The organism is Pseudomonas sp. GD03944 (genome assembly GCF_029839275.1).
Classification (GTDB): Bacteria; Pseudomonadota; Gammaproteobacteria; order Pseudomonadales; family Pseudomonadaceae; genus Aquipseudomonas.
This window is the reverse complement of the sequence record NZ_JAOCAH010000006.1, coordinates 1-56543: the sequence shown is the minus strand read 5'-3', so window position 1 is coordinate 56543 and position 56543 is coordinate 1. Positions and strand designations below refer to the sequence as shown.

Annotated in this window: 48 protein-coding genes and 2 pseudogenes (1 of these 50 running past the window's edge); 22 read left to right on the top strand and 28 right to left on the bottom strand. The window is 66.9% G+C overall.

What is annotated here, in order from left to right; all coding sequences use genetic code 11:
• Positions 1–152 carry the 3' end of a UTP--glucose-1-phosphate uridylyltransferase GalU gene (galU, locus tag N5C28_RS11380; protein WP_279822366.1) on the top strand. The gene continues 688 nt to the left of window position 1, outside the view, so 152 of the gene's 840 nt are visible here — the last part of the coding sequence; its start codon lies off the left edge, out of view; it ends in the stop codon at positions 150–152.
• Positions 153–202: 50 nt separating this feature from the next.
• On the opposite strand, the gene N5C28_RS11375 is transcribed toward galU (N5C28_RS11380), so the two are convergent.
• On the bottom strand, positions 203–625 hold the full coding sequence (locus N5C28_RS11375; protein ID WP_279822365.1) for a VOC family protein: 423 nt from the start codon (positions 623–625) through the stop codon (positions 203–205).
• Between the two features lie 94 nt (positions 626–719).
• Between N5C28_RS11375 and gorA the strand changes: the two genes are divergently transcribed.
• A complete protein-coding gene (gene gorA / locus N5C28_RS11370) occupies positions 720–2078 on the top strand; it encodes a glutathione-disulfide reductase (RefSeq protein WP_279822364.1) in 1359 nt (452 codons plus the stop codon).
• 7 nt (positions 2079–2085) lie between these two features.
• On the top strand, positions 2086–2709 hold the full coding sequence (locus tag N5C28_RS11365) for a trimeric intracellular cation channel family protein (protein WP_279822362.1): 624 nt from the start codon (positions 2086–2088) through the stop codon (positions 2707–2709).
• A 67-nt stretch (positions 2710–2776) separates the two neighbouring features.
• Here the strand turns inward: N5C28_RS11365 and N5C28_RS11360 are convergent, their stop codons facing one another.
• The 7 genes from N5C28_RS11360 to N5C28_RS11330 form a co-directional block, all read right to left on the bottom strand.
• Positions 2777–3070 carry a hypothetical protein gene (locus N5C28_RS11360; RefSeq protein ID WP_279822359.1) on the bottom strand — a complete coding sequence of 98 codons (294 nt, stop codon included), beginning with the start codon at positions 3068–3070 and terminating at the stop codon, positions 2777–2779.
• 164 nt (positions 3071–3234) lie between these two features.
• Positions 3235–3996: an L-cystine ABC transporter ATP-binding protein TcyN gene (gene tcyN, locus N5C28_RS11355; RefSeq protein WP_279822357.1), complete on the bottom strand. Its 762-nt coding sequence runs from the start codon at positions 3994–3996 to the stop codon at positions 3235–3237.
• Positions 3996–4664: a cystine ABC transporter permease gene (tcyL, locus tag N5C28_RS11350; RefSeq protein ID WP_279822354.1), complete on the bottom strand. Its 669-nt coding sequence runs from the start codon at positions 4662–4664 to the stop codon at positions 3996–3998. The genes tcyN and tcyL overlap by 1 nt, the downstream gene beginning before the upstream one ends.
• On the bottom strand, positions 4661–5458 hold the full coding sequence (gene tcyJ / locus N5C28_RS11345; RefSeq protein WP_279822351.1) for a cystine ABC transporter substrate-binding protein: 798 nt from the start codon (positions 5456–5458) through the stop codon (positions 4661–4663). The genes tcyL and tcyJ overlap by 4 nt, the downstream gene beginning before the upstream one ends.
• Positions 5459–5565: 107 nt before the next feature.
• A complete protein-coding gene (locus tag N5C28_RS11340; protein ID WP_279822348.1) occupies positions 5566–6570 on the bottom strand; it encodes a D-cysteine desulfhydrase in 1005 nt (334 codons plus the stop codon).
• A 100-nt stretch (positions 6571–6670) separates the two neighbouring features.
• Positions 6671–6925 carry a glutaredoxin 3 gene (gene grxC / locus N5C28_RS11335; protein ID WP_279822345.1) on the bottom strand — a complete coding sequence of 85 codons (255 nt, stop codon included), beginning with the start codon at positions 6923–6925 and terminating at the stop codon, positions 6671–6673.
• A 12-nt stretch (positions 6926–6937) separates the two neighbouring features.
• Positions 6938–7456 (bottom strand): peroxidase-related enzyme, encoded by a 519-nt coding sequence (locus N5C28_RS11330; RefSeq protein ID WP_279822343.1) that lies wholly within the window; start codon positions 7454–7456, stop codon positions 6938–6940.
• A 131-nt stretch (positions 7457–7587) separates the two neighbouring features.
• Between N5C28_RS11330 and N5C28_RS11325 the strand changes: the two genes are divergently transcribed.
• Both N5C28_RS11325 and N5C28_RS11320 read left to right on the top strand, forming a co-directional pair.
• The gene (locus N5C28_RS11325) at positions 7588–8409 is read left to right on the top strand and encodes an AraC family transcriptional regulator (protein ID WP_279822341.1); all 822 of its coding nucleotides are present in this window, start codon (positions 7588–7590) and stop codon (positions 8407–8409) included.
• A gap of 168 nt (positions 8410–8577) precedes the next feature.
• Complete coding sequence (locus N5C28_RS11320; RefSeq protein ID WP_279822338.1) at positions 8578–9495, top strand: LysR substrate-binding domain-containing protein; 918 nt, start codon at positions 8578–8580, stop codon at positions 9493–9495.
• On the opposite strand, the gene N5C28_RS11315 is transcribed toward N5C28_RS11320, so the two are convergent.
• From N5C28_RS11315 to N5C28_RS11280, 8 genes and pseudogenes are all read right to left on the bottom strand, one after another.
• Positions 9492–10010, bottom strand: a complete 519-nt coding sequence (locus N5C28_RS11315) for a DinB family protein (RefSeq protein ID WP_279822336.1) — start codon at positions 10008–10010, stop codon at positions 9492–9494. The two genes, N5C28_RS11320 and N5C28_RS11315, sit on opposite strands and share 4 nt — an antisense overlap.
• Before the next feature lie 399 nt (positions 10011–10409).
• Positions 10410–11588 carry an HlyD family efflux transporter periplasmic adaptor subunit gene (locus tag N5C28_RS11310; RefSeq protein WP_279822333.1) on the bottom strand — a complete coding sequence of 393 codons (1179 nt, stop codon included), beginning with the start codon at positions 11586–11588 and terminating at the stop codon, positions 10410–10412.
• Positions 11578–13737 carry a type I secretion system permease/ATPase gene (locus tag N5C28_RS11305; RefSeq protein ID WP_279822330.1) on the bottom strand — a complete coding sequence of 720 codons (2160 nt, stop codon included), beginning with the start codon at positions 13735–13737 and terminating at the stop codon, positions 11578–11580. Before N5C28_RS11305 ends, N5C28_RS11310 begins: the two co-directional genes overlap by 11 nt.
• On the bottom strand, positions 13727–15004 hold the full coding sequence (locus N5C28_RS11300; RefSeq protein ID WP_279822328.1) for a TolC family protein: 1278 nt from the start codon (positions 15002–15004) through the stop codon (positions 13727–13729). The genes N5C28_RS11305 and N5C28_RS11300 overlap by 11 nt, the downstream gene beginning before the upstream one ends.
• The gene (locus N5C28_RS11295; RefSeq protein ID WP_279822650.1) at positions 15001–20646 is read right to left on the bottom strand and encodes an Ig-like domain-containing protein; all 5646 of its coding nucleotides are present in this window, start codon (positions 20644–20646) and stop codon (positions 15001–15003) included. Before N5C28_RS11295 ends, N5C28_RS11300 begins: the two co-directional genes overlap by 4 nt.
• Before the next feature lie 72 nt (positions 20647–20718).
• Positions 20719–20931, bottom strand: a pseudogene (locus N5C28_RS11290) (Ig-like domain-containing protein); the annotation flags it as partial.
• Between the two features lie 19 nt (positions 20932–20950).
• Positions 20951–23122: pseudogene (locus N5C28_RS11285) on the bottom strand (Ig-like domain-containing protein); the annotation flags it as partial.
• A gap of 597 nt (positions 23123–23719) precedes the next feature.
• Complete coding sequence (locus N5C28_RS11280) at positions 23720–24619, bottom strand: LysR family transcriptional regulator (RefSeq protein ID WP_279822325.1); 900 nt, start codon at positions 24617–24619, stop codon at positions 23720–23722.
• Positions 24620–24747: 128 nt separating this feature from the next.
• Here N5C28_RS11280 and N5C28_RS11275 point away from each other — a divergent pair, with 128 nt between their 5' ends.
• The 6 genes from N5C28_RS11275 (at position 24748) to N5C28_RS11250 (ending at position 30652) form a co-directional block, all read left to right on the top strand.
• On the top strand, positions 24748–25578 hold the full coding sequence (locus N5C28_RS11275) for an oxidoreductase (protein WP_279822322.1): 831 nt from the start codon (positions 24748–24750) through the stop codon (positions 25576–25578).
• Positions 25579–25760: 182 nt separating this feature from the next.
• Positions 25761–26678 carry a UTP--glucose-1-phosphate uridylyltransferase GalU gene (gene galU / locus N5C28_RS11270; protein WP_279822320.1) on the top strand — a complete coding sequence of 306 codons (918 nt, stop codon included), beginning with the start codon at positions 25761–25763 and terminating at the stop codon, positions 26676–26678.
• Between the two features lie 121 nt (positions 26679–26799).
• Positions 26800–27657, top strand: a complete 858-nt coding sequence (locus tag N5C28_RS11265) for an SDR family oxidoreductase (RefSeq protein WP_279822318.1) — start codon at positions 26800–26802, stop codon at positions 27655–27657.
• Positions 27658–27811: 154 nt separating this feature from the next.
• A complete protein-coding gene (locus N5C28_RS11260; RefSeq protein WP_279822316.1) occupies positions 27812–29569 on the top strand; it encodes a thiamine pyrophosphate-dependent enzyme in 1758 nt (585 codons plus the stop codon).
• A 351-nt stretch (positions 29570–29920) separates the two neighbouring features.
• Entirely contained in the window at positions 29921–30091 is a 171-nt protein-coding gene (locus N5C28_RS11255; protein ID WP_279822315.1) for a general stress protein, read from the top strand.
• A gap of 90 nt (positions 30092–30181) precedes the next feature.
• Positions 30182–30652 (top strand): hemerythrin domain-containing protein, encoded by a 471-nt coding sequence (locus N5C28_RS11250; protein ID WP_279822312.1) that lies wholly within the window; start codon positions 30182–30184, stop codon positions 30650–30652.
• Between the two features lie 273 nt (positions 30653–30925).
• Here N5C28_RS11250 and N5C28_RS11245 read toward each other — a convergent pair whose 3' ends face one another.
• Positions 30926–31873 carry a class I SAM-dependent methyltransferase gene (locus N5C28_RS11245; protein WP_279822310.1) on the bottom strand — a complete coding sequence of 316 codons (948 nt, stop codon included), beginning with the start codon at positions 31871–31873 and terminating at the stop codon, positions 30926–30928.
• A 17-nt stretch (positions 31874–31890) separates the two neighbouring features.
• Positions 31891–33297, bottom strand: a complete 1407-nt coding sequence (locus N5C28_RS11240; protein WP_279822309.1) for an iron-containing redox enzyme family protein — start codon at positions 33295–33297, stop codon at positions 31891–31893.
• Between the two features lie 194 nt (positions 33298–33491).
• Here N5C28_RS11240 and N5C28_RS11235 point away from each other — a divergent pair, with 194 nt between their 5' ends.
• From N5C28_RS11235 to N5C28_RS11215, 5 genes are all read left to right on the top strand, one after another.
• A complete protein-coding gene (locus N5C28_RS11235) occupies positions 33492–34646 on the top strand; it encodes a carboxylate-amine ligase (RefSeq protein WP_279822308.1) in 1155 nt (384 codons plus the stop codon).
• 57 nt (positions 34647–34703) lie between these two features.
• On the top strand, positions 34704–35870 hold the full coding sequence (locus N5C28_RS11230) for a glutathione-dependent formaldehyde dehydrogenase (protein ID WP_279822306.1): 1167 nt from the start codon (positions 34704–34706) through the stop codon (positions 35868–35870).
• A gap of 143 nt (positions 35871–36013) precedes the next feature.
• Positions 36014–36376 (top strand): DUF2892 domain-containing protein, encoded by a 363-nt coding sequence (locus N5C28_RS11225; RefSeq protein WP_279822303.1) that lies wholly within the window; start codon positions 36014–36016, stop codon positions 36374–36376.
• A gap of 126 nt (positions 36377–36502) precedes the next feature.
• Complete coding sequence (locus tag N5C28_RS11220; protein WP_279822301.1) at positions 36503–36922, top strand: hypothetical protein; 420 nt, start codon at positions 36503–36505, stop codon at positions 36920–36922.
• Positions 36919–37107 carry a metallothionein gene (locus N5C28_RS11215; protein ID WP_279822299.1) on the top strand — a complete coding sequence of 63 codons (189 nt, stop codon included), beginning with the start codon at positions 36919–36921 and terminating at the stop codon, positions 37105–37107. The genes N5C28_RS11220 and N5C28_RS11215 overlap by 4 nt, the downstream gene beginning before the upstream one ends.
• 51 nt (positions 37108–37158) lie before the next feature.
• On the opposite strand, the gene N5C28_RS11210 is transcribed toward N5C28_RS11215, so the two are convergent.
• Entirely contained in the window at positions 37159–37536 is a 378-nt protein-coding gene (locus N5C28_RS11210; RefSeq protein WP_279822296.1) for a Rho termination factor N-terminal domain-containing protein, read from the bottom strand.
• Positions 37537–37712: 176 nt separating this feature from the next.
• Here N5C28_RS11210 and N5C28_RS11205 point away from each other — a divergent pair, with 176 nt between their 5' ends.
• The 4 genes from N5C28_RS11205 to glgB all read left to right on the top strand — a co-directional run bounded on the left by N5C28_RS11205 (position 37713) and on the right by glgB (position 45911).
• A complete protein-coding gene (locus N5C28_RS11205) occupies positions 37713–38264 on the top strand; it encodes an MgtC/SapB family protein (protein ID WP_279822294.1) in 552 nt (183 codons plus the stop codon).
• Between the two features lie 174 nt (positions 38265–38438).
• Entirely contained in the window at positions 38439–40424 is a 1986-nt protein-coding gene (locus N5C28_RS11200; RefSeq protein ID WP_279822293.1) for an alpha-1,4-glucan--maltose-1-phosphate maltosyltransferase, read from the top strand.
• Between the two features lie 19 nt (positions 40425–40443).
• Complete coding sequence (treS, locus tag N5C28_RS11195) at positions 40444–43749, top strand: maltose alpha-D-glucosyltransferase (RefSeq protein WP_279822291.1); 3306 nt, start codon at positions 40444–40446, stop codon at positions 43747–43749.
• Positions 43746–45911: a 1,4-alpha-glucan branching protein GlgB gene (glgB, locus tag N5C28_RS11190; protein WP_279822289.1), complete on the top strand. Its 2166-nt coding sequence runs from the start codon at positions 43746–43748 to the stop codon at positions 45909–45911. The genes treS and glgB overlap by 4 nt, the downstream gene beginning before the upstream one ends.
• Before the next feature lie 49 nt (positions 45912–45960).
• On the opposite strand, the gene N5C28_RS11185 is transcribed toward glgB, so the two are convergent.
• The 4 genes from N5C28_RS11185 to N5C28_RS11170 form a co-directional block, all read right to left on the bottom strand.
• Positions 45961–46374, bottom strand: coding sequence for a CBS domain-containing protein (locus N5C28_RS11185; RefSeq protein ID WP_279822287.1), 414 nt, complete (start codon positions 46372–46374; stop codon positions 45961–45963).
• A gap of 85 nt (positions 46375–46459) precedes the next feature.
• Positions 46460–47230, bottom strand: a complete 771-nt coding sequence (locus tag N5C28_RS11180; RefSeq protein WP_279822285.1) for an alpha/beta fold hydrolase — start codon at positions 47228–47230, stop codon at positions 46460–46462.
• Positions 47227–48315 (bottom strand): DUF3182 family protein, encoded by a 1089-nt coding sequence (locus tag N5C28_RS11175; RefSeq protein ID WP_279822284.1) that lies wholly within the window; start codon positions 48313–48315, stop codon positions 47227–47229. Before N5C28_RS11175 ends, N5C28_RS11180 begins: the two co-directional genes overlap by 4 nt.
• A complete protein-coding gene (locus N5C28_RS11170; RefSeq protein WP_279822282.1) occupies positions 48312–48752 on the bottom strand; it encodes a hypothetical protein in 441 nt (146 codons plus the stop codon). Before N5C28_RS11170 ends, N5C28_RS11175 begins: the two co-directional genes overlap by 4 nt.
• A 176-nt stretch (positions 48753–48928) precedes the next feature.
• Between N5C28_RS11170 and N5C28_RS11165 the strand changes: the two genes are divergently transcribed.
• Positions 48929–49258 (top strand): DUF2513 domain-containing protein, encoded by a 330-nt coding sequence (locus tag N5C28_RS11165; protein ID WP_279822280.1) that lies wholly within the window; start codon positions 48929–48931, stop codon positions 49256–49258.
• Between the two features lie 12 nt (positions 49259–49270).
• A complete protein-coding gene (locus tag N5C28_RS11160) occupies positions 49271–51736 on the top strand; it encodes a glycogen/starch/alpha-glucan phosphorylase (protein WP_279822279.1) in 2466 nt (821 codons plus the stop codon).
• Between the two features lie 74 nt (positions 51737–51810).
• On the opposite strand, the gene N5C28_RS11155 is transcribed toward N5C28_RS11160, so the two are convergent.
• The 5 genes from N5C28_RS11155 to N5C28_RS11135 form a co-directional block, all read right to left on the bottom strand.
• Positions 51811–52035 carry a hypothetical protein gene (locus N5C28_RS11155; protein ID WP_279822277.1) on the bottom strand — a complete coding sequence of 75 codons (225 nt, stop codon included), beginning with the start codon at positions 52033–52035 and terminating at the stop codon, positions 51811–51813.
• Positions 52036–52135: 100 nt separating this feature from the next.
• Positions 52136–53122: a lysylphosphatidylglycerol synthase domain-containing protein gene (locus N5C28_RS11150; protein ID WP_279822276.1), complete on the bottom strand. Its 987-nt coding sequence runs from the start codon at positions 53120–53122 to the stop codon at positions 52136–52138.
• Positions 53119–54369 carry a cardiolipin synthase ClsB gene (gene clsB, locus N5C28_RS11145; protein ID WP_279822275.1) on the bottom strand — a complete coding sequence of 417 codons (1251 nt, stop codon included), beginning with the start codon at positions 54367–54369 and terminating at the stop codon, positions 53119–53121. The genes N5C28_RS11150 and clsB overlap by 4 nt, the downstream gene beginning before the upstream one ends.
• Complete coding sequence (locus N5C28_RS11140) at positions 54366–55154, bottom strand: endonuclease/exonuclease/phosphatase family protein (protein ID WP_279822274.1); 789 nt, start codon at positions 55152–55154, stop codon at positions 54366–54368. The genes clsB and N5C28_RS11140 overlap by 4 nt, the downstream gene beginning before the upstream one ends.
• A gap of 66 nt (positions 55155–55220) precedes the next feature.
• The gene (locus N5C28_RS11135; RefSeq protein ID WP_279822273.1) at positions 55221–56480 is read right to left on the bottom strand and encodes a glutathione-dependent formaldehyde dehydrogenase; all 1260 of its coding nucleotides are present in this window, start codon (positions 56478–56480) and stop codon (positions 55221–55223) included.
• Positions 56481–56543: the final 63 nt, after the last annotated feature.

Sequence of the window (56543 nt, the reverse complement as noted above, 5' to 3'; positions counted from 1 at the left end):
TCACCGACGCGCTGATGAAACAGGCCCAGGAAGGCTGCGTGCTGGCCTACAAGTTCAAGGGCCAGCGTTTCGACTGCGGTGGTGCCGAGGGTTACATCGAGGCAACCAACTTCTGCTTCGAAAACCTCTACAAGACCGGCAAGGCCTACTGATCGGGCTGCGTCAGTTGTGCAGAAAGCCACCTTCGGGTGGCTTTCTGTTTTCAGGGGGTGGGTAACGCCTCGGCGCCCGGGCCGAGGGGCTGGCCGTAGCTGAACTCCACGTAGTGACCGGCCGGGTCACGCAGGCCGCAGTAATAGCCGACCGGGTACGGCTCATCCCGCGGCGCCCAGACCAGGCAGCCGTGGGCCTGGGCCTTGGCGGCCAGGGCGTCGACCGCCTCGCGGCTGGGCAGGGCGAAGCCGAAGTGGCTGTAGTCGTCCGCGGCCAGGTTGCGGGGCGTGCCGCCGGGCATGATCACGAAGATGAAGCGGTGCTCCTGGCCGGGCTCGGCCATCCAGACGATACGCGAGCCTTTGCCGGCGCGCTCGTGGATGACCTGCATGCCGCAGAACGTCTGGTAGAACGCCACGCAGGCATCCAGGTCCGGAACGTGCAGCGCCAGGTGGGTCAGGGTAGGGGACATGACGGTTCTCCTCTTGTCTGCCTTCGAGTCTAGGCCCTGGCACCGCAGCGAGTCGCGCTGGGGTATGCTTGCCGTCTGCTTCGGGAGACTGACCATGACCTATGACTTCGATCTGTTTGTAATCGGCGCCGGTTCCGGCGGCGTACGGGCCGCGCGCTTTGCCGCGGGCTATGGCGCGCGGGTGGCTGTCGCCGAAAGCCGCTACCTGGGCGGCACCTGCGTCAACGTCGGCTGCGTGCCGAAGAAGCTGCTGGTCTACGGCGCCCATTTTGCCGAAGACTTCGAACAGGCCAAGGGCTTTGGCTGGAGCCTGGGCGACGCCGCGTTCGACTGGCCGACCCTGATCGCCAACAAGAACCGCGAAATCGAGCGCCTCAATGGCATCTACCGCAACCTGCTGGTCAACAGTGGGGTGACGCTGCTCGAAGGCCATGCGCGCCTAACCGATGATCACACCGTGGAAATGGACGGCAAGCGCTACACCGCCAAGCACATCCTCCTGGCCACCGGCGGCTGGCCGCACATCCCGGACATTCCGGGCAGCGAACACGCCATCGGCTCCAACGAAGCCTTCTTCCTGAAGCAACTGCCCAAGCGCGTGCTGGTGGTGGGCGGCGGCTACATCGCCGTGGAGTTCGCCTCGATCTTCCACGGCCTGGGCGCGGATACCTCGCTGCTGTACCGCAAGGAGCTGTTCCTGCGGGGCTTCGACGGCGCGGTGCGCACCCATTTGCGCGACGAGCTGACCAAGCGCGGCCTCGACCTGCAGTTCAACAGCGACATCGCCCGCATCGACAAGCAGGCCGACGGCAGCCTGCAGGCCACCCTCAAGGACGGCCGCGTGCTGGAAACCGACTGCGTGTTCTACGCCACCGGCCGCCGGCCGATGCTGGACAACCTGGGCCTGGAAAACACCGAGGTGCGCCTCGACAAGCGCGGCTACATCGAAGTCGATGACCTGTACCAGACCAGCGTGCCGTCGATTCTCGCCATCGGCGACGTCATCGGCCGCGTGCAGCTGACCCCCGTGGCGCTGGCCGAAGGCATGGCCGTGGCGCGTCGCCTGTTCCAGCCTGACGCCTACCGCAAGGTCGATTACCAGAACATCCCGACCGCGGTGTTCAGCCTGCCCAATATCGGCACCGTGGGCCTCACCGAAGAGCAGGCCCGGGAAGAGGGCTACGCGGTGACCTGCTACGAGAGTCGCTTCCGCCCGATGAAGCTGACCCTGACCGACTGCCAGGAACGCACCCTGATGAAGCTGGTGGTGGATGCCAAGACCGATCGCGTGCTCGGCTGCCACATGGTTGGCCCGGATGCCGGCGAGATCGTCCAGGGTCTGGCCGTGGCGCTGAAGGCCGGGGCGACCAAGCAGGTGTTCGACGAAACCATCGGCGTGCACCCGACCGCCGCCGAAGAGTTCGTGACCATGCGTACCCCGGTGGGCGGCTGAGGCAGGCATGGCACAACTCTTCTACCTGGCCGACCTGTTCGGGGTGGCGGTGTTCGCCATCACCGGCGCCTTGATGGCCGGGCGCAAATCCATGGACCTGTTCGGCGTGCTGGTGATCGCTGTCGTGACTGCCCTGGGCGGCGGCACCCTGCGTGACCTGATTCTGGACAACCACCCGGTCAGCTGGATCCGCGACGACACCTATATCGTCGTGGCGTCGCTGGCGGCCGTGGGGACCGTGATCTGGGTGCGCCTGACCCGGCCGATCCACGAGAAGGGCCTGTTGATCGCCGACGCCTTCGGCCTGGCGGTATTCACCGTGATCGGCACCGAAGTGGCGCTGCAGCACAACGTGCCCTACAGCACGGCGGTGATCATGGGGGTGATGACGGGTGTTGCGGGCGGGGTCATGCGGGACGTGATCTGCAACGAGATCCCGCTGATCTTCAAGAAGGAAATCTATGCCACTGCCTGTATCGCCGGCGCCCTGGTGTTCATCGGGCTGCGCATCCTCGATACGCCGCACTGGCTGGACACCGGCGTGGCCATGCTCACGGTGCTGCTGATTCGCCTGGCGGCGATCCACTGGCGGTTCGCGTTGCCGCAGTTCCATCTGCTGGACCGGGACTGACGCCAGGCCTGTTGCATCCAACCCGGTACCGCCTGCAAGCGGTACCGGGTTTTTTATCGCTCGGCCGTCACACGTGGGGCTGGTCGGCGAAGCCGCGGGGCAGGCGGCTGGAGCTGGGCAGGTCGGTCAGACGCTGTTGCCACTCGGTGCGCCAGCTGTTGGCGCCGCTGTTGGCTTTGGCACGACGTGCCGCACGGCGCGAGGCGTTGCGCGCCACGCGGCGGGCTTCCTTGTACACCTCGGTGTTGCGGCAGTTGCGGCATTTCACGCGGTTCAGTTCTTTGCTGGAGGCCAGCGTGTCGCCCTGGCGGCCGCAGGCCAGGTGTCCGTCGGTTTTGTAGTGAGTAACGTGAGTAACCATCGTCTTATCCCTTTCGACAGAAGCAGAACAGGGCAGGTGGTTCATGGCGGCTTAGGGCCAGAGGACCTTCCCTTGTCAGGCGCGAACCGACAGGCCGGTTCGCTTGCCTTCAAGGGTGTGACCCCCGCGGCGGGCTTTTTATCCCGAGGGCTGGCCTGCTTCGCTTAGCGGTCGAGGATCTCGGTGCCGAGGAACTTGCTGAGGAACTGGCGGGTGCGCGGTTCCTGCGGGTTTTCGAACAGCTGCTTGGCATCGCCCTGTTCGACGATCACGCCCTTGTTGATGAACACCGCACGGTTGGCCACGTCACGGGCGAAGCTCATTTCGTGAGTGACGATGACCATGGTGCGTTTTTCTTCGGCCAGGCCGCGGATGGTGCTGAGCACCTCGCCGACCAGCTCCGGGTCCAGCGCCGAGGTGGGCTCATCGAACAGGATCACCTGCGGCCGCATGGCCAGCGCGCGGGCGATGGCCACGCGCTGCTGCTGACCGCCGGACAGCCGTTTGGGGTAGGCGTCTTCCTTGCCGCTCAGACCGACCTTGGCGAGCAGGGCGCGGCCATGGGCCAGTGCCTCCTCGCGGGGCTCCTTCTTCACCTGCACCGGGCCTTCGATGACGTTTTCCAGCGCCGTGCGATGGGGGAACAGGTTAAAGTTCTGGAACACGAAGCCGGCATGCTGACGCAACTGGCGGATCAGCTTCTGCTGACCCTTCAGCGGCCGGTCGGCATCGATATGGATGTCACCAATGGTGATCTGCCCGCCGCTGGGCTGCTCCAGCAGGTTCAGGCAGCGCAGCAGGGTGGTCTTGCCCGAGCCGCTGGGGCCGATGATGGCGACCACTTCGCCGGCCGCCACTTCCAGGTCGATACCCTTGAGCACGTCGTTGTCGCCAAAGGCTTTTCGCAGATTGCGCACGGAAATCATCAGGTGTCCTGCTCGTGCCGGTTGACCCTGGCTTCCAGGCGCGCCTGAAAGTGCGCCAGGATGCTCGCCAGCGCCCAGTAGATCAGCGCGGCGGCCAGGTACATGGTGAAAATTTCGAAGGTGCGCGCGGTGATCAGCTGCGCCTGGCGGAACAGCTCCGGCACCTGGATGGTGGCGGCCAGGGCGGTGTCCTTGACCAGTGAAATGAAGCTGTTGCCCAGGGGCGGCAGGGCAGTGCGTGCTGCCTGGGGCAGGATCGCCCGGTACAGCGTCTGGCTCTTGCTCATGCCGATGCTGGCGGCGGCCTCCCACTGGCCCCGGTCGATGGACGCGATCGCGGCCCGAAGAATCTCCGAGGTGTAGGCCGCCATGTTCAGCGAGAAGCCGATCAGCGCGGCCGGCAGCGGCTCGAGCTGGATGCCCAGCTGCGGCAGGCCGTAGTAGATCAGGAACAGCTGCACCAGCAGCGGCGTGCCGCGAAAGAACGACACGTAGAGGCGGGTCAGCCAGCGCAGCGGTGCTGGCCCGTACAGGCGTCCGACGGCAAGGCCGAAGCCCAGGAGCAGGCCGAAGAACATGCCGCCCAGGCTGAGTACGACCGTGTAGTAGGCGCCCTTGAGGAGAAAGGGCGCGGACTCCATGGCCAGCTGCAGGGCGGACTCGATCATCGGGTGACGTCAGCCTTGAACCATTTCTCGGACAGTTGCTTGAGGGTGCCGTCGGCACTCAGCTTGGCCAGCGCCTTGTCGATGGCGGCGAGCAATTCGGGATTGCCCTTGCGCAGCGCGACACCGGCTTCCTGACGGGAGAAGGCATCGCCGGCAACGGCCAGGCGGCCACCGGTTTTCTCGACCATTTCGAAGGCGGCGAGGCGATCCACCAGGATCACGTCGATGCGGCCGACATTGAGGTCCTGGAACTTGGTCGGATCATCGTCGTAGGTGCGAATGTCCGCTTGCGGCACATTTTCCTTGAGCCACTGCTCGTAGTTGGTGCCCAGGCCGACGCCGACTTTCTTGCCAGCCAGGTCGTTCGCGCTCTTGATGCTGTCGCCATCGGCCTTGCGAGTCAGCGCCTGGATGCCGGAGACGGTGTACGGGGTGGAGAAGTCGTATTTCTTCTTGCGCTCATCGGAGATGGTCACCTGGTTGATCACCACGTCCAGGCGCTTGGATTCCAGGGCGGCGAGGATGCCGTCCCACTTGGTCGGCTGGAACTCGGCCTTGACGCCCAACTCCTTGGCCAGCGCTTGCGCCAGTTCCACTTCGAAGCCGGAGAGCTTGCCGCTTTCGTCCTGGAAGTTGAACGGTGGGTAGGTGCCTTCCAGGCCAACCTTGATGGCGCCGCGTTGCTGAATGTCTTGCAGCAGATCGGCCGCGTGGCTCTGTACGGCGACGCCGCTGAGAAGAACCAGGCCAACGCCCGCTGTCACCAACTGGCGACGCAGTTTAGATAGAAACATAGGGTGATCCTCACAGGTGCAGGGAAAAGTGGCGCCACTCTAGGGAGTTTTTCATATGCAATAAAATACTGAAAAATTATTTGCATATGTCTTTTTTGGCGTAAATCTTACCGCTGTTCGCTGGCTGAATGGTAGGCGAAAAGCGCGGGTGAGCCACCCGTGTGCAAAAACAGCACGGGGCCCTCACCGGTAAAGGCCTGGTTGCGGATGCCGGACAGCAGGCCGGCGAAGGCCTTGCCGGTGTAGACCGGGTCCAGCAGCAGCCCTTCTTGGCTGGCCAGGGTGCCGATGGCCTCCAGGGTGCCGGCATTGGCCTCGCCGTAGCGCGGGGCGAAATACTGGTCCCAGAGTTCGATGGTCGTGCCCTCGGGCACCGGCACACCGAGCAGGTCGGCGGTGCGCTGCAGCAGGCCTTCGACCTTGGGGCGCTGGGTGGCGTCCGGGCGCGAAACGGTCACGCCAACCACACGCAGGTCGGGCAGGGCATGCGCCAACGCCAGAGCCAAACCGCTGTGGGTGCCGGCGCTGCCGGAGGCCAGTACCACGGCGGAGAAGGTCTTGCCGCTCTGTTTGATCTGCTCGGCCAGTTCCAGGCCGGCCTTTACATACCCCAGGGCACCGAGGGCATTGGAGCCACCGATGGGCACCACGTAGGGGCGCTTGCCGAGGCTGCGCAGGCGTTCGGCCGCGCCGGCCAACTGCGCATCGGCGTTGTCGAGGTTATCGACCGCTTGCACCTCAGCACCGAACAGGTCCAGCAGCAGGCGGTTGCCGTTGCTCAGGTAATTGCGGTCGGCGGTGCCGATGGGGTTTTCCAGCAGCGCCAGGCAACCGAGGCCCAGACGCGCGGCCAGCGCCGCGGTCTGGCGCACATGGTTGGACTGGATGGCGCCGGCGGTGACCAGGGTGTCGGCACCCTGGGCCAGGGCCTCGGCAGCCAGGTATTCGAGTTTGCGAGCCTTGTTGCCACCGAGGGCGAAGGGGGTGAGGTCGTCGCGCTTGACGTAGACCTCGCGGCCCAGCTGCGCGGACAGGCGCTCGAGTCTTTCCAGTGGTGTGGCAGTGGGAACCAGTTCGAGACGGGCGAAGCGGGCGAGGTGATCGGCAATCATGGGGCTCTTCCTGTGGCCGGCAGTCTGCGTAGCGGTGTCGCGTCAGCGGCGATCGGCCGGCACGCGGTACGTTGCGCAGGGCAACGTACCGGCGCACGGGTCAGGCCTGCAGCAGGCCGTCCAGCTCGCCTTGCCGGTCCAGTGCCGCCAGGTCATCGAAGCCGCCGATGTGGCGATCTCCGATGTAGATCTGTGGCACGGTCCGGCGTCCGCTGCGCTGCATCATCTGTGCGAGCAACCGGGGCGATGGCTCGACATCGATCTCCGTGGCGACGACGCCCTTGCGCGACAGCAGCGCCTTGGCGTTGAGGCAGTAGGGACAATGGCGCGTAGTGTACAGCGTTACGGCTGGCATGGCGGCTCCTGATCACTCGGCAATGGGCGGGAAGTCGATGTCGGTGTCGGCGACGTTGTTCAGGTAGTTGGTCAGGGTCAGCAGGGTGACCTGGGCCACGATCTCCACCAGCTTCGCGTCGCTCAGGCCGGCGCTGCGGGCCGCCTGCAGTTGGGCATCGCTGACCTGGCCGCGGTGTTCGGTGACCTGCCGGGCGAAGGCCGCCACCGCATCGAGGTCGCCGGTGCGGGCCTGGCGGATGTCCTCGGCGCTGAGCCCGACCTTGCTGCCGAAGAAGCTGTGCGCGGCCAGGCAGTAGTCGCAGCCGTTGGTGTCCGAGGTCGCCAGGGCGACGATCTCGCGCTCGGCGGCGCTCAGCGAGGCTTTGCCCAGGGCCTGGCTGAACGCCAGGTAGCCATTGAGTGCTGCCGGGGCGTGGGCCAGGGTCTTGAAGGCGTTGGGAACGAAGCCAAGGCCTTTCTGCACGGCTTCCAGTTGCGCACGAGATGCGGCAGGGGCTTGATCGAGGGTGAGGGCGGCGAGACGGGTCATGGTGATTCTCCAGTAGTGTGGGGGTAAAGCCTGTTCGTCAGGCTTGGCGCCATGGTAGGAATCACCGGGTTGCGCATGGACGCTGAACGTCGTACTTATGAGACAGATCGTCTAAACCTGCGAGGCCCGCCATGGACCGTCTTTCCACCCTGCTGGACCACTTCAGCCTGCATGCGTCCACCTTTCACAAGGGCGGGTTCTGCGGCATGGCGGCTTTCTCGGCACAGGAACCCCGTGGCCACGTCCACCTGCTGCGGGCCGGGCGGGTGGCCTTTCGCGAGGGCAACGGGCGGCCGCTGGTGCTCAGCGAACCGAGCCTGATGCTGATCGCCTTGCCCCAGGCTCACCAATTGGTGGCGACCGAGGCGGATAACGCCGAGCTGGTGTGCGCGACCCTGCGTTTCGATGGCGGTATCGACAACCCGCTGTCCCGAGCGCTGCCGAGCACCGTCGTCATGCCGCTCAGTGCCTTGCCCGAGCTGGGTGGCACCCTGGACTGGCTGTTCAGCGAAGCCTTTGGCGCCCACTGCGGCCGCGACGCGATCCTCAACCGCCTGTTCGAGCTGATGGTGATCCAGTTGCTGCGCCATGTGATGGAGGCGGGCAGCGTGTCCAGCGGCATGATGGCCGGGTTGGCCGATCCGCGGATCGCCCGGGCCATGACGCTGATGCACGACCAGCCGGCCAACAACTGGACCGTCGCCGAGCTGGCCAGCGCCGCCAACATGTCCCGGGCCAGCTTCGCCGCGCAGTTCCACACCGTGGTGGGCAGCACGCCGGCCGATTACCTGGTCGGCTGGCGCGTCAGCCTGGCGCAGAAGCGCCTGCGTGAAGGCCGGCCCATCGCCCTGATCGCCGACGAAGTCGGCTACGAAAGCGGTTCGGCCCTGGCCCGGGCCTTCCGCCGCAAGGTCGGCGTCAGCCCCCGGGAGTGGTTGCAACAACTGGCGTGACCGGAACGGGAGAGCGGCGCCTGCTCTGGCTGGCGATTTTTCGTTGAATGTTGACCGGCATATGACATTTTCACGGTACGTTCTCGCAAAGCGGAATCCGAGCGCTTACGCAGGCGCGGACGAGCTGCTTTACTGCTCACAGAAAACGGTACTTACGAGAAGGCCTGGATGAATCGGAACGAATTGCGTCGCGTCGACATGAACCTGCTGGTGGTGTTCGAAACCCTGATGTTCGAGAAGAACCTCACCCGGGCCTCGGAAAAGCTGTTCCTCGGCCAGCCGGCGGTCAGTGCCGCGCTGGCGCGGCTGCGTGACCTGTTCGACGACCCGCTGCTGGTGCGCAATGGCCGGACCCTGGAACCGACGATGCGCGCGCTGGCGATCCTCAAGGAGCTGCAACCGGCGATGGACACCATCTCCAGCGCGGTCAGCCGGGCCCGGGAGTTCAACCCGGCGACCAACCGCGACACCTTCCGCATCGGCCTGTCGGACGATGCGGAGTTCGGGCTGTTCCCGGCGCTGCTCAACCAGATTCGCGAGGAAGCCACCAACGTGGTGATCGTGGTGCGGCGGGTCAATTTCCTGCTGATGCCCACCATGCTCGCCTCGGGGGAAATCTCCGTGGGGGTCAGCTACACCACCGAGCTGCCGGCCAACGCCAAGCGCAAGAAACTGCGCGACCTCAAGGTCAAGGTGCTGCGTGGCGACAACCGCCCGGGACCGCTGACGCTGGACGAATACTGCGAGCGGCCCCACGCCCTGGTGTCGTTCTCCGGCGACCTGACCGGCAACATCGACAACGACCTGGCCCGGGTCGGGCGTTCCCGCCGCGTGGTGCTGGCTGTGCCGCAGTTCAGCGGGTTGCGTTCGATCCTGGCCGGCACGGAGATGCTCGCCTCGGTGCCGGATTACGCGGCCGCCGCGCTGATCGAAGGCACCGGCCTGCGCGCGGACGATCCGCCATTCCCGCTGGTGACCTCCGAGCTGTCCATGGTCTGGAGCGGGGTGACCGACAACGACCCGGCCGAGCGCTGGCTGCGCAGCAAGATCGTCGAGCATATGGCGGACCCGTCGCTGCAGGGCTAGGCGAGGGTATGGGCGGGGTAGACCTCCGTCAGAAACACCGGCAGGTCCGCCACCGGCGGCCTGGCGGGAATCTCGAAGTGCATCTGCACCACCCAGCCCCGGTGGTAGGCCGCGTGGTTGACCACGTGCAGCAGCATGGCGCCGGCGGTCATGGCGCTCTGTTCACCAGAGACGAAGGCGAACTCGATGACCTCGGCGAGGGACGCCTCCGTCTGCCCGGCCACCCACTCGATGAACCAGGTGTTCATGTCCTGCTGCGCGGCGCGTAGCGCTGCGAAATCGGGGTGGGGCACTTCCAGGCGGGTCTTGAACTCATGCGGCTGGCGCTGCAGGTGGGCCTGCCAGATGCGGTCCACCACGTAGACGTGATTCAGGGTGCCGAGCATGCTCTTGCAGACCCCGGCGCGCTCCTTGCTGACTTCTCCCGCTGGCAACGTGGCCAGGCTGTCGTACAGGCGCTGGTCGGCCCACTGCTTGTAGGCAGCGAGCAGCACCGCGGTGCGCAGATTGATCATGGCAGGTCCTCCTCGGGACGCGTGATCGGCAGGGGGCAAGGGTCTCCAGGCGGGTTGTTTTTGTCTATCTGCTATAGCTCAGAAAACGGCAGCCGTAGAACGCATTTGTCGCCATCTGTAACAGCGGGCTGCGGGGCTTCCCGTAGGATGGGTTGAGCGAAGCGATACCCATCGCCACGTACCCCCCCGGGTGTCGCTGCGCTCGACCCAGGCTACCTGTAGGAGCGGGCTTACCCGCGAGCTTTGGCGCTTTCCGTAGGGTGGATGACGCTTCACCCATCCACCGTGGATTGCCGCCGGTGGTGGATGAAAAGAGCGTCATCCACCCTACAGGCGACCATCCTGCAAAACGCCAAAGGCCGCCTCGGGGGCGGCCTTTGGCGTGGGGTCCTTCGCCAATCAGTACAGCTGCGCTTTCACCAGGGGGCGCAGCAGGTAGTTCATGACGCTGCGCTTACCGCTGAGGATGTCCACTTCGGCGACCATACCGGGGATGATCGGCAGCACGTCGTCGCCACGCATCAGCTGGCTGCCGTCGGTCTTGATCAGTACGGCGTAGTAGAACTCCTTGCCCTGCAGCGTATCCTCGGAAATGGTGTCGGCGCTGATCTGTTCCAGGGTGCCGTTGAGGTAGCCGTAGATGCTGTAGTCGTAGGCGGTGATCTTCACCTTGGCCGGCATGCCGGGCACGAGGAAGGCCACGTCCTTGGGCTTGATCTTGGCTTCGACCAGCAGGCGGTCCTCCATCGGGATCACCTCCATGATCGGCTCGCCCGGCTGGATCACACCGCCCCGGGTGTTGATCAGCACGGTGTTCACCCGGCCGTTGACCGGCGACAGGATCTCGGTGCGCTGCAACTGGTCCTCGCGCTGCAGGATGATCGGTTCCAGGGCGCTGAGTTCGGCCTTCTTGTTGGAACGCTCGGTGTAGGCGTCCTGGAAGTAGGCGGTCTTAATCTCGGTGAGCTTGCCGCGCAGCCCGGCGATCTCCTGGCTCAGCTTGAGCGCCTCCATCTGGCTCACGGCGCGCTTGGCCACCAGCGGCTCGACCAGGTTCAGCTGGCGCTGCGACAGGTTGATCTGGTGGTTCAGCGAGGCGACGCTGTCTTCCAGCTTGGCCAGGCGCGACTTGAACAACCCCATCTCCGAGCGGGCCAGCGGGCTGTCCAGGGCGATGCCCTCGGGGAAGGTGATCGTGTCTTCGTTGAGCACCTCGGCATCCAGCCGCGCGATGGTGGCGCGCAGGGCCAGGGCCTGGTTCACCGACTCCTGGTAGGAGGTGCGAAAGCGCGTTTCGTCGAGGCGCACGATGGGTTGGCCGACCCGCACCATGTCGCCTTCGCTGACCAGCAGGCGGTCGAGAATGCCGCCTTCCAGGCTCTGGATCTTCTGGATGCGGCTGAACGGCACCACGCGGCCGTCGCCCCGGGTCACCTCGTCCAGTTCGGCCCAGATGGCCCAGGCGATGAACGCGGCCACGGTGAACAGGATGGTCCACATCAGCGGGCGGAACACCGGGTGGGTGGCAGTCAGCAGCGGGTCGTCCAGCGCCCGGCGCAGGCGATCATCAGATGCCATGGAGGCTCTCCTTGGCGTCAGGGGTCTGTACCCGGTTGTCCTGCACCAACTGGTCCAGGGCACCGTCCATGATCACCCGGCCCTGGCGCATGACGATGGCGCGCTCCACCAGTTCCAGGATGATCTTCTTGTGGGTGACCACGATCAGCGTGCGGCCGGCCAGCCAGCCGCGCAGGTACTCGACCACGTGTTTTTCGCTGGTCTGGTCGAAGGCCGCCGTGGGCTCGTCGAGCAGCACGATGGTCGGGTCCTGCAACAGCACCCGGGCCAGGCCGATGGCCTGGCGCTGACCGCCGGACAGGCTGGCGTTGCCCTGGATCAGCAGGTCCAGGCCCTTGGCATCGCTGCGTACCCAGTCGCCGAGGCCGACGCCGTCGAGGGCTTCATACAGGTCGTCGTCGCTCAGGGCGGCGTTTTCCAGGTTCAGGTTCTCGCGCAGGGTGCCGTAGAGCAGGGCGACGTCCTGGGGCAGGTAGCCGATGTTGTGGCGGCGGTCACTCGGATCGAGCTGGTCGATGCCGACATCGTCCAGCAGCAGGCGGCCGGATTTCGCATCCAGCATGCCCGCCAGCAGGCGCAACAGGCTGGACTTGCCCGCGCCGTTGCCGCCGAGCAGCGCCACGCGCTCACCGGCGCGAATGTGCAGCGCCTGGATATCGACCACCGCCGGTCCGTCGCCGTGGCTGAGGGTCACGGCGTCCAGGCGGTAATCGCCCTTGAGCTGCGGCTTGCGCACGAAGGTCCGGCCCGCCGGGCGTTCCACCGGGCCGCTCATCATCTGATCAAGGCCTTCCAGCGCCACCTTGGTGTGCTGCCAGCGGCCCAGGATCGAGGCGCTCTGCGACAGCGGAGCGATGGCCCGGGACGAGAGGATCGAGCAGGCGATCAGGGCGCCGACGGTCAGCAGGCCGTCGCTGATGCGGTACACGCCGAACACCACCACGCCCACGTAGCACAGCTGCTGCACGGTGCTGACGCCGTAGCTGAGGGCCGAGGTCAGGTTGCTGGTCTTCACCGCGCTGCCGGCGAGCTGGGCGGTGAGGGTTTCCCATAGCTGGGCGCAGCGGCCCTCGGCGCGTGACGCCTTGACCGTTTCCAGATGTTCGATGGACTCCAGCAGGATGCCGTTCTTGATCGCCCCCTCGCGCAGGTTCTGCCGCGACAGGCGCGCCAGGTGGCCTTGGGCGAGCAGGGCGGGGAGGACCATCAGGATCACCGCGACCACCGGCACCCAGACCAGGTGCCCACCGAGGATGGCGATGATCACCAGGAAGATCGCCACGAACGGCAGGTCGCTGATCAACGCCGCGCTGGAGGCGGTGAAGAATTCGCGCACCGACTCGAATTCGCGGATCTGCGTGCTGAAGGCGCCCACCGAGGCCGGTTTGGCCGCCATGCGGGTCTGCAGCGCGCGGTTGAACAGCAGGCTCGACAGCTGCAGGTCGATGCGCTTGCCCATGCTGGTCAGCAAATGCCCGCGCAGTACGCGCAGCACGCTTTCCAGGACGATCGCCAGGGCCACACCGGTGGCCAGGATCCACAGGGTGTCGAAGGCCGAGTTGGGCACCACGCGGTCGTAGACCTGCATGGCGAACAGCGCCGAGGCGATGGCCAGCAGGTTGGCGACCATGGCGGCGATGGCCACCTCCAGGTAGGAGCGGCGCAGGCGCTTGAGCGGGCCGAAGAACCAGTGTTCGTCGCTGCCCTGGGCGTAGTCGCCGATGCGGCCATCGTCGCGGTAGCGCGGCTTGGCGAAGACCACCGTGCCCTCGTGCATCGATTCCAGCACGTCCAGCGCCACCCGCTCGTGACCGCCGCCGGACTGGGGCAGCAGCAGGTCGGCCTGGCCGTCCTGCACGGCCTTCAGCAGCACGCTGCGGCCGTCGCGCAGGATCAGCAGCGCCGGCAGCAGGTAGTGGTCCAGCTCGCGCAGCGACTGGCCGCTCACCACCTGGGCATTGATGTCGGCGCGGCGCAGGGCGCGGGGCACCAGGCGCAGGGGCAGGCGGCCCAGTTCCAGGGGCAGGCCGTCCACCAGTTCGGCATCGCCGATCGGGTGACCGAGTTCCCGGCTCAGCAGCACCAGGCCATCGCGCAAATGATCCTTGGGAACCTTTCGCCCGGCGGGGGCAGGGGTATCAGGCGCCATTCAGACGGTTCTCCAGCAAAGCACCGAGCAGGCCGACCTGGGCCGCCGCGCGGTATTCGATACGCAGGCGTTCGATGCGCAGCGTCTCCAGTTGGCGCGCGGCCTCGAAGCGTTCGCGCTGCACGTTGAGCAGGTCGATCACATCGCGCCGGCCCACCTCGAACTGTTCGCGGTAGAGCGTGGTGACCTCGTCCGATTCGCTGACCTGCAGGCGCAGCGACTCTTCGCGCCAGCGCAGGGTGTCACCGGTGTCGAACAGGTTGCGCAGTTTGCGGCTGATGTCGCGCTGCATCGCGTCCTGGCTCCACTGGGCGGACTCGACGCGCTGCTGGGCGGCGGTCGGGCGCTGGAAGTTCGACAGGCCCTGGATGGTGTCCATGCGCAGGCGCAGGGCGATCATCGAGTCGTTCTCCAGCTGCCCGCCGATTTCCCGGCGCAGCGCCGTGGCCTCGAGGTTCAGCTGGGGCAACAGCGAAGCCTTGGTTTCCCGCAGCTCGGCCTCGGCCTGGGCGGTGCTCTGCACGGCGCGCTGGTACAGCGGCGAGGCCGTGATGACCTGCTTCAGGTCGCTGGCACCCAGGTAGCGCTGCATGGACAGCGGGTGAGGTTCGCTCAGGGCATCGGCGTCCTGGCCGACCAGGATCAGGTACTGGCTGCGGGCGTCCTGCAGGCTGCCTTTTTCCATGGCCAGCTGTTCCTGGGCCCGGGTCATTTCCAGGCCGGCTCGGTCCACTTCACTGCGGTCGGAATAGCCATCCTGGCCACGGGCTTCAGTCATGCGCAGCACATCGCCGAGGTTGACCAGGTGCTGGCGCACCACCTCCACCCGGCGCTCGGCGAGCAGGGTGTCGAGGTAGGTCTCGATGATATCCAGGGCCGCGTCGTCCCGGGCCACCAGGGCGCTTTCCGACAGGTGCAGGTGCTCGGCGGAGGCCCGCTCGACCCGGCTGCTGACCCGGCCCCAGTCATAGAGCATCTGCGAGGCGGTGACGTCGTACACCACATCGCCGAAGTTGAATTCCTCCGGGCCGCCGGAGAGGTTCAGGGAGGGGTAGTAGCCGCCCTTGGCAATCTTGATCTCGGTGTTGGCCCGCTCCGCGTCCGCCAGTACCGCGCGGACTTCGGGGTGGATGGCCAGGCCGGCCCGCACCGCCTCGGACAGCTCCAGGGCGGTGACGTGAACCGGACAGACCAGCGACAGCAACAACAGGGTGGCGCTCCCCAGGGGACGCGCCTTGGATGAGGAGAAACAGGAAATCGACTTCATACAATGACCTGAACGGTGTTCTCCTCGACGTAAAGCAGGTTGCTGCCAAAGGTATAGACGTTGTAGCGGATGCCATCGAAGCTCTGGGTGATGTTGGTGTTCACCGCGCCGATCACCCGCAGCACATCGTTGGAATCACCAGTGATCTGCAGCACGTTGTTGGCATCGGTCATTTCATCGACCTTGGCACTGGTGAGCGTGACCACACTGCCGGAGTCACCGGTCCCCAGGTCCAGGCGCTCGATATTGGTCACGGTGCCGACACCCGGTGCGGTGAAGTTGATGTCGATCCCGCCGTCGAGCAACAGGGTGTCGAAGCCGCTGCCGCCGTCAATGGAGAAGAAGTTGCTGGCCTTGATCTGGATGGTGTCGTTACCTGTCCCGGTTTCCACCCGGTCCCCCGAACCGATATTGAGGATCAGGTCGTTGCCACCGCCGGTCAGGATGCGCTCGGCGGCGGTAGCGGTGCCCGACATGATGTCGTCCGCTGCCGTGCCGATGACGGTGATCGCCCCGATGGTCAGGCCGAGCAGGCCAAGCGGGTCCAGGTCGATGACATAGGTCGCGCTCTGCTTGCCGCCCGACGTGGTGGTGATGCGCAGCTGCAGGTCCGGTCCCAGGTTCAGCAAGCCACCGAGGGTCAGGCCCAACTGGCTCAGCACGCTGGGGCTGAGCAGGTTCAGCGAGAACTGCCCGCTGGCGTTGGCGAGGATCGGCGCCAGGGTGACGTTGAGCAGCGGCGAGATCACTTCGATGGACAGGCTGGCATTGGCGTTGGTGGTGCCGGTGATGCCCAGTTTGGCGCCGCCCAGGCTGAGGTTGGCGTCCACCGCCAGGTTGCTCAGGGTAATGGGCTGCAGGTTGGTGCCCACACCCAGTCCGATGTTCGCCAGGCTGCTCGGGTTGCCGGCGGCGTCCCGGGCGCTCACGCTGATCTGCGCACTGAGCAGCTGGTCCCAGGTCAGGCCGACATTGAGCGCGGTGAGCAGGTTGAGCGAGACGAGGCCGGCATTGTTCGCTTGCACCGTCTGCGTTGCGGTGACGCCACCGATATTCACGGTAATGGTCACCGCCACACCGGGATCGGCGGAGATCGTCAGCAGACTGCCTGCCAGCGACAGCACCGGCGTCGTGGGGGCAATGGTATCGACCACGAAGTTGACCGGCGCCGAGTCGACCCCGCCGTTGACGTGGGCAGTCACCGACCCCGCGCCTTGCGGGTAGCTGCCGTTGCCGCCAGGCGGCACCAGGGTGGTGTTGAAGGCGCCGGCCAGCACTTCCGCCGCGGTGACGGTGTGCACGTTGGTGAACAGGAAGCCATTGACGCCCCGGTAGGTGAGGGTGACGGTGTCGCCGGTCCGCACGCCCGGCTGCAGGCCGATCTGCACCTGGATACCGTTGGTGAGTTCGGCCGCGTTGATCCAGCTGTCGGCCGCCTCCGCCACGCCCACCGCGGGCGGGGCCAGGTTGGGGGCGAAGACTGCGGCGGGGTTGCTGGTATTGCCCGCGGCATCGGTGGCAGTGACCGAGACGATCTGGCCGGCGATCAGGGCCGGTGCCAGCACGACGCTGTAGGTGCCGTTGGTGGCGGTAACCAGGATCGGCGTGCTGTTGCCCGGTATGGTGATGCGCACGGTGCTGCCGGCCTCGGCGGTACCGGTCAGCAGGGTGCCATCGGCGTTCACCTGGCCCGTGGGCACCGTGGGGGCCTGCCGGTCGACCGTGGCAGTCACCGTGTTGCTCGGGTTGCCGGCCGCATCATGGGTCACGACGCGGACCACGGTGTTGTGCGTCAGGGGCGCGCCGGGGACCGTGTAGCTCCAGATGCCGCTGGCATTGGCCTGTACCTGTGCGATAGGCGAGCCGAGGCCGTCGGTCAGGGTCACGATGGCGCCGGCTTCGGCGGTGCCGCTGAGCAGCGTCCCGTTACCCACGCTGATGGTGGGGTCTGCCGGCGGCACGGCGTCCACGGTCACGGTGGCGGGTGCGCTGGTGTTGCCCAGCGCATCGCGCGTGACCACGCTGACCACGGTGCCATGGGGCAGCGACAACGGTGCGATGTTCCAGCTGCCGTTCACCGCGATGGTGCTGCCCACCTCGACACCGTTGACGAGGATGGCCACGGTGGCACCGGTTTCGGCGGTGCCGCTCAGCACGGTGCCGTTGCTCGGGTTGACGATGGGCACCGGTGGCGGCGTGGCGTCCACCACGGTCGAAGCCAAGGGGCTGGTATTGCCACTGGCATCACGAGCGATCACATCGACGGTGACGCCGTCGGCCAGCGGCGGGCTGGCGGTGAACGTCCAGGTGCCGTTGCCGCCCACTTGGGCGGTGCCGATCTGCACGCCTCCCACGCTGAGCACCACCGTGCTGCCGGCCTCGGCGGTGCCGTTGAGCAGCGTGCCGTTGGTGAGCTGGATGGTGGGCTGGGGCGGTGCGATGGCATCGACCCTGATCACATCGAAGGCGCTGGTATTGCCCAGGGCATCGCTGGCCGTGGCAGTGAGCAAGGTGCCGTCGCCCTGCGCCGGGCTGATGGCAACCGTCCATTTGCCATCGGCACCCACTACGGTGGTGCCAAGTGTCGTTGCCCCCAGCCTGATTACGATCGTGGCGCCGATTTCTCCCGTACCGGTGACGGTGGTGGCGGTGGCGGTCAGCGCATCCGGGACCGCCGGCGGCATGGCATCGATTACCGTACTCACGGGGGCGCTGGTATTGTTCGACCCATCGATCACGACCGCCGTGACCTGCACGCCATCAGGAATGAAGGGGCTCGGGAAGTGAGACCAGTTGCCTGCGTTATCGACGGATACGAGAACGCTCAGGCCATTGATGGTCAGTTCTACCTGCGTGTTCGCTTCGGCAGTGCCGCTGATGACAGTGCCCCGGCTGGGGTTTATGACCGGTGGTTCGGGCAGCGAGGCATCCACCGTTTGCGTGCCGGGCAGTACGCTGGTGTTGCCCGCCGCGTCGGTAGCCCAGGCCCGGATCACATCGCCGTCGGACAGCGGTCCGATGTTGTCCACCCGCCAGGCGCCATTGGCATCGGCCGTGACGGTGCCGGCGTTGAATGGCGCGCCATTGACGGTGAAGGTGATGGTGCTGCCGGGCTCGGCCGTGCCGTTGATGCTCTGGCCACTGCTCACGCTCACCACGGGTGAAACCGGTGGCTGGTTATCGGTGACGGTGCTGGCCGACGCACTGCTGTTGCCGCTGGCATCGGTGGCGACCACGCTGACCGTGGTGCCGTTGGGCAGTGCCGGTTGCGGTGTGTAGGTCCAGGCGCCGCCGGGGCCATCGGCAATGACGGTGACCGTCACGGGGTTGCCTTGGGACACGAAGGTCAGGGTGACTTCACTGTTCGCTTCGGCGGTGCCTTGCAGGGTGACGCCCTGGCTCGGCTGGATGGTGGGCGCGTCGGGGGCCACGCTGTCCACGGTGCCGACGGCCGGGGTACTGGTATTGCCCAGTGCATCGCTCGCCGTCACGCTGATCGCGGTGTCGTGCAGCAGGGGCGGCGTCGGTGTGTAGGTCCAGTTGCCGCCCGGGTCGGCGGTGACGGTGGCCAGCACGGTGCCGGAGCCGGTGCTGATGACCACCGTGGCGCCGCCTTCGGTGACGCCCCTGAGCAGGCTGCCGTCGCTCGGCTCCAGGCTGATGGCCGGTGCCTGCCGGTCGATGACGATATCTGCCGGGTCGCTGGCGTTGCCGGCGGCATCCTCGGCCACCACGCTGATGGCGGCATTGTGGGCCGGAGGTGCGATCGGGGTGTATTCCCAGCGTCCGTCCGGCCCGGCGATGACGCTCACCGGCGAGTTGCTGAGGCCGCTGATGGTGACTGTGGCCCCGGCTTCGGTCACCCCGGTGAGCAGGTTGCCGTTGCTGGCCTCCAGGGTGACGGTCGGTACCACGCTGTCGACCACCGTGCTGGCGGGCGGGCTGTCGTTGCCGGCGGGGTCGCGGGCCACCACGGTGACCGTGGTGCCGTTGGGCACGGCCGGGGTCGGGGTATAGGTCCAGTCGCCGGCACCGTTGCTGGTGACGGTGATCGGTGTGCCGGAGCCGATGGTGATCACCACGTCGGTGTTCGGTTCGGCGGTGCCGGTCAGGGTGGTGCCCTGGCTGGAATCGATGGTGGGGGTGGCGGGCGGCACGGTGTCGATGACCGTGATCGGCGACAGCGCGCTTTCGTTGCCGGCCACATCGCGGGCCGCGGCCCTGACCGGGTCGCCGTCGAGCAGCGCCGGGTTGGGGGTGAAGCTCCAGTTGCCCTGGCCATCCACCGGCACCTCGACCACCGTGCCATCGGGCAGGGTCAGCAGCACGGTGCTGCCGATGTCGGCCGCGCCGCTGATGAGCGTGCCGTTGCTGGGGGCGATGGTAGGAATGGCGGGCGGTGCATCGTCGCTGACGGTGCTGACTGGCGGGCTGACATTGCCGGCTGCATCGATCGCCACCGCGTTGACCGTGGTGCCGTTGGGCAGGGCCGGGCTGGGGGTGTAGGTCCAGTTGCCGAAGGCATCGGTCAGGGCCTGGCCAATCAGGCCGCCGTTGCCGTCGGTGAGGCGCACCGTGGTGCCGGCCTCGGCGGTCCCGGTCAGGGTGTCGCCCTGGGTCGGTGCGAGGGTCGGCGCCAGGGGCGGTACGGCATCGACGGTGATGGTGGTGGGGGCACTGAGGTTGCCCGCCGGATCGGTGGCGGTGACCTTGACCAGGGTGCCGTCGGGCAGGGCGGACGAGGGCGTGAAGCTCCATACCCCGGCGCCGTTGGCGGTCACCTGGCCGATCACGTTGCCCGAGGCATCGGTCAGGGTGATCTGGGCATTGCCTTCGGTGGTGCCGCTGAGCAGGTCACCCTTGCTTGGGGCGACCGACGGTGCCGCGGGCGGTACGCCATCCACGTTGATGCTGGTGACGCCACTGGGGTTGCCCAGGGCATCCCGGGCCTGAGCGTTGACCCGGGTGCCATGGGGCAGCGGGTTCAGCGGGCTGAACGTCCAGTTGCCGTTGGCATCGGCAATGGTGGTGGCGAGCGGTTGCCCGCCCACCCCGGTGGTCAGGATCACCGTGGCGCCGGCTTCGGCGGTGCCCTTGAGCACGGTCCCGTTGCTGATCGCGATCGTCGGATCGGCTGGCGGCGCGCGGTCGATGACCACCGTGGCCGAGGGGCTTTCGTTGCCGACCGCATCGCGTGCGACCACGGTGACCTGGGTCAGGTCAGCCAGCGGTGCGCCCGTGACAGTGTGGCTCCAGTTGCCATTGCCATCGGCCACCACTTCGACATTGAGACCCGGGCCGGTCAGCAGGATGGTGCTGCCGGCTTCTGCGGTGCCGCTCAAAACCGTACCGTTGCTGGGGGTCACGCTGGGTACGGGCGGCGGCACGCTGTCCACCACCGTGGTGGCCGGGCCGCTGAGATTGCCCAGGGCGTCGCGCACCGCCGCATTGATTTCGCTGGCATTGGCCAACGCCGGTGTGGCGGTGTAGCTCCAGTCGCCACTCGGATCGGCCGTCACGGTGGCGATCACGTTGCCGGCACCGTCGGTCAGGACCACGGTCTCGTTGGCACCTGCCGTGCCGGTGACGGTGGTGCCGTTGCTCGGGTCGATGGTCGGGCGGTCCGGCAAGGTACCGATCACGGTCGTCGGGACCGATGGATCGCCGGTGTTGCCGGCGGCATCGGTGGCCGTTGCGGTGATCGCCACCCCGTCGCCTATCGCCGGGTTGACCGTCACGCTCCAGTGGCCGGTGGCGTCCACTACGACCGGACCGATGGTGATGGCGCCTGCGGTAATGATCAGCAGGCTGCCGGCTTCCGCGGTACCGCTGATCTCGCTGCCATTGGTCGGCGAAACCACCGGAGGTGGGGGGGGGCGTGGTGTCGGCGGTGACCGGGGCCGGTGGGCTGGCGTTGCCAGTGGCATCGCTGGCCACCACCGACACCGTGGTCCCGCCGCTGACCGGCGTGGTGGGGTTGATGGTCCAGTTGCCGGTCACGGGGTCGGCCGTGGTGCTGCCGATCGGCGCGCCGTTGGCGTCACGCAGGGTCACGGTGACGCCGGGTTCGGCAGTACCGGTGAAGGTGGTGCCGTTGCTGGGGTTGACCACCGGGGCGGGCGGCGCGGTGTTGTCCACGGTGACCGTGGTGAAGGGGCTCTTGTTGCCCGCCGCATCGTGCGCGACGACGGTCACCTGGGTGCCGTCGGCCAGGGCCGGGCTGGGCGTGAAGCTCCAGGCGCCGGATGGGCTGGCGGCCGTCAGTTCGGCGAGCACCCGGCCATTGTCGTCGGTCAGCACCACCCGGCTACCCGGTTCGGCCGTGCCGCTCAGCGCGGTGCCTGTTGTCGGTTGGATGGTGGGGGCGGCCGGGGGGACGGCGTCCACGGTGCCGTTGACGCCGGCACTGGTGTTGCCGGCGGTGTCCGTGGCGGTGATGGTGACGCTCGCACCGTTGGCCAGCGGGGAGCTGGGCAGGAAACTCCAGTTGCCGGACGCGTCGGCATTGACCTGGCCGAGCACCCCGTTGCTGTCACTGATGGTGACGGTGCTGCCGGCTTCGGCGGTGCCGCCCAGCTGGGTGCCGGTGTAGGTGGTCAGCGCCACCGCAGGGGGTTGTGTGTCCAACGGGAAGGTGGAGGACGCACTCGTGCCAAGGCCGTTCTGGATGTAGGCCGAGACCGTCGGGCCGACCGGGTAGGGCGCCGAGAGTGGATAGTTCCAGGTGCCGCCGGAGGTCACCAGGGCCTGGCCGATGGTGTTGCCGGCGCCGTCCAGCAGCGTCACGGTGGCGGCGACCGGGCCGGTGCCACTGATGCCGTTGCTGTTGGCCTGGGTGATCACCGGCGGGCTGGGCAGGCTATCGGACACCACCACGCTGGTGGGCGGGCTGACGTTGCCCGCAGCGTCGCGGGCCGTGACGGTGATCGTGGTGCCGTCCGGAATCGGCGCCAGCGGCGTGTAGCTCCAGTTACCATTGGTGTCCACCGGCACGGAGACCGTACTGTTGCCGATCACCACGATGACCACCGTAGCGCCGGCTTCGGCCGTGCCGTTGACGACAATGCCGTTGCTGGCGGTCAAGCTGGGGGCCTCGGGCGGTGTGGTGTCCGGGGCGGTCACGGTGATCCCGGAATTGCTGTTGCCAGAAGGGTCGGTGACCACCACCGAGACGTTCTCACCGTTGATCAGCGGCGGATTGAAAATGACCTCGAACTGCCCGTCGGCGCCCACCGGGGCGGTCGCATCGGCGACGCCATCGCCGTTGGTGTCCACCTTGACCGTGCTGCCGGGTTCGGCACGTCCCGTCAGCTTGCTGCCATCGGGGGCCATCTGCAGTTGTGTGGACTGGGCCGGGGCGATGTCGTCGGGCGCGCGGAACGAGTTGCTTGCACTCAGGCTGCCGTTCGCCGCGCGGACCCGGACGGTGATCAGCTCACCGTTGTTCATGGTCTGCAGAAAATTCAGCGTGAACACGCCGTTGTTGTCCGCCACCACGGTGTAGTCGGCCACGCCATCGCCGTTGATATCCACTTCCACGGTGCTGCCGGGGGCGGCGTTGCCGCTCAGCGAACGGCCGTCGCTGCTCAGGCGTATGTCGTTGGCGGCGGGTGTGGCCGGCGGTGGAGGGGGCGGGGCTTCACCACCGCCGCCACCTCCACCACCACCGCCGCCGCCACCGGCAATCGCAGCGCCGCCGGCAATGGCCAGGCCGCCGGCCACCAGCATGCCGGTGGTGCCGAGACCGCCAGCGGCCGTGGCGGCAGTCAGGGATTCGAAGCCAGCAGCCACCTCCTGGGCCTGGTAACTGGCGACCATGACGCCTTCGGGCGTGGGGGCGCTGAGTTCGACCAGCAGCAGCTCCTGTTCTTCACCGACTAGGTAGAGCTTGCTGGGGGGCTGGCCTTCGACATAGAAGTTGTCGATGCGCAGGCTTTCGCCGTCGGTCAACTGGATGACCAGGTCGTTGCCGTCCCGGGTGTAGCTGGCGACCGCATCAGGGCTGATACCCAAGGCGACGTTGCTGCTCTGAGCCAACTGGAGGGTACCGCTCACGGTGCGTTCGGTACTGAGTGAAACAGCTTGGTCGAGCGGCGATACCTTGGCTTGGATATCCATGGTTGACGTCATCCCTAATGTCGAAATCGCAGAACGCGATATGGATTTCACCGGTGTCCGTCTGGGCGGTTTCCGGGCTGAATTTGGTAGGCGTATTTATAGTCGCTCAGTGCCAACCGTGAGAAGCCAAGCGTCGGTTGGCTCAGGCCGGCAATTTCCATTGGTTATAAGGGTTGTGCGCTTATTACTTTGGGTGACTCGAGAGCAGGGGCGGGAGTGACAGCTGGGATATGGCAAAAAGCCATACTTTTCAGCAGGTTAAGCGTGATTTACAGCGCGTTTTGTTAGGACGATCGTACGATATTCGCGGTCCGTTCCTGGACGAAGGAAATAGCCGGAAAGGTGTAAATCTGCCGACCTGGTCAGCTTCCGAAATATGTAACAACATGTTTCATTTTTGGCGTTTCAGGGCCTGGAAAGCGTTTGGTGCGTCACAACTCCTGACACCGGTAAGGCCCAACAGGCGGGGCTCGAAGTCTGCCCCGGTGACGTTAACGAGCGCTGCTCAGTAGTGGTTCAGGGCTGTAACACCATAGGAATCTGCCTATTTATTAAGCGGCTCGATTGACGCCGACCGGCCCGGGTGCGATGCAGCGCTCAACGCCGGTCCCGTTCCGCCCGGATGAACTCGATGAACGCCTTGAGCGCGGCGGGCAGGTGGCGGCGGCTCGGGTAGTAGAGGTTGAGGCCGGGGTAGTAGGGGCACCAGTCGCCCAGTACCTGCACCAGCTGGCCGCTGGCGATGGCGTCCCGGGCCATGTCCTCGAACACGTAGGCCAGGCCCACGCCCTGCAGGGCCGGGCCGATCATCAGGCCGACGTCATCCAGGGTCAGCGGGCCGTCCACGCTGATTTCCTGGACGATGCCGCCGCGCTCGAACTCCCAGTGGTACAGCGCGCCGCTGGGGAAGCGATGGCGGATGCAGGGCAGGGCGTGCAAGTCTTCGGGTTTATGCGGCAGCGGATAGCGCTCGAACAGCGCGGGTGCGCCCACCACCACCGAACGCATGGCCGGCCCGAGGGGCAGGGACACCATGTCCGCCTGCAGCCGCTCGCCGAAGCGCACGCCGGCGTCGAAGCCCGCCGACACCACGTCCACCAGGGCGTCGTCGGCCACCACCTCGATGCGCACTTCCGGGTAGGCCGCCAGGAAGCGCCCCACCAGCGGCAGCAGCACCAGTTGCGCGGCGGGCAGGCCGGCGTTGATACGCAAGGTGCCGGACGGCTTGTCGCGGAAACTGTTGAGGTCTTCCAGGGCGTCGTCGATATCGCGGAACGCCGGGCTCACCCGCCCATACAGGCGCTCGCCGGCCTCGGTGAGGGCCACGCTGCGCGTGGTGCGGTTGAACAGGCGCACCCCCAGGCGTTCTTCCAGGCCGCGCAGGGCGTGGCTCAGGGCCGAGGGCGAGAGGCCCAGTTCCACCGCCGCGCGGCTGAAACTCAGGTGGCGGGCGATGCACAGGAAGATCGCCAGGTCGGCGGCGGAGACGTTTTTCATTCGTGAATTCAGCTCAAAAGCCCATGCCATTTTCTTGGGATTATCACAGGAGTACCGCACACCTAAAGTGGCGTCAACTCATCGAGAAGGCCCGACGCCGTGTCGGGTCACCCACAGGAGGAGTTGCTATGCGTACTTGGCTGATTACTGGTGCATCCCGCGGTCTGGGTGCCCTCATTGCTGAAAAAGCCCTGCAAGCCGGCGACGCGGTGATTGCCACCGCCCGCAAGGTGAATGACATCGACGCCCGCCTGGGCAGCCACCCGAACCTGCTGGCGGTGCGCCTGGACGTGACAAAAGAGGACGAGGCCCACCAGGCGGTCGCGGCCGGCATCAAACACTTCGGTCGCATCGACGTGGTCATCAACAATGCCGGCTACGGCGTGCTCGGTGCGGTGGAAGAAACCAGCGCCAAGGAAACCGAAGGCCTGTTCGCCACCAACGTGTTCGGCACCCTCAACGTGATCCGCGCGGTACTGCCGCACATGCGCCGCCAGCGTTCCGGGCACGTGATCAACATTTCCTCGCTGGGCGGCTACCAGGCCTACTACGGCTGGGGCGTGTACGGTTCCACCAAGTTCGCCGTGGAAGGCATCACCGAAGCGTTGCACCAGGAACTGGCGCCGCTGGGCATCCACGCCACGGTGGTCGAGCCGGGCTTCTTCCGCACCGACTTCCTCGACGAGCAGTCGCTGATCAAGACCGCCCTGGAGCTACCCGACTACGACGACACCGTGGGCGCCATGCGCCGTTTCGCCGAGTCGGCCAACCACGCCCAGCCCGGCGATCCAGACAAGTTCGCCACGGCCATGCTGGCCCTGGTCAACGCACCCAACCCGCCGCAGCGCCTGGCCCTGGGCAGCGACGCGGTGGCGCGGATCGAGGCGAAGCACGCGTTCGTCAACGCCGAGGTGGCCGAGTGGCGCGACCTGTCGCTGTCCACGGACTTCGCGGTCTGACCGCGGGCGGCGGTTCGCTACAGCGAAACGGGAGGCCTGGCCTCCCGTTTTCGCGTTCAGCGGCCATTCGCGCCGCTTGTTGCCAAAACTTTGAAACAGAAAGAGAAAATTTCTTGAACTGGCGTCACCGGCTCAGGGTCAGCTTCTAGTACCTGACTTCACTCACTACGGTGTGCTTTCCCATGATCAAGAAATGCCTTTTCCCCGCAGCTGGATACGGAACTCGCTTTTTGCCGGCTACCAAGTCGATGCCGAAGGAGATGCTGCCGGTCGTCAATACACCGCTGATCCAATACGGTGTCGAAGAGGCGTTCGAGGCGGGCCTGACGCAGATTGCCGTGGTCACCGGGCGCGGCAAGCGCGCGCTGGAAGACCACTTCGACATCAGCTACGAGCTGGAACACGAGATTTCCAATACCGGCAAGGAAAAATCCCTGAGCGGTATTCGCCACCTGATCGACAACTGCACCTTCTCCTACACCCGCCAGGTGGAAATGAAGGGCCTGGGCCACGCGATCCTCACCGGCCGGCCGCTGATCGGCGACGAAGCCTTCGCCGTGGTGCTGGCCGATGACCTGTGCATCAACCTCGACGGCGACGGCGTGCTGGCGCAGATGGTCAAGCTCTACGAGCAGTTCCGCTGCTCCATCGTGGCGATCCAGGAAGTGCCCCCGGAGGAAACCCACAAGTACGGGGTGATCGCCGGTGAAGCGATCCGCGACGACGTGTTCCGCATCGAGAACATGGTGGAAAAACCCCAGCCGGAAGACGCGCCGTCCAACCTCGCCATCATCGGCCGCTACATCCTGACGCCGGACATCTTCGCCCTGATCGAGCAGACCGAGCCGGGCAAGGGCGGCGAGATCCAGATCACCGATGCCCTGATGAAGCAGGCCAAGCAGGGCTGTGTGCTGGCCTACAAGTTCAAGGGCCAGCGCTTCGACTGCGGCTCCGCCGAGGGCTACGTCGAGGCCACCAACTTCTGCTTCGAGAACATCTACAAGGCCAAGAAAAAGGCCCCTGAGGCCGGTGCGGCAGTAGCCCCTGCCGCCGAAGCCCTCAGCGCCGATGCCAAGAGCCCGCGCCTGGAAGCCGTGTAGCGAACCGGCCGCTACGGCCTTCGCCCTTGCCGTCGGCGTGCACCCGCAGGTGCCGCCGGCCGGCCGCGCCGCCCAGGCCTCATTGCAGCCACGCGCTGCCTTTACTCAGGAGGACCGCACGATGGATGGCCAAGAAACCTTGCCGGCCCAGCACCAAAACCAGCAACCCGGCCGGGAACAGGACATGAACCCGCAGCCGATCTACCTGGCCAGCACCTACCGGGCTGCCGATAAGCTGGCCGGAAAGGTGGCGATCATCACCGGCGGCGACAGCGGCATCGGCCGCGCCGTGGCCGTGCACTATGCCCTCGAAGGCGCCCATGTGGCGCTGGTCTACCTTAACGAGGACGAGGACGCCAACAAGACCCTGGCCGAAGTCGCCAGCCACGGCGGTCAGGCCATCGCCCTGGCTGGTGACGTGGCCGATGCCGGCTTCTGCCAGCACATCGTCGACGAGGTGATCGCCAAGTGGGGGCGCCTCGACATCCTGGTCAACAACGCTGGCGAGCAGCACCCCGAGAAGAACCTGGAAGACCTGGACCAGAGCACCTGGGAGCAGACCTTCCGCACCAACATCTTCGCCATGTTCCAGCTGACCAAGGTGGCCCTGGCGCACCTGCAGCCGGGGTCGAGCATCATCAACACCAGCTCGATCACCGCCTATAAAGGCAACCCGATGCTGCTGGACTATTCCTCGACCAAGGGCGCGATCACCTCGTTCACCCGCTCGCTGTCGATCAACCTGGCGCCCAAGGGCATCCGGGTCAACGGCGTGGCGCCGGGGCCGATCTGGACCCCGCTGATTCCGTCGACGTTCAGCGCCGAGAAGGTCGCCACCTTCGGCTCCGACACGCCCATGGGGCGTCCGGGACAGCCGTCGGAAGTGGCGCCGGCCTTCGTTTACCTGGCCAGCAACGATGCGTCCTATGTCACCGGCCAGATGCTCCATGTGAACGGCGGTAGCGTGGTCAACGGCTGACCCTCGCTTCCCGCTGCACGCAGCGCTGTGCTGCGCCGCTTTTGGGCTGGCATCAAAGCCAGCCTGTCCCGACGTCCCAGCGTTTTTCGCGACATGACGAACCGGCCACCCACGGCGTTCCTTTCTGCTCGCCGGCGGCCGAGGAGAACAGACAATGGTACGCAACGGTGCAGACATCCTGATCGACACGCTGATGGCGTTCGGCGTCGACACGATCTACGGCCTGCCGGGTGATGGCATCAACGGCATCATGGAGTCCATTCGTACCCACGAGGGGCTGCGTTTCATCCAGGTGCGTCACGAGGAATCCGCCGCCTTCGCCGCCGTGGCCCATGCCAAGTTCACCGGGCGCCTGGGCTGTTGCCTGGCCACCACCGGCCCAGGCGGCACGCACCTGCTGACCGGGCTGTACGACGCCAAGTTCGACCGGGCCCCGGTGATCGCCATCACCGGCTCGCCGTTCCACGACCTGTCCGACACCTTCACCCAGCAGGACATCGACCACTCCAAGCTGTTCATGGACGTGGCGGCCTACACCGCACGCGTCACCGGCGTGCGCCACGTGGAGAACGCCACCACCCTGGCGTGCCGGCATGCCCTGAGCGAGCGGGGCGTGGCGCACCTGGCGCTGCCGGCGGACGTGCAGGAAGACCCCGAAGACGAAGACAGCCCCTCGCCGCGCAACGTCCAGCACCATGTGTCGATGACGATGGCCGAGGCGCCCCGTGCGGCGGCCCAGGACGGCATCGAGCGGGCGGCCGAGCTGCTCAACGCCGGCCAGCGAGTGGCGATCCTGGCCGGGCAGGGCGCGCTGGAAGCCGTGGACGAACTGGTGGAGATCGCCGAGCGGCTGGGCGCACCGATCATCAAGGCGCTGCTCGGCAAGGGCCTGCTGGCCGATGACCACCCGCTGACCACCGGCGGCGTCGGCCTGCTGGGCACGCGCCCGAGCCAGATTGCCCTGGAGCATTGCGACACGCTGCTGATCGTCGGCTCGACCTTTCCCTACATCGAGTACTACCCCCATCCGGACCAGGCCCGCGGCGTGCAGATCGACAGGGACCCGACGCGCATCGGCATCCGCTTCCCGGCGGAGGTCGGGCTGGCCGGCGATGCCCGGGAAACCCTGCGCGTGCTGCTGGAGCGGGTGCAGCGCAAGGCGGACCGGTCATTCCTCGAACAGACGCAGCAGCTGTACGGCGAATGGCGCGACGTGTTGCGCACCTCCTGCGGGCGCAACGTGATCCCCATGCCGCCCGGGCGGGTGGTGCGCGACATGGGCGACCGTCTGCGCGACGACGCCGTGGTGGTGTGGGATTCCGGGCACAACACCGGGCTCATGGCTCGCTACCTGGAGGCCAAGGCCGGCCAGCGCTACGGCGGCTCCGGGCTGATGGCCTCCATGGGCTGCGCGGTGCCCTACGCCATCGCGGCGGCGCTGGTGCACCCGGGGCGGCAGGTGGTGGCCTTCTGTGGCGATGGTGGCTTGAGCATGCTGATGGGCGAACTGGTGACCATCACCCGCTACCAGTTGCCGATCAAGATCGTGGTGATCAAGAACAACACCCTCGGGCAGATCAAGTGGGAGCAGATGATGTTCCTCGGCAACCCGGAAACCGAGTGCGAGCTGACCCCCATCGACTTCGCCCAGGTGGCGGAGGCCTGCGGCATTCGCAGCTGGCGCCTGGAAGACCCGGCGCACAGCGAAGCGGTGGTCGAACAATGCCTGGCCCACCCCGGCGCCGGGCTGATCGAGGCGGTGGTCGACCCCAACGAGCCATTGCTGCCACCCAAGCGCAACGAGCTTTACGTGCGTAACCTGCACAGCGCCATCCGCCAGGGCACCCCCGGTGCCGAGCAACTGCGTGAATCCCTGAACCGGGAACCGGCGCTGACCCTGCTCAAGCCCTGAGCCCCCGTCGCCGTGATCACCCACTCACGGCGGCAGGCTTTATCGTTCTAGTTGGTTTTTCTTTTTATATGAAGTGCACAAGAAAGTGCCGCTTCGCTTACTGGCGAGTGCGGTTTTATATAACGTTAAGTTGTTGTTTCTTGGTGGCCAGGTTCTAAGTAAGGCTGTCATTTCGTTATCACGATAGTGGCCAGTTATCAGGTGCTTACTGGCGTTTGAGTTGCATTGTGATATTGCAAAAAAAGAGCATGAAAAAGTGAAAAAATTTGCTGAACAACTGTAAGGGGGTGCTGCCTCATTCTATGTGGAGGCAATCCAGCTTCTGCGCACTCAGTAACAGGAGTTTCTATTATGGCTGGTAATAACAACCCAGGTAATTTCTCCAACGATCGCGAAAAAGCGTCGGAAGCAGGGCGCAAAGGCGGTCAGAACAGTGGCGGTAACTTTGCGAAGGATCGCGAGAAGGCTTCCGAAGCCGGACGTAAAGGGGGGCAGAACAGCCACGGCGGCCGCAACCAGTAGGCCGCATAACAAAAGCCCGCTTCGGCGGGCTTTTGTTTGGAGAAACTTAAAAAGAACAACCGGATTGGTTTATCGATGAGGAACGCCGCGATGGATGCCATCGAATTACTGAAGAAAGACCACGAAACCGTGAAGACATTGTTGACCCGCCTGACGGACACCTCCGAGCGGGCGGTTCAGACACGCAAGAAACTGTTGCAGAAGATCGAACTCGAGTTGCAGGTACACACCGCGATCGAAGAACAGATCTTCTACCCGGCGTTCAAGGCGGCCGGCGAGAAAGATGAAGTCATACTCACCAGCGAAGCCAAGGAAGAGCACCGCGCGGTGGATTCCCTGGTACTGCCGGACATCAAGGAAACTTCGCCGTCCTCCCTCGAGTTCTCCGGGCGGGTCAAGGTGCTCAAGGAACTGCTGGAGCACCATATCGAAGAGGAGGAGAGCGACATGTTTCCCCAGGCGCGCAAGCTGCTGGGCAAACAGAAGCTCCTGGAGCTGGGCCAGGAAATGGAAACCCTGCAGAAATCCATGAAGCAAGGCCGGGAGGCCGAGGCGGCCTAGCCAACGCCTGGCCTCGGCACAAGAAAGCCGCTCATCGAGCTGGTGCTGATCACCACGTAAGAAATGCCGCTTTCCTTTCTGTGGGAAAGCGGCATTTTCTGGGCGTGAAACCGCGGATATCGTCTGCAAGAGGTTGTTCCGAGGCTAGGGTGTAGGAGCGTCGCCCTCGGCGCGAAACGATTGCAGCCACGCCATGGAATCCATGTCGTGCTCGCCATTCGCCGCGGGGCGCGGCTCCTACAGGCGCCTGGCCTTCTTGTGCATGGCCAGCGGTCAGAGCGGGCGGGTCAGGCGCAGCACCACGCAGGCTATACGGTCTGCCGTCGCATAGGCCTGTTTTTCCAGCTCCTCGCCAAACACGTCCGGATCGATTTCCTCGTAGTCCCAGACCCAGCCGAGGTCGGCCAGCGACGGCTGCAAGGCGTCGAAGAAGGGGTCTTCGCCGTCGAAGATCGCCACGCCGGTGTAGAGCACCAGCGTGCCGCCCGGTGCCAGGCGCTCCAGGGCCGCATCGAATATCTGCAACGACAGCCCGGCGCCGTGGGCACCGCCGCCATGGCGGTAGGTGCGTTGCTGCGGGTCGAGCATGTAGGGCGGATTGGCGACGATCAGGTCGAAGACGCCGTCGACATTGCGCAGCAGATCGCTGTGCCGGGCCGCCAGGTTGAAACAGCCGGCCAGCCGCGCATTCACCGCGGTAAAGGCCAGGGCCCGGGGGTTGATGTCCAGGGCCAGCACTTCGGCTTCGGGGCGCAGCTGGGCCGCCGTCAGGGCGCCGGGCCCGGCCCCGCAGCCGATATCGACGATGCGGGTCACGGGGCGGGTGTCCTGACGCAGGTGAGCGCGAATCGCCCGGGCGAAGCGGTAGGTGTCCGGGCCGAAGAACACCGCGTCGGCGTCAGTGGTGGGAAAACGTGAGTGAACGAACAGATCATCCCCCAGGCTCGACCAGCGCACCCGGCTGATCCACTGTTCGCCGTGGGCCTCCAGCACCTCGGCCTGGCACATCAGCTCGAACAGCTCGTCCTCCAGCACCGCGCGGCTGAACGGCCGACTCCAGCCGAAGACGTCGGTCAGGGTGTGTGCCTGCTGGTTGTCGGGGCGCTGGTTGACCCGCTGGTGGGTGAGTGGGGTGGGCGTGGTGAAGCGGTAGCCGCGGGCCCGCAGCGAGGCACCCAGGCTCAGCAGGGCGACGGAGGCGGGCGAGGTGGGTGCGAGCATGGCGAGGGGCTCCTGTCTCAGTAAGCCAGCGCGGAAAAGGTGCGGGTGGCCGCCAGCCCCGCTGGCGTGGCGTGGTGCACCGGCGCCAGCAGTTCGATCAGGCGCGCTTCGCGCTGGGCGGCGTCCAGGCACTGCAGTTCGGCGCGCAGCAGGCGCTGTTCGCGCTCCAGTTCGCTGCCCGGGGTGGCGGTGGTCTGTTCCGACAACAGGGCGGCCCGCGGCCGGTGCTTGCGGAACGGGTTGTCGACGCTGTGCTCGGCCGAGGTGCTCAGCCAGTCGCCGGCGATCCAGTCATGGATGAGCTGCTGCTCGAAGGCGCTGAACACCCCGAACATCGCCGCGCCTTCGCCGCGCACCAGGCTCCAGAAGCGGCTGTCCGCCGGGGCCTGGTGGCGCCTGATCCAGCCCCGGCGCTGCAGGGCGTCGAGGAAACCGCCGATGCCCTCGGCAGAGGCCAGCCACTGGTTCACCGTGCGGCCCTCGATGCGGCAATAGTCCGAATGCACCTGGCCGGCCACGGCGCGCTTGCGTTCGAGCATCTCGTGAACTTCGGTCTCCAGGTCGAACCCGGCGATGACGCTGCGCGAGCTGACGCCCAGGTCGTTGAGGCGGTAGCCCAGGCTCACCCGGCGGTAGAAATCGGTGGCATCGCCCACCAGCGGCAGGTTGTCCAGCACCGCGCGCACGGCCTTGGCCGCGTGGCCGGTGGCGCTGTTGTCGATGGTGACGTGCAACAGGAAGTAGTACGGGTCGATGCCCAGTTCTTCCAGCTCGAAGGCGCTGATCAGCAGGTGCAGGGGCAGTTGCTCGTAGCCCAGGTTGTAGCCGATGACCTCCGGCAGGAAATCGTCCGCCAGGTGGCCGAGGGCGAGCTGGATCGCGCCCTGCAGGTACAGCGAATCGTCCAGGTCGCTCAGGTCGTCGCAGCCCTGGGCGGCCAGCAGGCGGCGGTAGAGCAGCACGTGGTTCTGCCCCGGCACGCCGTCGCCCAGCTCTTCCAGGTAGGTACGCACCAGAGGCTGCACGCGCATGTCGCGCCAGTGCGGCAGGGTGCCGTACAGCCAGGCGCCATCCACCAGCTTGGTCGGCGCCACGCTGCGCAGGAAATACTGGGCATGGGCGCGGTTGTGGAAGTACAGGCGGCCGCCGCCGGCGCGACGGCTCTGCAGGTAGGCGGCGTATTGTTCGGTCACCTCTTCGGCGCCGCGCAGGGACCAGGCGTGCAGTTCGCCCGGGGTCTCCGGCAGGTCGCAGGGCAGCTCGGCGACCTCGCCCAGGCATTCTTCGAGAAAGCCGCGGGCGGCGTCGCGCCCCTCCACGGGTTCGGCCAGCAGGTGTCGGTAAATGCATTGCCACCGGCCGCCGGCGGGCACGGAGGCGCTGCGGCTGCTGTGGGACGTATCGACAAGACTGAGGATGGACATCGGCAAAACCTCCAGGGCCGGTGTGTCGGGCAACCAGGGCGCCGCCTCCCGGCCGGCCCCGTGCCTCTTGGTTGAGAGAGGGGCCGTGGAAAAAAGATTCCACCTAAATTCGCCCCCAAGCGAAGCGCACCGACAGGTTGAACCCCGGCGCCACGGCGGGCATCAACAGCAAGGACCCGCAGAAGGAAAGCGCCATGCCCAGTCGTTCCAGCCTTACGTTCGGCATCGAGGAGGAGTACTTCCTCACCGACCTCGCCAGTCGCCGCATCCCCCATGCGCCCGTGCCCGGTTTCGCCGAGGCCTGCCAGGCGGCCCTGGGCAGTCTGGTCACCCGCGAGATGTTCGCTGCCCAGTTCGAGGTGGTGACGCCGGTGCTGCACAGCCTCGACCAGGCCCGCGAGTGCCTCGCCGAGGCCCGCACCACCCTGGCCCGGGTGGCCCGCGACTTCGGCCTCGGCCTGGTGGCCGCCGGCACCCAGCCCCTGGCCCAATGGCGGCAGCAGCGCCCCACGGACGTGGCCCGCTACCAGCAACTGTTCGATGACTTCCAGATGGTCGCCAGCCGCAGCGTGCTGGCCGGGCTGCACGTGCATGTCGGGGTGCCGGAGGACGTCGACCGTATCCGCGCGATGAACCGGGTGACGCCCTGGCTGCCGTTGCTGCTGGGCCTCAGTGCCTCGTCACCGTTCTGGGCCGGCAAGCCGTCCGGGCTGATGAGCTACCGCCAGGCGGTGTGCGACGAGTGGCCGCGCATGGGCATTCCCGACCATTTCGACAACGACGCCGAGTACCAGCGCTACGTGCAGCTGCTGCTCGACACCGGCTCGATCCGCACCTCAGCGGACGTGTGGTGGAACATCCGCCCCTCGGTGCGCTACCCGACCCTGGAGCTGCGCATCGCCGATGCCTGCCCGCAGCTGGACGACGCGCTGTGCATCGCCGGGCTGTTTCGCACCATGGTGAGCCATGCCTTGCATGCGCCGCGCCCGGACTGGGTGGACGACCCCATGACCCGGGTGATCACCCTGGAAAATCGCTGGCGCGCCAAGCGCCAGGGCCTGCGCGGCGCCTTCATCGACCCGGCCACCCAGCGTGCGCTGCCCTTCGCCGACTGGCTGGAAAACGTCCTGCAGGAGGTGCTGGTGTACACCGTCAGCGGTGACGAACCGGCCCTGCAGCACGCCCGCACCCTGGCCCGGGAAGGCGGCAGCGCCGAGGCGCAGCTGGCCACCTACCAGCAGGCGCGGGACGCCGGGCGCGGCCACGGCGAGGCCCTGGTCCAGGTGGTGGATGCACTCATGGCGCAGACCGAACTGCAGGGTGTGGCCGAGGGGCGGCGAATAGCTTGAACGTATGGGCGGCGTCGATTTCGGAATAGGAGCATTCCTTTTTCCAGGAGACGACTCATGCGTGCATTGACCTTTCACGGCAGCCACGACGTCCGGGTGGAGCAGGTGCCCGACCCGATCATCCAGGAGCCGGACGACATCATCCTGCGGGTCACCGCCACGGCCATCTGCGGCTCGGACCTGCACCTGTACCGTGGCAAGATTCCCCAGGTGAAACACGGCGACGTGTTCGGCCACGAATTCATGGGCGTGGTGGAGGAGGCAGGGCCGGCGGTGACCGCCGTCAGCAAGGGCGACCGGGTGATCGTGCCGTTCGTGATCGCCTGCGGCGACTGCTTCTTCTGCCAGCTCGACCTGCACGCGGCCTGCGAAACCACCAACCCCGGGCGTGGTGCGATCCTCAACAAGAAGCAGATACCCTCCGGTGCCGCGCTGTTCGGCTACAGCCACCTCTACGGCGGCCTGCCGGGCGGCCAGGCGGAGCTGGTGCGGGTGCCCAAGGCCAATACCGGGCCGTTCCGCGTGCCGGATGTGCTGGACGACGAACAGGTGCTGTTTCTCACCGACATCCTGCCCACCGGTTATCAGGCCGTGGTCAATGCGGGGGTGCAGCGTGGCAGCCGCGTGGCGATCTTCGGTGCCGGCCCGGTGGGGCTGATGGCCGCCGCCTGCGCGCGCATGCTTGGCGCGGAACAGATCTTCATGGTCGATCACCACGCCTACCGCCTGGCCTATGCCGAACTCACCTACGGGGTGATACCGATCAACTTCGACGAGGTCAGCGACCCGGCTGCCGCGATCATCGAGCAGACCCCCGGCTACCGCGGGGTGGATGCAGTGATCGACGCGGTGGGCTTCGAAGCCAAGGGCAGCGTCACCGAAACCGCGCTCACTGCCCTCAAGCTGGAAACCAGCAGCGGCGTGGCCCTGCGCCAGTGCATCGCCGCCGTACGGCGCGGCGGCACGGTGAGCGTGCCGGGGGTGTATGCCGGGTTCATCCACGGCTTCCTGTTCGGCGATGCGTTCGACAAGGGCCTGACCTTCAGGATGGGCCAGACCCACGTGCACCCGCTGCTGCCAACCCTGCTCGAACACATCCAGAAGGGCGAGCTGGAGCCGGAGATCATCATCAGCCACCGCATGGCGCTGGCCGACGCGGCCGAAGGCTACCGGATCTTCGACAAGAAACAGGACGACTGCCGCAAGGTCATCCTGCGGCCCTGAACCGCTCGCCCGATAGGTGGAACCTTTGCCCGCGGGGCCGCCTTCTAATTCTTCACAACAACCCGATCGGATGCGGCTGCAGGGTGTGAGCAGCGGTCCGGTCAACCATTCGGGACCATCGGTCCCGGTCAGGAGGAAGCGACATGTCATCAGCTATCCAGAACGTCCAACGCGTGGAACGCGTCATCTCCATCGCCGGCGGGGTCATGGCCATCGTCAGCGGTGTCTACCGGGGCGGGGCCCTGGGCATGGCCAAGGCCCTGGGGGGCGCCGCGCTGCTGCAGCGCGGGTTCAGCGGTCACTGCACGGTCAAGGCCCTGATCACCGACCCGGAAACCGAGCTTGCCTACCTGCGCGAGCGAGTGGCCGAGCTGCGGGCGGCGCTGCCCAAGGTCGAAGAGCAGGTGGCGCGCCGCCGCCAGGCCCTGGAAAGCAAGAACCAGGAAAACCGGATCGACAACGCCGTGGAAGAAACCTTCCCGGCCAGCGACCCGATCTCACCGTAACCCGGCTGCCGGATCACGCCGTGCGGGGGATGGCCCATGGGTCATTTCACCGCCCGGCGAAAACACTGAATCATCGGTCGGCCATCCCGGTCGACCGAGTACAGCCACCCGATCCGGAGACACGCCATGAGCACCCGAACCCCGACACCCGAAGCCCCAATCATTCCCGATGACAGCCTGGATTTCAGCGACGACGGCGAAGGCCGTGCGCTGGGCCAGCCGCCCATCGATGAAGTGCCCCAGGAACCGCGCGAGCCCGTGGCCGACCTCGGCCTGACTGGCGCGGCCACCCAGACCGACAGCGAGCACGAAGACAACGTCACCCTGGACGACCTGAGCCCTGACACCCTGTTCGACGAAAGCGGTGCCCGCTCGCCGAACGAGCCCGGCGGCGAAGGGCCGGCGGACGAAGAGCTGCGCACCGTGGACGAAGCGGAAATCGGCGGCGGCAGCGGCCTGGACGAAGCCGAGCTGGCCCGTTCCGCACCGCTGGACGGCAAGCCCTGGACCGATGAGGTCTCACCCACCCGCGGAGAAAAGCCATGAGCGAACAGCACTGCGCCTGCCCCCATTGCAGCTGCAAGGTGAGCAGTGACGAGTGGTCGAGCGACGGCAAGCTGTATTGCTGCCAGGCGTGCCTGGATGGCCACCCGGCCGGCGAGGTGCCTTGCCACAACCCCGGGTGCGACTGTGGCGAGCGCATGGCCCGCGCCCGGGAACGCACGCCGTGACACACACCATGCAGCGGGCCGGGTGCCGCCACCCTGGCGGCACCCGTGGCGTCAGGCCGCCTTGCGCAGGGCGCTGAGCAGCTCGTCCTTGCGCATGCTGGAACGACCGGCGATGTCGCGCTTGCGCGCCAGCGCCATCAGCTCGGTCTTGGTCATGCCCTCCAACTGCTGGCCCGGCCGTGGTGATCCCTGCCGCGTGGCCGCCGCACGGCGGGCTGATGACTGACGCGCCGCCTGCTTGCTGCCGGCGCTGGTCTCGCGCCCGGAGCCGCCGCGTTTCTCGCCGCCCCCGGACTGCTTGTTGACCGTGGCCCAGGCCCGGGCTTCGGCTTCGTCCTTCGATACGCCCTTGGCCTCGTAGCTGTCCTCGATGTGCTCGGCCTTGCGCTTCTGTTTCTCGGTGTATTTGTCTTTGCTTCCGCGTGGCATGGCGGCGGTCTCCGACTGGCTGGCCGCCGGGCCGGATTGCCCCGCGGCGCTCACCACGGAAGAAAGCGCTACGGCGCCAGGGTTCCGCCTGTCTGATCAGCGGCGCCGCTTAGAAAAAGCGAACCTCTGGCCACATTTCACCTCAGAAGGAGAACCGTTCCGCTGCGGAGACAACCATGGACGTGACCGAGCGTATCCTGACCACCCTGGCGCTGGAATTTTCCGACCTGCGCCAGGTGGAAGACCTGACCCGAATCACCTTGCGCCTGGTGCTGGCGACCCTGCTGGGCGGGCTGCTCGGCTACGAGCGTGAAGTCATGGGCAAGGCCGCCGGCATGCGCACCCACATGCTGGTGTGCCTGGGCGCCGCCATCTTCGTCATGGCCCTCGAGCAGGACGGCGCCGAAAGCGACGCCATGAGCCGGGTGATCCAGGGCATTGCCGCCGGCATCGGCTTCCTGTGCGCCGGCACCATCCTCAAGGGGCAGGATATTTCCGACGTCAAGGGCCTGACCACCGCCGCCGGGCTGTGGGCGTCGGCCGCTATCGGCGTGGCCGTGGGCCTGGGGCGGGAGGCCACCGCCGTGCTGTCGGCGCTGTTTGTGCTGGTGGTGCTGCATGTCATGCCGCTGATCGTCGACCCGAGCGCGAGCGTCAAGCCGGACGACCAGGCCGGTGGCGCTGATGACGGCGCGAAGAGCGGGTCGAAGGATCAGCCGGGCACCTGATTTGCCGCCGCAACGGACAACGGGCAAGCCCCGCACATCGATGAAAACACCCTGAACTTTATTCCCCGGCGCCGTCTCGGAATGCAAGAGGCCGAGGCGTGCGCCACCGCGTCCTTGACCGATCGCCCCATTCCAGAACGAACCGCCCACCCGGTGTGAAAGGAGCCAGGAACGATGCCGTCCCCCCAGTACAGCGACGAGCGTGTCGCCCACGCCATCCGCCAACCGCGCCTGGCGATCGAGGCGGTACAACCGGTCATCGAAGGCGGCCGCTTCGCCGTCAAGTGCCTGGAGGGCCGGCCGCTGGAGGTCAGCGCGGTGATCTTCGCCGACGGCCATGACCAGCTCGCCGCCGACCTGCTGTGGCGCACCGCGGGCCAGGCGACCTGGCAGCGCATCCCGCTGCAGGCCCAGGGCAACGACCACTGGAGCGCGCGCCTGCAGATCGACGTCCAGGGCCCGGCCGAATTCGCCATCGAAGCCTGGCAGGATGTCTACGCCAGCTACCGCTACGAGCTGGTGAAGAAATTCGGCGCCGGCGTGCCGGTGAGCCTGGAGCTGCAGGAGGGCGCCCAGCTGGTGCGGCGCATCGGTGCCGAGGCGCCGACTGTCCTGAAGAACGACCTGGCCGACCTGATCGGCCGCCTGGAAGCCTGCCAGACCGTGGAAGAGCGGGTGGCGACCCTGGTCGATCCCAGCGTCAGCGAGCTGATGCGCCGGGCCGAATACCGCCCCCATGTACTGCGCAGCCCCATCTACCCGCTGGATGTGGAGCGGCGTCTGGCCGAGTTCGCCAGCTGGTACGAACTCTTCCCCCGTTCGGAAAGCACCGAGCCGGGGCGCCACGGCACCTTCGCCGATGTGCACCGACGGGTGCCGGAGATCGCCCGGCTGGGCTTCGACGTGCTGTATTTCCCGCCGATTCATCCCATCGGCCGTGCCCACCGCAAGGGGCCGAACAACAGCCTGAGCGCCGGGCCGGATGACCCGGGCAGCCCCTATGCCATCGGCAGCGAGGAGGGCGGCCACGACGCCGTGCACCCCGAACTGGGCAGCCTGGAGGATTTTCGCGAGCTGGTGCGGGTGGCGCGCGAGCATGGCCTGGAAGTGGCCCTGGACTTCGCCGTGCAGTGCTCGCCGGACCACCCCTGGCTGCGCGAGCACCCGGGCTGGTTCAGCTGGCGCCCGGACGGCAGCATTCGTCATGCGGAAAACCCGCCGAAGAAATACGAAGACATCGTCAACGTCGAGTTCTACGCCGAGGCGGCGATTCCCGACCTGTGGCTGGCCCTGCGCGACGTGGTGGTGGGCTGGGTGGAGCAGGGCGTCACGCTGTTTCGCGTGGACAACCCGCACACCAAACCGATGCCGTTCTGGGAATGGCTGATCGCCGACGTGCGCAGCCGCCACCCGGAGGTAATCTTCCTCTCCGAGGCCTTCACCCGGCCGGCGATGATGGCGCGCCTGGGCAAGCTCGGCTTCAGCCAGAGCTACACCTACTTCACCTGGCGCAACACCAAGCAGGAGCTGCAGACCTACTTCACCGAGCTCAACCAGCCGCCGTGGTGCCACTGCTACCGGCCGAACTTCTTCGTCAACACGCCGGACATCAACCCGTACTTCCTGCAGCACGCCGGGCGCCCGGGGTTCCTCATCCGCGCTGCCCTGGCCACCATGGGCTCGGGGCTGTGGGGCATGTACTCGGGTTTCGAGCTGTGCGAGGCCCAGGCGGTGCCGGGCAAGGAGGAGTACTTCGATTCCGAGAAGTACCAGTTGCGCCAGCGCGACTACCAGGCCCCCGACAACATCTCGGCGGAGATCGGCCGGCTCAACCAGATCCGCCGCGAGAACCCGGCACTGCAGACCCACCTGGGTTTCCAGGCCTACACCGCCTGGAACGACAACATCCTGTACTTCGGCAAACGCACCGAAGACCGCTCCAATTTCATCCTGGTGGCCATCAGCCTGGACCCGCAGCACCCGCAGGAGGCGCATTTCGAGCTGCCGCTGTGGGAGCTGGGGCTGCCCGACGACGCCGACCTGGAGGGGGAAGACCTCATGAACGGCCACCGCTGGACCTGGCACGGCAAGGTGCAGTGGATGCGAATCGATCCCTGGCACCTGCCGTTCGGCATCTGGCGCATCCGTAATCTTCGCTGAACACAGGAGCACCCCGACGATGGCCAAGCGCAGCGATGGCACTGCCTTTCTCAACGACCCGCAGTGGTACAAGGACGCGGTGATCTACCAGGTCCACGTGAAGTCCTTCTTCGACGCCAACAACGACGGCATCGGCGACTTCCAGGGCCTGATCGACAAGCTCGACTACATCGCCGAGCTGGGGGTCAACACCCTGTGGCTGCTGCCGTTCTACCCCTCGCCACGGCGCGACGACGGCTACGACATCGCCATGTACCGCGGCGTGCACCCGGACTACGGGACCCTGGCCGATGCCCGGCGCTTCATCGCCGAGGCGCACCGCCGGGGCCTGCGGGTCATCACCGAGCTGGTGATCAACCACACCTCGGACCAGCACCCCTGGTTCCAGCGCGCCCGCCTGGCGAAGAAGGGGTCCAAGGCGCGTAATTACTACGTCTGGTCCGACACCGACGAGAAGTACGACGGCACCCGGATCATCTTCATCGACAGCGAGAAATCCAACTGGAGCTGGGACGCGGTGGCCGGCCAGTACTTCTGGCACCGCTTCTATTCCCACCAGCCGGATCTCAACTTCGACAACCCCAAGGTGCTCGACGCGGTGCTGGGGGTGATGCGCTTCTGGCTCGACATGGGGGTGGACGGCCTGCGCCTGGACGCCATTCCGTACCTGATCGAGCGCGACGGCACCAACAACGAGAACCTGCCCGAGACCCACGCGGTGCTCAAGCGCATCCGCGCCGAGCTGGACGCCCGCTACCCGGACCGCCTGCTGCTGGCCGAGGCCAACCAGTGGCCGGAAGACACCCGGCCGTACTTCGGCGAAGACGACGAATGCCACATGGCGTTCCACTTCCCGCTGATGCCGCGCATGTACATGGCCATCGCCCAGGAAGACCGCTTCCCGATCACCGACATCCTGCGCCAGACCCCGGAGATCCCGCCCAATTGCCAGTGGGCGATCTTCCTGCGCAACCACGATGAACTGACCCTGGAAATGGTCACCGACGACGAGCGCGACTACCTGTGGAACTACTACGCCGCCGACAGCCGGGCGCGCATCAACCTGGGCATCCGCCGGCGCCTGGCACCCCTTGTCGGCCGTGACCGGCGCCGGGTGGAGCTGCTCAACAGCCTGCTGCTGTCCATGCCCGGCACGCCGACCCTGTACTACGGCGACGAGATCGGCATGGGCGACAACATCTACCTGGGCGACCGCGACGGCGTGCGTACCCCCATGCAGTGGTCGGTGGACCGCAACGGCGGCTTCTCCCGCGCCGACCCGGCAAGCCTGGTGCTGCCGCCGATCATGGACCCGCTCTACGGCTACCACACCATCAACGTCGAGGCCCAGGCCCGGGACCCGCATTCGCTGCTCAACTGGATGCGGCGCATGCTCGCCATCCGCAACCAGCACAAGGCCTTTGGCCGCGGCAGTCTGCAGATGCTGGTGCCGAGCAACCGGCGCATTCTGTCCTACCTGCGCACCTTCACCCATGAGGATGGTCGCGAGGAGCACATCCTGTGCGTGGCCAACCTGTCCAGCGCCGCCCAGGCTGTGGAGCTGGAGCTGGCCGATTATTGCGACCGGGTGCCGGTGGAGATGATCGGCGGCGCGTCCTTCCCGCCGATCGGCCAGCTCACCTACCTGCTGACGCTGCCGCCCTACGGTTTCTACTGGTTCTACCTGGCCGACGCCTCGCAGATGCCGAGCTGGCACCTGAAGCCGGTGGAGCGCATGCCCGAACTGCAGACCCTGGTGCTGGCCCGGGCCTTGAGCGAGGTGATGAACGAGCGCGCGCGGCGCACCCTGGAGCAGGAATCGCTGCCGCTGTACCTGCCCAAGCGGCGCTGGTTCGCCGGCGAGCAACGGCCATCCGCCGGGGTGCGCCTGCTGTACGTGATCCCGCTGGCGGAGGGCGCCGATGCGCCGCTGCTGGCCGAGGTCGAGGTGCAGGGCGAGCAGGGCGTCGAGCACTACCGCTTGCCCCTGGCCGCGGTGCCCGAGCGCGCCAGTGGCAACGACCTGCCGCAGCAACTGGCCCTGGCCCGGCTGCGTCGTGGGCGCCATGTGGAGCTGCTGACCGACGCCTTCAGCCTGCCGCGCTTCAGCCAGCAGGTGTTGCAGCTGCTGCGCGAGCAGAGCGTGCTGCGCAGCGACGCCGGTGAAATCCAGTTCCGCGCCGAACCCGGGCTGCAGGCACTCGCCGAGGTGGACGAATCGGCGTTCAAGCTGCTCTCGGCGGAGCAGTCCAACAGCTCGGCCCTGGTCGGCGATCAGCTGTTGCTGAAGCTGCTGCGGCGCGGTTTCCCGGGTATCCACCCGGAAGTGGAGATGGGTCGTTTCCTCACCCACCACGGCTACGCCAACGTGGCGCCGTTCCTCGGCGAAGTGGTGCGGGTCGATGACGACGGCCAGCCCCACACCCTGATGGTGGTGCAGCAGTTCCTCGACAACCAGGGCGATGCCTGGCTGTGGACCCTCAATACCCTGGACCGCGCCCTGCGTGACCAGGTGACCGGGGGCACCGGTGATCCGGACGTCGATGCGCTGAACGAACTCGAAGTATTCGCCGGCGTGCTCGGCAAGCGGGTGGGCGAGATGCACGCGGTGCTGGCCCGCCCGGTGGACAACCCGGACTTCGGCCATCAACTGAGCGGCGACGAGGATGCTGCGCACTGGAGCGCTTCCATCGGCGAGCAGCTGCGCCAGGCGCTGCAGGCTCTGGCCAAGGCCCGCGACGGGCTGTCAGCGGCCAGCGCCGAACAGGCCGACTGGCTGCTGGCCCGGGAACAGCCGCTGCTCGAGGCCGTGGCCAACCTGGCGAAGCTCGCCGGTGGCGGGCTGCGTATCCGCGTGCACGGCGACCTGCACCTGGGTCAGGTGCTGGTGGTGCAGGGCGATGCCTACATCATCGACTTCGAAGGCGAGCCCAATCGCACCCTGGACGAGCGCCGCCAGCGCCACAGCCCGTTCAAGGACGTGGCCGGCATGCTGCGCTCCTTCGACTACGCGGCCGCCGTGGCACAGCGCAACGCCAGCGGCATGGAAGGCGCCCTGGGCGCGCAAGAGGCGATCGGCGAGATCATCCAGCGTTACCGCGACAGCGCGCGCACGGCCTTCCTCGACGCCTACCGCCTGGCCGCCGCCGGCTTGCCCCACGAGTGGTACGACCGGGACGGCGAGGGCGCGGCCCTGGACCTGTTCTGGCTGGAAAAGGCCGCCTACGAAATTCTCTACGAGAGCGGACACCGTCCGGACTGGATCGACGTACCGCTCCAGGGCCTGACCGATCTGGCTCGACAACTGCTGGGAGCGACACCGTGAATCAAGACAGAGTGGAACGCCTGCGACGGGCCGAGGACGGCGATCCGTTCAGCTTCCTCGGCCCCCACCCGCAGGCGGATGGCAGCACCCTGGTGCGGGTGTGGACACCCGGCGCCGACGGCGTCGAGCTGCTGGCCCGGGACGGCCAGTCCCTGGGCGTGATGCAGCGCACCGACCCGGACGGGCTGTTCGAGGGCAGCCTGGCCCAGCCCCAGGCCTACCGGCTGCGCATCCGCTGGCCCGGTGGCGACCAGGAAACCGAAGACCCCTATGCCTTCGGCCCGCTGCTCGGCGAGGTCGACCTGTACCTGTTCGCCGAGGGCAACCACCGCGAGCTGTGGCGCTGCCTGGGCGCCCAGGTGGTGGAGCGCGACGGCGTCAGCGGTGTGCGTTTCGCGGTGTGGGCGCCGAATGCCCGACGGGTCTCGGTGGTGGGCGATTTCAACAGCTGGGACGGCCGTCGCCACCCGATGCGCCTGCGCTACCCGGCGGGCATCTGGGAGTTGTTCATCCCGCGCCTGGGGGCTGGCCATTGCTACAAGTACGAGATTCTCGGCCCCACCGGGCTGCTGCCGCTGAAGGCCGACCCCATGGCCCTGGCCACCGAAGTGCCGCCGGCCACCGGTTCCCGGGTGCCGCCGGCCGAGGGCTTCGCCTGGCAGGACCAGACCTGGATGGAGCAGCGGCATGACGCCCAGTCGCCCCGGGCGCCGTTGTCAATCTACGAGCTGCACGTGGGCTCCTGGCAATGGCAGGACGACCGCCCGCCGAGCTGGGACGAACTGGCCGAGCGCCTGGTGCCCTACGTGCAGGAGCTGGGTTTCAGCCACATCGAGCTGATGCCGATCATGGAGCACCCGTTCGGCGGTTCCTGGGGCTACCAGCCGCTGTCGCTGTTCGCTCCCACGGCGCGCCTGGGCGACCCGGAGCGCTTCGCCGCCTTCGTCGACCGCTGCCACCGCGCCGGCATCGGCGTGATCCTCGACTGGGTGCCGGGGCATTTCCCCAACGACGCCCACGGCCTGGCCGAGTTCGACGGCACCGCGCTGTACGAGTACGCGCACCCGTTCGAGGGCTTCCACCCGGACTGGAACACCTGCATCTACAACCTGGGCCGCACCGAAGTGCACGGCTTCATGCTGGCCAGCGCGCTGTTCTGGCTGCGCGAGTTTCACATCGACGGCCTGCGGGTGGATGCCGTGGCCTCGATGCTGTACCGCGACTATTCCCGTGAAGACGGCCAGTGGATCCCCAACCGCTATGGCGGCCGGGAGAACCTGGAGGCCATCGAGTTCCTGCGTCACCTCAACGACGTGGTGCGCAGCGAGGTGCCGGGTGCCCTGGTGATCGCCGAGGAATCCACGGCCTGGCCGGGGGTCAGCCGGCCGGTGCAGGAGGGCGGGCTGGGCTTCAGCCACAAGTGGAACATGGGCTGGATGAACGACAGCCTGCGCTACGTCCAGGAAGACCCGATGTACCGCCTGCACCACCATCACCTGGTGACATTCGGCCTGCACTACGCGTTTTCCGAGCGCTTCATCCTGCCGATCTCCCACGATGAGGTGGTGCACGGCAAACGGTCGCTGCTGGGGCGCATGCCCGGTGACCGCTGGCAGCAGTTCGCCAACCTGCGCCTGTACCTGTCGTTCATGTGGACCCACCCGGGCAAGAAACTCCTGTTCATGGGCTGCGAGTTCGGCCAGTGGCGCGAGTGGAACCACGACCAGCAACTGGACTGGTACCTGCTGCAGCAGCCCGAGCACGCCACCACCCGCGCTTTGGTGGGCGAGCTGAACCGCCTGTATCGCCAGGAACCGGCGCTGCACCAGCTGGACGACCGCGCCGAGGGCTTCCAGTGGCTGATCGGCGACGACGCGCGCAACAGCGTGTTCGCCTGGCTGCGCCACGGCGAGCAGGACCAGCACCCGCTGCTGGTGGTGCACAACTTCACCCCGCAGGTGCAGGCCGGTTACCGGATCGGGGTGCCCAGGGCGGGCGGCTGGGAGGTGTTGCTCAATACCGACGAGGCCCACTGGGGCGGCTCGGGGGCGGGGGCGACCGGCTCGCTGGAGACGGCGGCGGTGGCGGCCCATGGCCTGGCGGATTCGCTGCTGGTGGATTTGCCGCCGCTGGCGTCGCTGGTGTTGCGGCCGCGGCGCTGAGGTCAGTCGGCCTGGCGGAACCGCGGTTCCGCCAGGCGCGTGCGCGGGGTCAGTGGGCGCGGGTGACGCCCTGCAGCACGGTGGTGTTGGCCCGCTCGTTGCGGCCGGCGGCGATATTGCCCAGGGACACCACGCCCACCAGGCGTTTCTCGCGGCTCAGTACCGGCAGGCGGCGTACCTGGATGTCGGCCATGTTGCGCGCCACGTGCTCGATGTCTTCGTCTTCGAAGCAATAGCGGATGTCGCCGCTCATCACCTGGCGCACCGGGGCGTCGCTGTTGAGCCCGGCGGCCACGCCACGGATGGCGATGTCGCGGTCGGTGACCATGCCGATCAGGCGGTCGCCTTCGTTGACCAGCAGGGCGCCGCTGTCGATGCTCGCCATCAGCGAGGCGACCTCGCGCAGGCTGCGCTCGGGTTCGGTGGTCTGCACGTTGCGGGTCATGATTTCACTGACTTTCATGGTGGTTCTCCTGGCGTTGTCGTGGGCCCCGGACAGGGCCCTCTGTAAAGTCCGACTGGCCATACCCCGGGGTGTTCAGGTTGATTCAGGAGTAATGCGGCAGGTGGTGGGGGAAGTCGCCGACCCGGGCACCGATCACCATTTCGCTGATCCAGTTGCTGAGAATCCGCGTGTAGGCCTGCTGGTCGGCGTCCTGGCTCAGGGCATGGTCGGCGCCGTCGAGCAGGCGGTGGGTCATCGAATGGGCCTTGTCGAAGGCCGCGCGGTAGCTCATCAGCGTGGTATGCGGCACGAAGTCGTCGTGCTCCGACTCCACCAGCAGCACGTCGCCGCCGAACGCCGAGCAGGCCGTCAGGGCCTGGTTGTCCCGGGCGGTCCAGAGCTGGCGGCGGTACTGCGCCAGGCGCGCCACGTCGAGTTGGCGCTTGGGCAGGTTCCAATCCTCGTCCCAGTACAGCGCCGGCACCCGCAGGGCCAGCCATTTCACCGGGCGCAGGGTGGTCAGCAGGGTCGAGAGGTAGCCGCCGTAGCTGCTGCCGATCACCGCGATGCTGGCCGGGTCCACCGCCGGGTGTTCGACCAGCCGGTCGTAGGCGGCGACGATGTCGGCCAGGTTGTGCTCGCGGGTCACCCGTTCCTGCTCGTCGATGGTCTTTTCATGGCCGCGCAGGTCGAAGGTCAGGCACACGCAGCCGAGGCCGGCGATGCCCTTGGCCCGCGCCAGGTCGCGTTGCTGGCTGCCGCCCCAGCCGTGCACGAAGAGCACGCCGGGGACTTTGCTTTCCGGGGCGAGGAGGGTGCCGGCGATGGCCTGGTTGTCGACGAAGATATCGATGGTTTCGGTCTGTGCAGTCATGGGGCTCCCAGGGTGACGTATTTGCTCAGCAGGCCCAGCTCCGGCTCCTCGCCGCGGTACAGGCAGGTCGCGCCTGCCGGCGCCGGTACTTCACCGTAGCGCTCGTGGGTCGCGGCGGTGAGGCGCTGCAGGCCCGGGTTGGCGATGAAGGCTTCCAGGGCGAACAGCTCGGCGGCGCTGGCACCGCCGACGCGCCAGGACTGCTCCAGCACCCCGGAACGCGGGCGGCCGTCAGCGTCCAGGCCGCGGGCCACGTCGTAGTTGCGCCGCGAGGCGAACAGGCTGGGGTAGGCGTCGCAGGCCGCCAGTTCGTAGATGCGCGCCTGCTGCACCGCCAGCCGGGCGTCCCGCGGCATATCCAGGCCCATCAGGTCGCCGTAGTCGCCGCGCACCAGGATCAGCTCCGAACCGCCGTAGACCTTGTGGTCGTGGTTGTCGTGGGTCAGGTGCTGGGTGCCGTAATAACTGAGGGTGTGCCCGGCCACGCGGATCTGCCCGACGCTGTAGGTGTCGGGGCGGCGCAGGTCTTCTTCGAGCACCAGGCCCCAGGTGCGCACCTCCTGCTCGTCCTGCTGGGCGAGGGCGGCCTCCAGCTCGGCGCGGCAATGCACCACCTGCTGGCCGCGGCCGGCCTTGCCGCGCACCGGCTTCAGGCGCACAGCGCCGTCGCGCAGCAGGCGTTCGGCGGCGAGCCGGGCGTCTTCCAGGGCGAACACCGAGTAGCCATTGAGGATCGCGTGGCCGGCCTGTTGCGCCAGGCGTGCCGACCAGCCATGCGGCACATGGCTGGGCGCGTCGATCAGCGGGTGGCTGATGGCCTTGGTGGCGACGAAGGGCTGCGGCACCACACCGCCGAACAGGTCCTGGGGGCCGCGAATGCCCAGGGCCTGCTGGTTGCCCACCAGGGTTTCGTCGGGCAGGAAGTAATAGCCGCCCCGGGTGTGTCGCGCCGGGTCATAGAGGCCGAGGAAGGCACAACCGAGCACACCCGCCAGTTTTTCCCCGAGCACCTGGTGCACGGCCTGTTCATGGGCGGCCGGCGGGCCATCGGTGTGCAGCAGGACGACACCGCTGGGTGTATTCATCCTTCACCCTGCTGCCAGGTGCCGCCGATGCGTTCGCAGTCGGTGCGGGCCTGGGCCAGGTCATCGGCGCTGTAGTAGTGGGTCACCACCTTGGCGTCGTTCGGCACCGCTGGCCGGGGCTTGCTTTCGTCCTGGTCGGTGGAGCGGTAGTTGGCCAGGGTTTCCTGGGTCAGCGCGGCTTCGCAACGCCCGAGGCTGCCCGTGTCGCACTGGGCGACCTTGCGCTTCTCGGTGTTGAGCACCTCGTTGCTCTCGTTGCTGCACGACCAGTCGATGTCGCCGTCGGAGACACCGCTGAATTCGTAGCAGTGCTCTTTTTCGACTTCCGGGATGGCGTCGCTGGACGAGCGGGTGGAGACGTAGCAGGCCTCGGCCAGGACAGGTCCGGAGACCAGGCTGCCGAGCGTGAGGCACAGGACCAGTGCAGGAATGCGCATGGGATAGCTCCTTTAGATAGCTCCTTCGCGGCTGTTACTGGTTGTGAGCCAAGGGGCGCGGCCTAAGTTCAGGGTGTTTGATGAGCGGAGCGGGCGGGGCAGAGAAAGTCTGAACTCATCGAAGCGGTCGCTGACTGAACTTGAAGTGCTAGCGGTTGTACCACGAGGAGAAACGCATGAAACGGGACTGGAATCTGATCCGATCACTCTTGCTGGAAATCGAAGCCCTGGAATGGGGCCGCCAGTTTTCCCCACGGCCCCTGGACGGCCACAGCCTGGAAGTGGTCAACCACCACCTGCACCTGCTGGAAAAGGCCGGGCTGGTCGAATGCATCGACTACTACCGCTGGAACGGCGAGCCGGCCCGGGTGGCCAACGCCCTGACGCTGCTCGGCCACGACCTGCTGGACAGCATCCGCGACGACGACGGCTGGTACGAGAAGAAGGCCAGCCTGCTCACTTACCTGGGGATGACGCCGTACGAAGCGTTCCGCCCCAGCGCCTGACGGGACAGGGTCATGACCGAACCTCGCGACGAGTCGGCTGACGCCGTCCAGCAATTCAAGACCGCCATCCTGGCGAAACTGCGCTACGCCGTGGGCAAGGACCCGGCCAACGCCTTCGAGCACGACTGGTTCGAGGCGCTGGCCCTGGCCACCCGCGACCACATGATCGACCGCTGGGAAGAAGCCTCGGCGCAGATCGACCGCCAGGGCGACAAGCGCATCTACTACCTGTCCCTGGAATTCCTCATCGGCCGCCTCTTGGTGGACAACCTGAGCAACCTCGGGTTGCTGGACATGGCGCGCCAGGCCATGGAGCAGCTCAACGTCGACCTGGACCGCATCCGCGAGATCGAGCCCGACGCCGCGCTGGGCAATGGCGGCCTGGGGCGCCTGGCCGCGTGTTTCATGGAAAGCATGGCGACCCTGCGCCTGGCGGCCCACGGCTATGGCATTCGCTACGAGCACGGGCTGTTCCGCCAGGCCATCGTCGACGGCTGGCAGGCCGAGCAGACCGAAACCTGGCTGGATTTCGGCAACCCCTGGGAATTCGAACGGCCGGAAGTGGCCTACCGCATCGGCTTCGGCGGCAGCGTCGCCAGCCATGCCCAGGACGACGGCACCACCCGGCAGATCTGGCACCCCCAGGAAACCGTGCGGGCCATCGCCTACGACACCCCGGTGGTGGGCTGGCGCGGCGCCTCGGTGAACACCCTGCGCCTGTGGCGCGCCCGGGCCGAGGAAGACCTGCAGCTGGACCGCTTCAATGCCGGCGACTATTTCGGCGCGGTGGCCGACGAGGTGCGGGCCGAAAGCATTTCCCGGGTGCTGTACCCGGCGGACACCACCGAAGCCGGCCAGGAACTGCGCCTGCGCCAGGAGTTCTTCTTCGTTTCGGCCTCGCTGCAGGACCTGATGGGCCGGCACATGGAGCAGCACGGCGACATCCAGCTGCTGCCGGACAAGGTGGCGATCCAGCTCAACGACACCCACCCGGCGATTGCCGTGGCGGAGCTGATGCGCCTGCTGGTGGACATCCACGAGGTGGAATGGGCGCGGGCCTGGGAGCTGTCGGTGGCGACCCTGTCGTACACCAATCACACCCTGTTGCCGGAAGCCCTGGAATCCTGGCCGGTGTCGCTGATGGAACGCCTGCTGCCGCGGCACATGCAGATCATCTACCTGATCAACGCCCAGCACATCGACGCCCTGCGGGCCCGGGACATCCACGATTTCCGCCTGCTGCGCGCGGTGTCGCTGATCGAGGAAGACCACGGCCGACGCGTGCGCATGGGCAACCTGGCGTTCCTCGGCGCGCACAGCATCAACGGCGTCTCGGCGCTGCACACCAAGCTGATGCAGGAAACCGTGTTCTACGACCTGCACCGCCTGTACCCGCAGCGGGTGAACAACAAGACCAACGGCGTGACCCTCCGCCGCTGGCTGTTCCAGGTCAATCCGCAGCTCACCGGGCTGCTGGTGGACACCCTGGGCGAGGGCGTACTGGATGCTCCGGAAACCACCCTGCAGCAGCTCGAGCCCTTCGCCGAGAAACCGGGCTTTCGCAAACAGTACGCCGCCTGCCGCCAGCGCAACAAGGAGGCCCTGGCCGCCCTGGTGCGCCAGCGCATGGGCATCGCCCTGAACACCGGGGCGATCTTCGACGTGCAGATCAAGCGCATCCACGAGTACAAGCGCCAGTTGCTCAACCTGCTGCACACCGTGGCGCTGTACCAAGCGATCCGCAACGACCCGGCCACCGACTGGGTGCCGCGGGTGAAGATTTTCGCCGGCAAGGCGGCGGCCAGCTACCAGCAGGCCAAGCTGATCATCAAGCTGGCCAACGACATCAGCCGCACTATCAACGACGACCCTACGGTGAGCAACCTGCTCAAGGTGGTGTTCATCCCCAACTACAACGTCAGCCTGGCCGAGGTGATCATCCCGGCGGCCGACGTGTCGGAGCAGATCTCCACCGCCGGCCTCGAGGCCTCAGGCACCAGCAACATGAAGTTCGGCCTCAACGGTGCATTGACCATCGGCACCCTGGACGGCGCCAACGTGGAAATGTGCGAGCGGGTGGGGCACGACAACATGTTCATCTTCGGCATGACCGCCCAGGAAGTGGACGCACAGCGGCGCAAGGGGTTGGAGATGGGCGACGTGGTGGCGTCGTCGGAACGCCTGCGGGCGGCGCTGGAGGCGATTCGCTTCGGGGTGTTCTCGCCGGACGACCCGGGGCGTTATGCCGGGCTGGTGGACTCGCTGCTGTTCGACGACCGCTTCATGGTCTGCGCCGATTTCGACGCCTACTGGGATGCCCAGCGGCAGGTCGACAAGCGCTGGCAGAACAGCTCCAAGTGGTGGCGCTCGGCGGTGCTCAACACCGCCCGCATGGGCTGGTTCTCGTCGGACCGGACCATTTCCGAGTACGCCACCGACATCTGGAAAGTGCCGCTGCCGCCCCGGCAGGACCGTTAGGCCCAACCCTCACTCCGCTCGATGCACGACCGGCCCGCTGACTTCCAGCGGGCCGCGGTCTGCTGCGTGGTGGCTCAGCCCGGCAGGTGGTGGGCCGGGGTCGGCACGCCGCGTTTCGAATGGGAAATGCGCGTGACCTGGATATCGGTGATCTCGTTCGGCCACTCGAAGGTGTGGATCGAGTGCAGGTAGAAGCGCGCCTCGTCGGGCGTCAGTTCTTCGCTGTCGGCTTCGACCTCCACGCTGTGGGGCTGGTTGTGCAGGATGTAGCTGATCAGGTGGACGGGCTTGTTGGACATGGCGTGGCTCCTGGTTGGCCGGATGGGTAGGGAATAGACCCGCGAACCGGGTCGTGGAGTTCCGTATTTCCGCCCGGCGGCACGGGGCCGCCGGGGGCGGTCAGGGCTCGGTCGGCGCGGAATTGGCAGGGGGCGCGGCGTTCTGCTTCTTGCGCAGGCTCTTGGCGCGCTGTTCCAGCACCAGGTAGGTGATGCTGGCCAGCAGCAGCGGCAGCAGGAAGTACAGGGCGCGGTAGCCGATCAGCGCGGCGACGATGGCGCCCTGGCTGAACTGGTGCTGCAGCAGGGCCAGGAACACCGCTTCCAGCACGCCGAGGCCCGCCGGAATGTGGGCGACGATACCGGCCACGCAACTGATCAGCAGCACCCCGAGAATCGACGGGTAGAAGGCGTCGTCCGGCAGCAGCCAGTAGATCAGCGCCGCCATCAGCGACCAGTTGGCCGCGCCCAGGCAGATCTGCATCAGGGCCAGGCGCAGGGTGGGCAGGGTGATGGTGTGCTCGCGGAAGGTCCACACCCGCTGCCGGGCGAAGGCGCAGGCGCCGATGTAGGCGAGCACGAAGCTCAACAGTGCGAAACCGATGAATTGCAGGCCGGTGACCCCCAGGCTCCAGTCTGGCGGCAGGCGGATCAGGCGCAGGGAGAAGATGGCCCCGGCCACGGTCATGTAGCCGGTCCAGTTGGTCAGCAGGCCCAGGCTGATGATCCGCGTCACTGTGGAGGTGCGCAGGCCCAGTCGGGTATAGAGGCGGTAGCGCATGGCCACGCCGCCGATCCAGGTGGTGAAGTTGAGGTTGAAGGCGTAGCACACCATGGCCACCGGCATCACCTGGCGCACCGGCAGCTTGTGCCGGGTGTAGTAGCGCCCCAGCACGTCGTACAGGCTGAACACGGTGTAGCTGCACAGCACGATCAGGGCGCCGACCAGCAGGGTCTGCAGGCTGTAGCCGCTGAGGGCGTCGCGGACCTCGTCCCAGTTCAGGTTTTTCGCCAGCAGGTAAAGCAGCGTGGGAATCAGCAGCAGAAAGAACAGGGTAAGCAGGCGCTTGCCCCAGACGATCCATGTGGCGTGCTGGGGGGTATTCATCCAGTCTTTTCCTCTTTGTAGCAACAGGGTTTGGTGACGCTCTCGACGATCGGGTCCGGCTTGGGTTCAGGCTCCGGACCCGGTGTCGGGTCGAGGGGTTGCAGGTTCTTGCGGTGCGCCGGCAGCCAGCCGGCGATGGCCGGGAACAGGCGCACGAAGTGGAAGCACAGGAACACCAGCGGCGCGCGCCACCAGTAGCCGCGCAGCAGGCGTTCGAGCTGGAAGCGCTTGCAGTGTTCGGCGGCCAGTTGCTCCAGGTGCTCGTGCAGCTGCTGGTTGAAGTCGCGGTCGCGGACGAACAGGTTGGCTTCCAGGTTCAGCGCCAGGCTCAGGGGGTCGAGGTTGCTCGAGCCCACGGTGGACCACTCGTGGTCCACCAGCGCCACCTTGCCGTGCAGCGGGCGCTGGCAGTATTCGTAGATCACCACGCCGTCGCGCAGCAGGTAGTTGTAGAGCAGCCGCGAGAAGCCCTGGGCCCACTGCATGTCGGGCTGGCCCTGGAGGATCAGCACCACCTTCACGCCCCGGCGCGCGGCGTTGCGCAGTTCGCGCAGCACGCTGTAGCTGGGGAAGAAATAGGCGTTGGCCACCACCACCCGCTCCTTGGCGTTGCGCAGGGCGGTCACGTACTGCTCTTCGATGTCCGTGGTGTGGCGGTCGTTGTCACGCTCCAGGAGCATGATGCGCACTTCGCCGGTGGCCCGGGTGGTGGCCTGTACCGGGCTCGGCTCGGCCAGGGCAGGGCGCAGCAGGCGCAGCGTGCAGGTGTGCAGGTCGGCGACGATCGGTCCGGTCACCTCCACCGCGTAGTCCTGCTTGGCCATCTCGCCGAAGTCGCCCAGGTGGTCGGCGGAATAGTTGATGCCGCCGACGAAGGCCCGCTCGCCATCGATCACCACGATCTTGCGGTGCAGCCGGCGAAACAGGTTGGTGCGCATGCCCAGGCGTCGTGGGCTGGGGTCGAACACATGGACCTTGACGCCTTCGCGGGTCAGGGCCGCCACGTACTCCTTGCCCAGGTCGGCGGTGCCGTAGCCGTCCACCGCGATCACCACGCGCACGCCGCGCTTGGCGGCTTCGATCAGTACCGCTTGCAGCTCCATGCCGACCTTGTCTTCGAAGATGATGAAGGTCTCCAGCAGCACCTCCACCCGGGCCGCGCGGATGCGTTCGAACACCCGCGGGTAGTACTCCTCGCCGTTGATCAGCAGTTCGATCTGGTTGCCATCGCGCCAAACGCCACTCATAGATGAATCTCCGCAGCCAGGGGGGCATGGTCCGACAGGTGCGACCAGGGCCGGGTGGACAGCACCACCGGCGAACGGGCGGTGGCGTTGCGCACGTAGATGCGGTCCAGGCGCAGCAGCGGGAAGCGCGCCGGGAAACTCTTCGCCGGTGCGCCATAAGCACCGCGGAACACCTCGGCCAGGGCCTGCTCGGCCAGCAGGGCGTCGGCACGCAGGCGCCAGTCATTGAAATCGCCGGCGACGATCACCGGTGCGGTCGGGTCGAGGGTGGCGAGCAGGTCCAGCAGCAGGCCGATCTGCTCGGTGCGGTGGCTTTCGCGCAGGCCCAGGTGCACGCAGATCGCATGCACTTCGGCGTGCCCGGGTACGTCCAGCTTGCAGTGCAGCAGGCCGCGCTGCTCGTTGCCTTTGACGGTCACGTCGAGGTTGTGGTGCTCGACGATGGGAAACTTCGACAGCAGGGCGTTGCCGTGGTGGCCGTCGGGGTACACCGCGTTGCGCCCGTAGGCGAACTGCGGCCACATGCTGTCGGCGAGAAACTCGTACTGGGGCATGGTCGGCCAGTCCTGGAAGCGCTTGGCGTGCAGCTCGTGGTTGCCCAGCACCTCCTGGAGGAACACCAGGTCGGCGCCGGTGGACTGCACCGCGCTGCGCAGCTCCGGGAGGATGAAGCGGCGGTTGAGGGCGGTGAACCCCTTGTGGGTGTTGATCGTCATCACCTGCAGGCGCCGCACGGCGGTGATGCGGTCGATGACGATCTCGGGATTGGGAATGGTGCTGTTCACGGCGACTTCGCTCCTTGCCGGTACGTCGGGCCACGTTTCGAGGTGGGTGGCCACGGGGTCGGGTGGTCACAGATGGCCCGGTTTCTCCGAGCGCGACTCGTGGTAGGGCGAGGCATCGGCGATCACCCGGTCCAGGGCCGGGCTGCTGTGGATCTGCTCTTCACTGCCGTCCTGGTTGCGCTTGGCCGGCCGCAGCTCGACCTTGATCCAGCCGCTGTCGCGCCGGTCGAACGCCTCGAAGGCGGCGATGGCGTCGTTCATCGGCTTGACTTGGGTGAGGATCTTCGCCGGGTCGATACGCCCGGCCTGGATCATCTCGATCAGCCGCGGGATGTAGCGCCGGTGGTTGCAGTTGCCCATGTTGAGGGTGAGGTTCTTGTTCATCGCCAGGCCGATGGGGAACTGGCGCGCCTCCTGCGGATAGACGCCGATGATGCCCAGGGTGCCGGCCTTGGCCAGGCTCTCGACCGCCCACTGCAGGGCCTGGGCCGGGGCGTCGCCCGGTTGCCAGTTGTGCGGGGTGTCGGCGTGCTGGCCGTGGTGCGGGCAGTCGGCGTCCACGCCCACGGCATCGATGGCGCGGTCCACGCCGATGCCGTTGGTCAGGCGGCGCAGGGTCTGCACCGGGTCTTCCTGGTCGAAGTCGATCACCTCGGCGCCTTGCTGGCAGGCCATGCGCAGGCGGTCTTCGTGGCGGTCGATGGCGAACACCCGGGCCGCGCCCAGCAGCTTGGCGCTGGCGATGGCGAACTGGCCCACCGGGCCGCAGCCGAACACCGCCACGGTGTCGCCGCTGGAGACCTCGGCCAGCTCGGCGCCGAAGTAACCGGTGGGGAAGATGTCCGAGAGCAGGATGGCCTGGTCGTCGCTGATCTCGCTGGGCAGCTTGACCAGGCCGACGTTGGCGTAGGGAATGCGCGCCAGCTCCGCCTGCAGGCCGTGGAACGAGCCGGTGGCGGCGGGGCCGCCGTAGAACGCGGTGCCGGCCTCCTTGCCGTTGGGGTTGGCGTCGTCGCACTGGGCGTAGTAACCCGCGCGGCAGTAGGCGCAGTTGCCGCAGGCGATGGTGGAGGGGACCACCACCCGGTCGCCGATGCGCAGGTTGCGCACGTCGCTGCCCAGGGCTTCGACGATGCCCACGGCCTCGTGGCCGAGGATGGTGCCCTTGGCCATGCCGCCCACCGTGCCGCGCACGAAGTGCAGGTCGGTGCCGCAGATGGCGGACGCCGTCACCCGGATGATGGCGTCGGTGGGGGCCTGGAGCGTGGGTTCGGGGACATCCTCCAGGCGGATGTCGCCGATGTCGTGGAAAACCACTGCTTTCATGGGTGTCTCCCGCAGCCGGACAGGCCGGCGCTCGAACGTGCGTTGCCGCGAAAAAACACGGCG

Excerpts from the sequence above, each read along its gene's own strand:
- N5C28_RS11280 (WP_279822325.1), bottom strand. The coding sequence starts at position 24,619 with ATGAAAAACGTCTCCGCCGCCGACCTGGCGATCTTCCTGTGCATCGCC.
- N5C28_RS11175 (WP_279822284.1), bottom strand. The coding sequence starts at position 48,315 with ATGAATACACCCAGCGGTGTCGTCCTGCTGCACACCGATGGCCCGCCG.
- N5C28_RS11305 (WP_279822330.1), bottom strand. The coding sequence starts at position 13,737 with ATGGCGCCTGATACCCCTGCCCCCGCCGGGCGAAAGGTTCCCAAGGAT.
- N5C28_RS11215 (WP_279822299.1), top strand. The coding sequence starts at position 36,919 with ATGAGCGAACAGCACTGCGCCTGCCCCCATTGCAGCTGCAAGGTGAGC.
- N5C28_RS11205 (WP_279822294.1), top strand. The coding sequence starts at position 37,713 with ATGGACGTGACCGAGCGTATCCTGACCACCCTGGCGCTGGAATTTTCC.
- N5C28_RS11325 (WP_279822341.1), top strand. The coding sequence starts at position 7,588 with ATGGACCGTCTTTCCACCCTGCTGGACCACTTCAGCCTGCATGCGTCC.
- N5C28_RS11365 (WP_279822362.1), top strand. The coding sequence starts at position 2,086 with ATGGCACAACTCTTCTACCTGGCCGACCTGTTCGGGGTGGCGGTGTTC.
- gorA (WP_279822364.1), top strand. The coding sequence starts at position 720 with ATGACCTATGACTTCGATCTGTTTGTAATCGGCGCCGGTTCCGGCGGC.
- N5C28_RS11250 (WP_279822312.1), top strand. The coding sequence starts at position 30,182 with ATGGATGCCATCGAATTACTGAAGAAAGACCACGAAACCGTGAAGACA.
- N5C28_RS11340 (WP_279822348.1), bottom strand. The coding sequence starts at position 6,570 with ATGATTGCCGATCACCTCGCCCGCTTCGCCCGTCTCGAACTGGTTCCC.
- N5C28_RS11200 (WP_279822293.1), top strand. The coding sequence starts at position 38,439 with ATGCCGTCCCCCCAGTACAGCGACGAGCGTGTCGCCCACGCCATCCGC.
- N5C28_RS11220 (WP_279822301.1), top strand. The coding sequence starts at position 36,503 with ATGAGCACCCGAACCCCGACACCCGAAGCCCCAATCATTCCCGATGAC.
- treS (WP_279822291.1), top strand. The coding sequence starts at position 40,444 with ATGGCCAAGCGCAGCGATGGCACTGCCTTTCTCAACGACCCGCAGTGG.
- N5C28_RS11165 (WP_279822280.1), top strand. The coding sequence starts at position 48,929 with ATGAAACGGGACTGGAATCTGATCCGATCACTCTTGCTGGAAATCGAA.
- N5C28_RS11155 (WP_279822277.1), bottom strand. The coding sequence starts at position 52,035 with ATGTCCAACAAGCCCGTCCACCTGATCAGCTACATCCTGCACAACCAG.
- N5C28_RS11225 (WP_279822303.1), top strand. The coding sequence starts at position 36,014 with ATGTCATCAGCTATCCAGAACGTCCAACGCGTGGAACGCGTCATCTCC.
- N5C28_RS11135 (WP_279822273.1), bottom strand. The coding sequence starts at position 56,480 with ATGAAAGCAGTGGTTTTCCACGACATCGGCGACATCCGCCTGGAGGAT.
- tcyN (WP_279822357.1), bottom strand. The coding sequence starts at position 3,996 with ATGATTTCCGTGCGCAATCTGCGAAAAGCCTTTGGCGACAACGACGTG.
- N5C28_RS11300 (WP_279822328.1), bottom strand. The coding sequence starts at position 15,004 with ATGAAGTCGATTTCCTGTTTCTCCTCATCCAAGGCGCGTCCCCTGGGG.
- grxC (WP_279822345.1), bottom strand. The coding sequence starts at position 6,925 with ATGCCAGCCGTAACGCTGTACACTACGCGCCATTGTCCCTACTGCCTC.
- N5C28_RS11150 (WP_279822276.1), bottom strand. The coding sequence starts at position 53,122 with ATGAATACCCCCCAGCACGCCACATGGATCGTCTGGGGCAAGCGCCTG.
- N5C28_RS11265 (WP_279822318.1), top strand. The coding sequence starts at position 26,800 with ATGGATGGCCAAGAAACCTTGCCGGCCCAGCACCAAAACCAGCAACCC.
- N5C28_RS11230 (WP_279822306.1), top strand. The coding sequence starts at position 34,704 with ATGCGTGCATTGACCTTTCACGGCAGCCACGACGTCCGGGTGGAGCAG.
- tcyJ (WP_279822351.1), bottom strand. The coding sequence starts at position 5,458 with ATGTTTCTATCTAAACTGCGTCGCCAGTTGGTGACAGCGGGCGTTGGC.
- N5C28_RS11315 (WP_279822336.1), bottom strand. The coding sequence starts at position 10,010 with ATGATCAATCTGCGCACCGCGGTGCTGCTCGCTGCCTACAAGCAGTGG.
- N5C28_RS11170 (WP_279822282.1), bottom strand. The coding sequence starts at position 48,752 with ATGCGCATTCCTGCACTGGTCCTGTGCCTCACGCTCGGCAGCCTGGTC.
- N5C28_RS11330 (WP_279822343.1), bottom strand. The coding sequence starts at position 7,456 with ATGACCCGTCTCGCCGCCCTCACCCTCGATCAAGCCCCTGCCGCATCT.
- clsB (WP_279822275.1), bottom strand. The coding sequence starts at position 54,369 with ATGAGTGGCGTTTGGCGCGATGGCAACCAGATCGAACTGCTGATCAAC.
- N5C28_RS11260 (WP_279822316.1), top strand. The coding sequence starts at position 27,812 with ATGGTACGCAACGGTGCAGACATCCTGATCGACACGCTGATGGCGTTC.
- N5C28_RS11210 (WP_279822296.1), bottom strand. The coding sequence starts at position 37,536 with ATGCCACGCGGAAGCAAAGACAAATACACCGAGAAACAGAAGCGCAAG.
- N5C28_RS11160 (WP_279822279.1), top strand. The coding sequence starts at position 49,271 with ATGACCGAACCTCGCGACGAGTCGGCTGACGCCGTCCAGCAATTCAAG.
- galU (WP_279822320.1), top strand. The coding sequence starts at position 25,761 with ATGATCAAGAAATGCCTTTTCCCCGCAGCTGGATACGGAACTCGCTTT.
- N5C28_RS11310 (WP_279822333.1), bottom strand. The coding sequence starts at position 11,588 with ATGGCATCTGATGATCGCCTGCGCCGGGCGCTGGACGACCCGCTGCTG.
- N5C28_RS11185 (WP_279822287.1), bottom strand. The coding sequence starts at position 46,374 with ATGAAAGTCAGTGAAATCATGACCCGCAACGTGCAGACCACCGAACCC.
- N5C28_RS11320 (WP_279822338.1), top strand. The coding sequence starts at position 8,578 with ATGAATCGGAACGAATTGCGTCGCGTCGACATGAACCTGCTGGTGGTG.
- N5C28_RS11235 (WP_279822308.1), top strand. The coding sequence starts at position 33,492 with ATGCCCAGTCGTTCCAGCCTTACGTTCGGCATCGAGGAGGAGTACTTC.
- N5C28_RS11180 (WP_279822285.1), bottom strand. The coding sequence starts at position 47,230 with ATGACTGCACAGACCGAAACCATCGATATCTTCGTCGACAACCAGGCC.
- N5C28_RS11360 (WP_279822359.1), bottom strand. The coding sequence starts at position 3,070 with ATGGTTACTCACGTTACTCACTACAAAACCGACGGACACCTGGCCTGC.
- N5C28_RS11275 (WP_279822322.1), top strand. The coding sequence starts at position 24,748 with ATGCGTACTTGGCTGATTACTGGTGCATCCCGCGGTCTGGGTGCCCTC.
- N5C28_RS11240 (WP_279822309.1), bottom strand. The coding sequence starts at position 33,297 with ATGTCCATCCTCAGTCTTGTCGATACGTCCCACAGCAGCCGCAGCGCC.
- N5C28_RS11245 (WP_279822310.1), bottom strand. The coding sequence starts at position 31,873 with ATGCTCGCACCCACCTCGCCCGCCTCCGTCGCCCTGCTGAGCCTGGGT.
- N5C28_RS11375 (WP_279822365.1), bottom strand. The coding sequence starts at position 625 with ATGTCCCCTACCCTGACCCACCTGGCGCTGCACGTTCCGGACCTGGAT.
- tcyL (WP_279822354.1), bottom strand. The coding sequence starts at position 4,664 with ATGATCGAGTCCGCCCTGCAGCTGGCCATGGAGTCCGCGCCCTTTCTC.
- N5C28_RS11255 (WP_279822315.1), top strand. The coding sequence starts at position 29,921 with ATGGCTGGTAATAACAACCCAGGTAATTTCTCCAACGATCGCGAAAAA.